Annotated in this window: 60 protein-coding genes (2 of these 60 only partly in view); 41 read left to right on the top strand and 19 right to left on the bottom strand. The window is 37.3% G+C overall.

Annotation, left to right across the window (positions count from 1 at the left end):
• The 4 genes in view from MKZ14_RS04095 to phnX are tightly spaced (at most 13 nt apart) and all read left to right on the top strand, a layout consistent with a single transcriptional unit that may run on beyond the window.
• Positions 1-1,604, top strand: partial view of an ABC transporter permease subunit gene (locus MKZ14_RS04095; protein WP_333006612.1) — the 3' portion only. It extends 28 nt beyond the left edge of the window; the window shows 1,604 of its 1,632 coding nt (coding positions 29-1,632); its start codon lies beyond the left edge, outside the window; the stop codon is at positions 1,602-1,604.
• The gene (locus MKZ14_RS04100) at positions 1,601-2,587 is read left to right on the top strand and encodes an extracellular solute-binding protein (protein ID WP_328023710.1); all 987 of its coding nucleotides are present in this window, start codon (positions 1,601-1,603) and stop codon (positions 2,585-2,587) included. The genes MKZ14_RS04095 and MKZ14_RS04100 overlap by 4 nt, the downstream gene beginning before the upstream one ends.
• Before the next feature lie 13 nt (positions 2,588-2,600).
• Positions 2,601-3,701 carry a 2-aminoethylphosphonate--pyruvate transaminase gene (locus tag MKZ14_RS04105; RefSeq protein ID WP_333006611.1) on the top strand — a complete coding sequence of 367 codons (1,101 nt, stop codon included), beginning with the start codon at positions 2,601-2,603 and terminating at the stop codon, positions 3,699-3,701.
• On the top strand, positions 3,691-4,503 hold the full coding sequence (gene phnX, locus MKZ14_RS04110; RefSeq protein WP_036077045.1) for a phosphonoacetaldehyde hydrolase: 813 nt from the start codon (positions 3,691-3,693) through the stop codon (positions 4,501-4,503). The genes MKZ14_RS04105 and phnX overlap by 11 nt, the downstream gene beginning before the upstream one ends.
• Positions 4,504-4,544: 41 nt before the next feature.
• Here phnX and def read toward each other — a convergent pair whose 3' ends face one another.
• On the bottom strand, positions 4,545-5,102 hold the full coding sequence (gene def, locus MKZ14_RS04115) for a peptide deformylase (RefSeq protein WP_016995004.1): 558 nt from the start codon (positions 5,100-5,102) through the stop codon (positions 4,545-4,547).
• A 393-nt stretch (positions 5,103-5,495) separates the two neighbouring features.
• On the opposite strand from def, the gene pdhA reads away from it, so the two are divergent.
• From pdhA to MKZ14_RS04145, 6 genes are all read left to right on the top strand, one after another.
• Entirely contained in the window at positions 5,496-6,611 is a 1,116-nt protein-coding gene (gene pdhA, locus MKZ14_RS04120) for a pyruvate dehydrogenase (acetyl-transferring) E1 component subunit alpha (protein ID WP_258859607.1), read from the top strand.
• A 3-nt stretch (positions 6,612-6,614) separates the two neighbouring features.
• Entirely contained in the window at positions 6,615-7,592 is a 978-nt protein-coding gene (locus tag MKZ14_RS04125) for an alpha-ketoacid dehydrogenase subunit beta (protein WP_004224734.1), read from the top strand.
• A gap of 47 nt (positions 7,593-7,639) precedes the next feature.
• The gene (locus tag MKZ14_RS04130; protein WP_016995005.1) at positions 7,640-8,989 is read left to right on the top strand and encodes a dihydrolipoamide acetyltransferase family protein; all 1,350 of its coding nucleotides are present in this window, start codon (positions 7,640-7,642) and stop codon (positions 8,987-8,989) included.
• Between the two features lie 5 nt (positions 8,990-8,994).
• A complete protein-coding gene (gene lpdA, locus MKZ14_RS04135) occupies positions 8,995-10,410 on the top strand; it encodes a dihydrolipoyl dehydrogenase (protein WP_333006610.1) in 1,416 nt (471 codons plus the stop codon).
• 213 nt (positions 10,411-10,623) lie between these two features.
• Positions 10,624-11,838, top strand: coding sequence for an ISL3 family transposase (locus MKZ14_RS04140; protein ID WP_333007013.1), 1,215 nt, complete (start codon positions 10,624-10,626; stop codon positions 11,836-11,838).
• Between the two features lie 428 nt (positions 11,839-12,266).
• Complete coding sequence (locus tag MKZ14_RS04145) at positions 12,267-13,049, top strand: SDR family oxidoreductase (RefSeq protein ID WP_016995007.1); 783 nt, start codon at positions 12,267-12,269, stop codon at positions 13,047-13,049.
• A 53-nt stretch (positions 13,050-13,102) separates the two neighbouring features.
• On the opposite strand, the gene MKZ14_RS04150 is transcribed toward MKZ14_RS04145, so the two are convergent.
• The 6 genes from MKZ14_RS04150 to MKZ14_RS04175 all read right to left on the bottom strand — a co-directional run bounded on the left by MKZ14_RS04150 (position 13,103) and on the right by MKZ14_RS04175 (position 18,689).
• Positions 13,103-14,629, bottom strand: a complete 1,527-nt coding sequence (locus MKZ14_RS04150) for a tripartite tricarboxylate transporter permease (protein ID WP_036077051.1) — start codon at positions 14,627-14,629, stop codon at positions 13,103-13,105.
• 17 nt (positions 14,630-14,646) lie between these two features.
• A complete protein-coding gene (locus MKZ14_RS04155) occupies positions 14,647-15,123 on the bottom strand; it encodes a tripartite tricarboxylate transporter TctB family protein (RefSeq protein WP_333006609.1) in 477 nt (158 codons plus the stop codon).
• An 89-nt stretch (positions 15,124-15,212) separates the two neighbouring features.
• Complete coding sequence (locus MKZ14_RS04160; protein ID WP_026023527.1) at positions 15,213-16,238, bottom strand: tripartite tricarboxylate transporter substrate-binding protein; 1,026 nt, start codon at positions 16,236-16,238, stop codon at positions 15,213-15,215.
• Between the two features lie 125 nt (positions 16,239-16,363).
• Entirely contained in the window at positions 16,364-17,050 is a 687-nt protein-coding gene (locus MKZ14_RS04165) for a response regulator (protein WP_016995009.1), read from the bottom strand.
• A complete protein-coding gene (locus MKZ14_RS04170) occupies positions 17,043-17,510 on the bottom strand; it encodes an ATP-binding protein (protein WP_333006608.1) in 468 nt (155 codons plus the stop codon). The genes MKZ14_RS04165 and MKZ14_RS04170 overlap by 8 nt, the downstream gene beginning before the upstream one ends.
• A gap of 42 nt (positions 17,511-17,552) precedes the next feature.
• Positions 17,553-18,689 (bottom strand): sensor histidine kinase, encoded by a 1,137-nt coding sequence (locus tag MKZ14_RS04175; protein ID WP_333006607.1) that lies wholly within the window; start codon positions 18,687-18,689, stop codon positions 17,553-17,555.
• 334 nt (positions 18,690-19,023) lie between these two features.
• On the opposite strand from MKZ14_RS04175, the gene MKZ14_RS04180 reads away from it, so the two are divergent.
• Complete coding sequence (locus MKZ14_RS04180) at positions 19,024-19,470, top strand: CidA/LrgA family protein (RefSeq protein WP_036077057.1); 447 nt, start codon at positions 19,024-19,026, stop codon at positions 19,468-19,470.
• A complete protein-coding gene (locus MKZ14_RS04185) occupies positions 19,463-20,140 on the top strand; it encodes an LrgB family protein (protein ID WP_333006606.1) in 678 nt (225 codons plus the stop codon). The genes MKZ14_RS04180 and MKZ14_RS04185 overlap by 8 nt, the downstream gene beginning before the upstream one ends.
• Positions 20,141-20,357: 217 nt before the next feature.
• On the opposite strand, the gene MKZ14_RS04190 is transcribed toward MKZ14_RS04185, so the two are convergent.
• Together MKZ14_RS04190 and MKZ14_RS04195 are read right to left on the bottom strand one after the other, a co-directional pair.
• A protein-coding gene (locus MKZ14_RS04190; RefSeq protein ID WP_339280636.1) for an IS3 family transposase occupies positions 20,358-21,682 on the bottom strand; the annotation gives its coding sequence in 2 pieces (ribosomal slippage) (positions 20,358-21,304 and positions 21,304-21,682; 1,326 coding nt in all).
• A gap of 137 nt (positions 21,683-21,819) precedes the next feature.
• Positions 21,820-23,289: an aminotransferase class I/II-fold pyridoxal phosphate-dependent enzyme gene (locus MKZ14_RS04195; RefSeq protein ID WP_016992872.1), complete on the bottom strand. Its 1,470-nt coding sequence runs from the start codon at positions 23,287-23,289 to the stop codon at positions 21,820-21,822.
• 145 nt (positions 23,290-23,434) lie between these two features.
• Here MKZ14_RS04195 and MKZ14_RS04200 point away from each other — a divergent pair, with 145 nt between their 5' ends.
• Both MKZ14_RS04200 and MKZ14_RS04205 read left to right on the top strand, forming a co-directional pair.
• Entirely contained in the window at positions 23,435-24,394 is a 960-nt protein-coding gene (locus MKZ14_RS04200) for a nitronate monooxygenase family protein (RefSeq protein WP_333006873.1), read from the top strand.
• A 20-nt stretch (positions 24,395-24,414) separates the two neighbouring features.
• Positions 24,415-24,702, top strand: coding sequence for a UPF0223 family protein (locus MKZ14_RS04205; protein ID WP_036077065.1), 288 nt, complete (start codon positions 24,415-24,417; stop codon positions 24,700-24,702).
• A 101-nt stretch (positions 24,703-24,803) separates the two neighbouring features.
• Here MKZ14_RS04205 and MKZ14_RS04210 read toward each other — a convergent pair whose 3' ends face one another.
• Positions 24,804-25,430 (bottom strand): DUF1054 domain-containing protein, encoded by a 627-nt coding sequence (locus MKZ14_RS04210; protein ID WP_258859602.1) that lies wholly within the window; start codon positions 25,428-25,430, stop codon positions 24,804-24,806.
• A 126-nt stretch (positions 25,431-25,556) separates the two neighbouring features.
• Between MKZ14_RS04210 and MKZ14_RS04215 the strand changes: the two genes are divergently transcribed.
• Both MKZ14_RS04215 and MKZ14_RS04220 read left to right on the top strand, forming a co-directional pair.
• Positions 25,557-25,754: a hypothetical protein gene (locus MKZ14_RS04215; protein WP_026023402.1), complete on the top strand. Its 198-nt coding sequence runs from the start codon at positions 25,557-25,559 to the stop codon at positions 25,752-25,754.
• Positions 25,755-25,966: 212 nt separating this feature from the next.
• The gene (locus tag MKZ14_RS04220; protein WP_004224769.1) at positions 25,967-26,761 is read left to right on the top strand and encodes an inositol monophosphatase family protein; all 795 of its coding nucleotides are present in this window, start codon (positions 25,967-25,969) and stop codon (positions 26,759-26,761) included.
• A 42-nt stretch (positions 26,762-26,803) separates the two neighbouring features.
• On the opposite strand, the gene MKZ14_RS04225 is transcribed toward MKZ14_RS04220, so the two are convergent.
• Positions 26,804-26,989 carry a DUF5325 family protein gene (locus tag MKZ14_RS04225; protein WP_016992866.1) on the bottom strand — a complete coding sequence of 62 codons (186 nt, stop codon included), beginning with the start codon at positions 26,987-26,989 and terminating at the stop codon, positions 26,804-26,806.
• Positions 26,990-27,132: 143 nt separating this feature from the next.
• On the opposite strand from MKZ14_RS04225, the gene typA reads away from it, so the two are divergent.
• The 5 genes from typA to MKZ14_RS04250 all read left to right on the top strand — a co-directional run bounded on the left by typA (position 27,133) and on the right by MKZ14_RS04250 (position 32,171).
• Positions 27,133-28,977: a translational GTPase TypA gene (gene typA, locus MKZ14_RS04230; RefSeq protein WP_004224771.1), complete on the top strand. Its 1,845-nt coding sequence runs from the start codon at positions 27,133-27,135 to the stop codon at positions 28,975-28,977.
• A gap of 30 nt (positions 28,978-29,007) precedes the next feature.
• On the top strand, positions 29,008-29,406 hold the full coding sequence (locus tag MKZ14_RS04235; RefSeq protein WP_036077070.1) for a YlaH-like family protein: 399 nt from the start codon (positions 29,008-29,010) through the stop codon (positions 29,404-29,406).
• 216 nt (positions 29,407-29,622) lie between these two features.
• Complete coding sequence (locus MKZ14_RS04240) at positions 29,623-30,615, top strand: ABC transporter substrate-binding protein (protein WP_036077072.1); 993 nt, start codon at positions 29,623-29,625, stop codon at positions 30,613-30,615.
• A gap of 1 nt (position 30,616) precedes the next feature.
• Complete coding sequence (locus MKZ14_RS04245) at positions 30,617-31,384, top strand: ABC transporter ATP-binding protein (RefSeq protein WP_333006878.1); 768 nt, start codon at positions 30,617-30,619, stop codon at positions 31,382-31,384.
• A complete protein-coding gene (locus MKZ14_RS04250; protein ID WP_016992766.1) occupies positions 31,377-32,171 on the top strand; it encodes an ABC transporter permease in 795 nt (264 codons plus the stop codon). Before MKZ14_RS04245 ends, MKZ14_RS04250 begins: the two co-directional genes overlap by 8 nt.
• 55 nt (positions 32,172-32,226) lie before the next feature.
• Here the strand turns inward: MKZ14_RS04250 and MKZ14_RS04255 are convergent, their stop codons facing one another.
• On the bottom strand, positions 32,227-32,430 hold the full coding sequence (locus MKZ14_RS04255) for a YlaI family protein (protein WP_048394712.1): 204 nt from the start codon (positions 32,428-32,430) through the stop codon (positions 32,227-32,229).
• An 11-nt stretch (positions 32,431-32,441) separates the two neighbouring features.
• Entirely contained in the window at positions 32,442-32,942 is a 501-nt protein-coding gene (locus MKZ14_RS04260) for a peptidyl-prolyl cis-trans isomerase (RefSeq protein ID WP_333006880.1), read from the bottom strand.
• A gap of 182 nt (positions 32,943-33,124) precedes the next feature.
• Here MKZ14_RS04260 and MKZ14_RS04265 point away from each other — a divergent pair, with 182 nt between their 5' ends.
• The 7 genes from MKZ14_RS04265 to MKZ14_RS04295 all read left to right on the top strand — a co-directional run bounded on the left by MKZ14_RS04265 (position 33,125) and on the right by MKZ14_RS04295 (position 40,493).
• Positions 33,125-33,406 (top strand): YlaN family protein, encoded by a 282-nt coding sequence (locus MKZ14_RS04265; protein ID WP_004224778.1) that lies wholly within the window; start codon positions 33,125-33,127, stop codon positions 33,404-33,406.
• Positions 33,407-33,466: 60 nt separating this feature from the next.
• Entirely contained in the window at positions 33,467-34,648 is a 1,182-nt protein-coding gene (locus MKZ14_RS04270; RefSeq protein ID WP_333006882.1) for an FtsW/RodA/SpoVE family cell cycle protein, read from the top strand.
• 12 nt (positions 34,649-34,660) lie between these two features.
• Positions 34,661-38,095, top strand: a complete 3,435-nt coding sequence (pyc, locus tag MKZ14_RS04275; protein ID WP_333006883.1) for a pyruvate carboxylase — start codon at positions 34,661-34,663, stop codon at positions 38,093-38,095.
• 133 nt (positions 38,096-38,228) lie between these two features.
• The gene (locus MKZ14_RS04280) at positions 38,229-38,654 is read left to right on the top strand and encodes an HTH domain-containing protein (RefSeq protein ID WP_058844812.1); all 426 of its coding nucleotides are present in this window, start codon (positions 38,229-38,231) and stop codon (positions 38,652-38,654) included.
• Positions 38,597-39,559 (top strand): IS3 family transposase, encoded by a 963-nt coding sequence (locus tag MKZ14_RS04285; RefSeq protein WP_231745103.1) that lies wholly within the window; start codon positions 38,597-38,599, stop codon positions 39,557-39,559. Before MKZ14_RS04280 ends, MKZ14_RS04285 begins: the two co-directional genes overlap by 58 nt.
• A gap of 132 nt (positions 39,560-39,691) precedes the next feature.
• Positions 39,692-40,312: a TetR/AcrR family transcriptional regulator gene (locus MKZ14_RS04290; protein ID WP_312126972.1), complete on the top strand. Its 621-nt coding sequence runs from the start codon at positions 39,692-39,694 to the stop codon at positions 40,310-40,312.
• A complete protein-coding gene (locus MKZ14_RS04295) occupies positions 40,305-40,493 on the top strand; it encodes a hypothetical protein (RefSeq protein WP_312126974.1) in 189 nt (62 codons plus the stop codon). Before MKZ14_RS04290 ends, MKZ14_RS04295 begins: the two co-directional genes overlap by 8 nt.
• Positions 40,494-40,544: 51 nt before the next feature.
• Here the strand turns inward: MKZ14_RS04295 and MKZ14_RS04300 are convergent, their stop codons facing one another.
• Complete coding sequence (locus MKZ14_RS04300; protein ID WP_016992770.1) at positions 40,545-41,468, bottom strand: heme A synthase; 924 nt, start codon at positions 41,466-41,468, stop codon at positions 40,545-40,547.
• A 336-nt stretch (positions 41,469-41,804) separates the two neighbouring features.
• Here MKZ14_RS04300 and cyoE point away from each other — a divergent pair, with 336 nt between their 5' ends.
• The 7 genes from cyoE to MKZ14_RS04335 all read left to right on the top strand — a co-directional run bounded on the left by cyoE (position 41,805) and on the right by MKZ14_RS04335 (position 48,410).
• Positions 41,805-42,722, top strand: coding sequence for a heme o synthase (gene cyoE / locus MKZ14_RS04305; protein ID WP_016992771.1), 918 nt, complete (start codon positions 41,805-41,807; stop codon positions 42,720-42,722).
• Positions 42,723-42,821: 99 nt separating this feature from the next.
• Positions 42,822-43,910, top strand: coding sequence for a cytochrome c oxidase subunit II (gene coxB / locus MKZ14_RS04310; RefSeq protein ID WP_036077087.1), 1,089 nt, complete (start codon positions 42,822-42,824; stop codon positions 43,908-43,910).
• 40 nt (positions 43,911-43,950) lie between these two features.
• Positions 43,951-45,834, top strand: a complete 1,884-nt coding sequence (gene ctaD, locus MKZ14_RS04315; RefSeq protein ID WP_004224787.1) for a cytochrome c oxidase subunit I — start codon at positions 43,951-43,953, stop codon at positions 45,832-45,834.
• Positions 45,834-46,460, top strand: a complete 627-nt coding sequence (locus tag MKZ14_RS04320) for a cytochrome c oxidase subunit 3 (RefSeq protein ID WP_004224788.1) — start codon at positions 45,834-45,836, stop codon at positions 46,458-46,460. Before ctaD ends, MKZ14_RS04320 begins: the two co-directional genes overlap by 1 nt.
• The gene (locus tag MKZ14_RS04325; protein ID WP_004224789.1) at positions 46,460-46,804 is read left to right on the top strand and encodes a cytochrome C oxidase subunit IV family protein; all 345 of its coding nucleotides are present in this window, start codon (positions 46,460-46,462) and stop codon (positions 46,802-46,804) included. The genes MKZ14_RS04320 and MKZ14_RS04325 overlap by 1 nt, the downstream gene beginning before the upstream one ends.
• 180 nt (positions 46,805-46,984) lie before the next feature.
• Positions 46,985-47,908 (top strand): cytochrome c oxidase assembly factor CtaG, encoded by a 924-nt coding sequence (ctaG, locus tag MKZ14_RS04330; protein WP_016992773.1) that lies wholly within the window; start codon positions 46,985-46,987, stop codon positions 47,906-47,908.
• A 40-nt stretch (positions 47,909-47,948) separates the two neighbouring features.
• Complete coding sequence (locus MKZ14_RS04335; protein ID WP_016992774.1) at positions 47,949-48,410, top strand: DUF420 domain-containing protein; 462 nt, start codon at positions 47,949-47,951, stop codon at positions 48,408-48,410.
• A 14-nt stretch (positions 48,411-48,424) separates the two neighbouring features.
• On the opposite strand, the gene ytvI is transcribed toward MKZ14_RS04335, so the two are convergent.
• Both ytvI and MKZ14_RS04345 read right to left on the bottom strand, forming a co-directional pair.
• Positions 48,425-49,486, bottom strand: coding sequence for a sporulation integral membrane protein YtvI (gene ytvI, locus MKZ14_RS04340; RefSeq protein WP_339280637.1), 1,062 nt, complete (start codon positions 49,484-49,486; stop codon positions 48,425-48,427).
• 145 nt (positions 49,487-49,631) lie between these two features.
• Positions 49,632-50,033: a YugN family protein gene (locus MKZ14_RS04345; RefSeq protein WP_004224795.1), complete on the bottom strand. Its 402-nt coding sequence runs from the start codon at positions 50,031-50,033 to the stop codon at positions 49,632-49,634.
• 147 nt (positions 50,034-50,180) lie between these two features.
• Here MKZ14_RS04345 and MKZ14_RS04350 point away from each other — a divergent pair, with 147 nt between their 5' ends.
• Together MKZ14_RS04350 and MKZ14_RS04355 are read left to right on the top strand one after the other, a co-directional pair.
• Entirely contained in the window at positions 50,181-51,338 is a 1,158-nt protein-coding gene (locus MKZ14_RS04350) for a CAP domain-containing protein (protein ID WP_339280638.1), read from the top strand.
• Between the two features lie 150 nt (positions 51,339-51,488).
• Positions 51,489-52,961 carry a UDP-N-acetylmuramoyl-L-alanyl-D-glutamate--2,6-diaminopimelate ligase gene (locus tag MKZ14_RS04355; RefSeq protein WP_016992778.1) on the top strand — a complete coding sequence of 491 codons (1,473 nt, stop codon included), beginning with the start codon at positions 51,489-51,491 and terminating at the stop codon, positions 52,959-52,961.
• Here MKZ14_RS04355 and MKZ14_RS04360 read toward each other — a convergent pair.
• The gene (locus tag MKZ14_RS04360) at positions 52,942-53,442 is read right to left on the bottom strand and encodes a PaaI family thioesterase (RefSeq protein WP_258859596.1); all 501 of its coding nucleotides are present in this window, start codon (positions 53,440-53,442) and stop codon (positions 52,942-52,944) included. The two genes, MKZ14_RS04355 and MKZ14_RS04360, sit on opposite strands and share 20 nt — an antisense overlap.
• An 87-nt stretch (positions 53,443-53,529) precedes the next feature.
• On the opposite strand from MKZ14_RS04360, the gene MKZ14_RS04365 reads away from it, so the two are divergent.
• The gene (locus MKZ14_RS04365; protein WP_016992780.1) at positions 53,530-53,976 is read left to right on the top strand and encodes a YlbF family regulator; all 447 of its coding nucleotides are present in this window, start codon (positions 53,530-53,532) and stop codon (positions 53,974-53,976) included.
• 107 nt (positions 53,977-54,083) lie between these two features.
• Complete coding sequence (locus MKZ14_RS04370) at positions 54,084-55,136, top strand: tartrate dehydrogenase (RefSeq protein WP_333006141.1); 1,053 nt, start codon at positions 54,084-54,086, stop codon at positions 55,134-55,136.
• 90 nt (positions 55,137-55,226) lie between these two features.
• Here the strand turns inward: MKZ14_RS04370 and MKZ14_RS04375 are convergent, their stop codons facing one another.
• Positions 55,227-56,138: a glycerophosphodiester phosphodiesterase gene (locus MKZ14_RS04375; protein ID WP_036077092.1), complete on the bottom strand. Its 912-nt coding sequence runs from the start codon at positions 56,136-56,138 to the stop codon at positions 55,227-55,229.
• Positions 56,139-56,544: 406 nt separating this feature from the next.
• On the opposite strand from MKZ14_RS04375, the gene MKZ14_RS04380 reads away from it, so the two are divergent.
• Positions 56,545-56,817: a YlbG family protein gene (locus MKZ14_RS04380; RefSeq protein WP_004224806.1), complete on the top strand. Its 273-nt coding sequence runs from the start codon at positions 56,545-56,547 to the stop codon at positions 56,815-56,817.
• Positions 56,818-56,819: 2 nt separating this feature from the next.
• On the opposite strand, the gene MKZ14_RS04385 is transcribed toward MKZ14_RS04380, so the two are convergent.
• Positions 56,820-57,209 carry a hypothetical protein gene (locus tag MKZ14_RS04385; RefSeq protein WP_036077099.1) on the bottom strand — a complete coding sequence of 130 codons (390 nt, stop codon included), beginning with the start codon at positions 57,207-57,209 and terminating at the stop codon, positions 56,820-56,822.
• 56 nt (positions 57,210-57,265) lie between these two features.
• Here MKZ14_RS04385 and MKZ14_RS04390 point away from each other — a divergent pair, with 56 nt between their 5' ends.
• Positions 57,266-57,671 carry the beginning of a hypothetical protein gene (locus MKZ14_RS04390; RefSeq protein WP_036077102.1) on the top strand. The gene runs 1,016 nt beyond the window's last position, so only the first 406 of its 1,422 coding nucleotides appear in the window; it begins with the start codon at positions 57,266-57,268; its stop codon lies beyond the right edge, outside the window.

The raw sequence follows: 57,671 nt of genomic DNA on the forward strand, positions 1-57,671 counted from the left end.
TAATTTTTCTACCGATTCTACTATTTTTTCTATTCTTTTTAATTGTGCCATTGCTTTATATGTTTTGGCAGTCATTCAAAATAGGCAATGTCGTTACCACTCAAAATTATATAGAAGCTTTACGGAATATCGAAATTCGTGAAGCTTTTACGAATAGTTTTAAAGTTTCTTTTGTAGCATCAGTGATTACAACCATTTTAGCCTTTTGGTTGGCCTATGCTGTTCATTTTACTACGATGCATCTCCATACAAAAAAGCTAGTTCAAATTGGAATTACCTTGCCGATGCTACTGCCAACCATCACCTATGGCTTTGTATTGATTTATACATTTGGGAATCAAGGAATTCTAACAAAACTAGTGGGGCAGCCTCTTTTTACAATCTATGGGTATAACGGCTTGGTGATCGGTTACGTCTTATACACATTACCAGTTGCTTTTATATTAATGCAAAACTCCATGCAATATATCGATAAACGTTTTTTACTTGTTTCAATATTAATGCATGATCAGCCAATGCGTCGTTTTTATCATACCGTATACCGTCCTATGGTTGGGACAATTGGCGGGGCATTTATTTTAACATTTGTTTTAAGCTTCACAGACTTTGGAATCCCTGCATCGGTTGGTGGCAATTACAGGGTAATAGCTACTGAACTTTACCAAGCTATGTTAGGTTCCATTGTGCATTTTGAACGTGGAGCAGTCATTTCAGTGTTAATGCTAGTACCTGCTATATTAGGTGTTGTCATGCTAACGATTTTAGAGCGCTTCAATTTTCAATATAAACAGGTTGGGCAAAGTGAACTTGTAAAGCATCGTTTACGAGACGCGCTATTTACAATTTATTCAATTCTCTGTGTAACAGCTGTATGTATTATTTTTTCAACCATGTTTATTGTGCCTTTTACCAAAGGCTATCCGTACGATTTCAGCTTTACATTAGAGCATGTTCAAAATGTACTCGCAGAGAAAGATTTAACAAAGGTTTACATCAATTCTCTCATCGTAGCGGTTCTAACAGCAATATTAGGTGTGGGCATAACATTTATGTCGGCGCTTCTTAATACAAGGACACCATTAAAGGGAAGAAAAAGCTTAGATGTAACTTCTATGATGACAAATACAGTTCCAGGTATGGTACTTGGATTATCCTACTTATTTTTCTTTAATGGAAGTTCTTTAAAGGGTACTTTTCTTATCATTATCGCATGTAATATCGTGCATTTTTTTACGACACCTTATTTAATGGCGAAAAATTCATTGCAAAAAATGGATCCTACGTGGGAAGTGACAGCTGAGCTGTTAAAGGATTCGTGGTTAAAAACCGTGATACGAATTATTTTACCGAATATTAGGCCAACGATTTATCAAATGTTTAGCTACTATTTTTTAAATGCGATGGTTACAGTCAGCGGTGTTATTTTTCTTGTCAGCACAAAGACAATGCTTGTATCGACAAGGATAAAAGAGCTACAGCATTTCGCAAAGTACACCGATATTTTTGTTTTATCGATATTCATTTTATGTACAAACCTCATTGTGAAATTAGGTTGTGATTATATAGCAGCACATAAAGAAAAAACGGAGGAGATTACAAAATGAAGAAGTCAACAGGCAGGATGTTAGGGACAGTAAGTGCAGCAGCAGTCGTTTTAGCTGCATGTGGAGGAGTAGCAGCAGATTCCAAAGAGCAAGTCATCATTTATTCAAATGCTGATGATGAAGCTATTGAAGTGATGGAAACTACATTAGATGATAAAGGCTATAAAGGTAAGTATTTAATCCAGTCGTTTGGTACTTCTGAGTTAGGTGGCAAAATGATGGCGGAAGGGACAGATATTGAAGCAGATGTTGTAACAATGGCTTCTTATTTTATAGAAAGTGCACAAACCTCAAAATCCATGTTTGTGGATATTTCTTCAGACTTAAAGCCTCTTGATGGGAGTGTTACGTATGCATTACCGATTTTAGGCAATGTAGGCTCTATCTTTATTAATACAGAGGTATTACAACAAAAGGGGCTATCTATTCCGAAATCCATTAAAGATTTGACAGACCCTGCTTATAAGGATTTAGTGTCATTCCCAAACATTATGGACTCCTCAACAGGGTGGCTTCTAGTACAAGCTATTATAAAGGAATATGGTGAAGAGGAAGGGAAAAAAGTTCTAGCAGAGTTAATTAAAAATGCAGGACCACATATTGAAAGTTCAGGCTCTGGCCCTATTAAAAAGGTGAAAACAGGAGAAGTTGCTGCAGGCTTTGGTTTACGTATCCAAGCTATTGATGCCAAAAACGAAGGGTTACCGATTGATTATATTGACCCGACAGAAGGAAATTTCACTTTAACGGAATCTGTAGCTGTTGTAGACAAAGAAGGTGAGGAAGCATTAGCAAAAGAAATTGCAAAGGTAATTGCAACAGAGGCTCGTGATGGTCTTCTAGAGCAATATCCTGTAGCTCTATATGAAGGAGAACAAGTAAAGGACGAGCACGTTCCTACCTATTTGAAAAAATGGGATACTACCTTAACCGTAGATTTATTAGAAAAACACCAAGCCTTCTTTAAAGAAGCACAGCGATAAGGAGTTATAGCAGATGAGTAACCATAAATTATTGACGCCAGGTCCACTGACAACAACTGAAGCAGTGAAACGAGAAATGTTAAAAGATCGTTGTACATGGGATGACGATTATAAAAATGTGACACAAGTGATTCGTAAGCAACTCTTAAAATTAGCAAAAGTTGATGAAGCTGATTACACTACGGTACTAATGCAAGGAAGTGGAAGCTTTGTAGTAGAGTCTGTACTAACAACAGCAATTGGTGAAAATGATAAGGTGCTGATACTAACAAATGGTGCTTATGGTGAAAGAATTGTTGAAATGGCCAAAGCCTTAAAGTTACAGCATGTTGTTTATAGTGCTCCTTATGATGAACAGCCCTCCTTGTTAGAAGTTCAATCCTTCCTTGAAAGAGATAGGAGTATTACTCATGTAGCTCTCGTACATTGTGAGACGACTACTGGTATTTTAAATCCTATTAAAGAAATTGGGGAAGTTGTTCATTCGTTCAACAAAACGTTTATTGTGGATGCCATGAGTAGCTTTGGAGGCGTACCAATGGATTTATCAAGCTTGCATATTGATTTTTGCATTAGTAGTGCCAATAAATGTATTCAAGGTGTTCCAGGGTTTGGATTTGTTATTGCGAATACAAGAGCTCTAGAAAAATGTAAGGGACAAGCTCGAAGTGTTGCATTAGATTTGTATAATCAATGGGAGGTGATGAAGCAAGACGGGAAATGGCGTTTCACTTCACCTACACATGTAGTGGCTGCTTTTGCGAAGGCACTTGAAGAATTAATTGAAGAAGGTGGCATTCATGCTCGCTATAAGCGCTATGCGTATAATAATCATCTACTTCGCTCTCGCTTATCAGAGCTAGGATTGAAAGCGTATATTTCGGAGGAGCTTCAATCACCAATTATCACAACATTTTTATTCCCGCATAAAGAGTTTTCTTTTGAGCATTTTTATCAAGAAATGAAAAAGGCAGGTTTCGTTATCTATCCAGGTAAGCTTACGGATGTCGATACATTCCGAGTTGGCAATATTGGTGATATTCATGAGGATGATATGCTTGCATTATGTGAGGTTATTGAAAATTATATGGTGGTGAAAAACAATGAAAATTGAGACGGTAATTTTGGACTGGGCAGGCACAGCAGTTGACTTTGGTTGCTTTGCTCCTGTAAAAGTTTTTTTAACAATTTTTGAGGACGCTGGTGTTACAGTTACACTAGAAGAGGCTCGTAAACCAATGGGTATGCTGAAAATTGATCATATCCGCACTATGCTAGAAATGCCAAGAATTAAAGAAGAATGGCACCGTGTACATGGACAACCCTTTACGGAAGAAGACGTGCATGTATTGTATAGTCATTTCGAAACAAAATTAATGGAGTCTTTAGCGACTTATACAGATCCTATCCAGCATGTGAAAACAACAGTACAGCAATTAAGAAAAGCAGGTATTCATATAGGCTCTACAACTGGCTACACAACTGCAATGATGGAAGTAGTGACAAAGCATGCGGCTGACAAGGGCTATCAACCTGATTTTCTTGTAACACCTACACAGGTAGGCGATAAAGGGCGACCATATCCATATATGATTTTTAAAAATATGGAGGCGTTAGGATCGCAAGCGACGAAGCAAGTTGTGAAGGTTGGCGATACAACATCTGATATAAAAGAAGCCTTGAATGCAGGTGTTTGGGCTGTTGGCGTAATTATTGGAAGCTCTGAAATGGGCCTTTCCGAAGAAGAATTCCGTTCTCTATCTTCAGAAGAGCAGCAACAAATCATAACGAAAACAAAATGTATTTTTGAAGAAACTGGCGCTCATTATACAATTGAAACAATGGAGGAGTTGCCAGCGTTAATTGAGACGATCAATGCTCGTTTAAATGTGGATAGACAATTAGAATATAAATAAAAAATAACCTCGGCAGATAGTACTAACTGCCGAGGTTGTTTTTAGTCGCGCTCATATGGGATTGAATCTGGTATTTCCGCAAACGGATTCTTTTCATTGATGCGGTCATAAAACATAACGCCGTTTAGATGATCTAATTCATGCTGAAAGGCAATAGCTGGCAAGCCCTTAAGGCGCATTTTTTTCTCTTCACCATCAATTGTTTTAAATTTTACTGTGATGCGTGCATGGCGAGGTACATACCCAGGAATATTACGATCAACAGAAAGACATCCTTCTCCTGCTGATAGGTATGTGTTTTCAACAGAGTGGCTAACGATCTTTGGATTAATGGCTACAAAGCTTAATTGTTCACCAGCCTCATCTTTTAAATGAAGGGCAAACATACGCTGTAAGCTATTTACCTGATTAGCAGCCAAACCAATTCCACTACGTAAATTGTATTTTTCTGCCACTTCAGGGTCTTGGCTGTTGATTAAATATTGAAGCATATCCTCAGCAAGCTTTCTTGTTTCATCAGTTAAAGGGAATTTAACTTCCTCTGCTTTTGTGCGTAAAGTCGGATGACCTTCGCGGATAATATCATCCATTAAAATCATATAGTAATCTTCCTTTCAACTTTGTAGTGCTTATTAATAAGTATACATCACGTTTTCGTACAATCCCATGAAAAAAGACCTTATTTGAATATACTCAAAAAATTTTTCTAATGCTATTAGATTTTCGAGAATGGGGTATTCTACTAGGGGAAAACCTATTGGAAAACGTAACAGTTGTATGGTGTGAGCAAGGTGTTGTAATACAGAATTTGAATATTAGTAATACAGTATAGGACAGCGGCGTTTGATTGTTATTCTAGAAAAAATCTTTGTATATAGCAGTAATAGATGATTGACCGACAGTATTTTATTCAGTATACTGAGTGTCAAGAATAAGTTGTACTAGTTAAAAAGGTGATTTATTTTAATACAGCTGAAAGGGAGATGTGACAAATGAGCAAGAAAAACAATAATATTTTTGATGCTAAACAAACGCTAACTGAAATCGAAGATAAGTTTGAAATGTTTCAAATTTTGAATGAAGAAGGCGAAATTATAAATAAAGAGGCAGATCCGAAATTATCAGATGAGGAACTTGTTGAGTTAATGACGCGTATGGTTTACACACGTATTTTAGATCAACGTTCAATCTCATTAAATCGTCAAGGCCGTTTAGGCTTCTATGCACCGACTGCTGGTCAAGAAGCTTCACAACTTGCTTCTCACTTTGCATTAGAACAAGAAGATTGGATTTTACCAGGTTATCGTGATGTACCGCAAATTGTATGGCATGGCTTACCTCTTGAAAAAGCATTTTTATTCTCACGTGGTCACTTCATTGGGAACCAGGTTCCTGAAGGTGTAAACGTTTTAGCTCCACAAATTATTATCGGTGCACAGTATATTCAAGCTGCTGGGGTGGCACTTGGTATTAAAAAACGTGGGAAAAAAGCTGTTGCAGTAACTTATACAGGTGACGGTGGATCTTCTCAAGGGGACTTCTATGAAGGCATTAACTTTGCAGGTGCATTTAAATCTCCAGCAATCTTCATCGTACAAAATAACCAATATGCAATCTCAACACCTCGTGAATTGCAAACAGCTGCTAAAACAATTGCACAAAAAGGTGTAGCAGCAGGCTTACCAAGTATTTTAGTAGATGGAATGGATGCGCTTGCAGTTTATGTAGCAACTCGTGATGCTCGTGAGCGTGCGGTTAATGGTGAAGGCCCAACATTAATTGAAACAATGTGTTACCGTTATGGTCCTCATACAATGGCTGGGGATGACCCAACTCGTTACCGTACTTCTGATACAGATAATGAATGGGCTCAAAAAGATCCTCTCGTTCGCTTCCGTAAATACCTAGAAGCAAAAGGTATATGGGATGAGAAAAAAGAAGAAGCAGTTATTGAGCGAGCAAAAGAAGAAATTAAAGAAGCAATCAAAAAAGCAGATGCTGCTCCAAAACAAAAAGTAACAGAATTAATGGAAAATATGTATAAAGGCGAAATGCCATCTAATCTAAAAGAACAGTATGAAATCTATAAAGAGAAGGAGTCGAAATAACCTATGGCACAAATGACGATGATTCAAGCAATTACAGATGCACTTCGCACAGAATTAAAGAATGATGAAAACGTTCTTGTATTCGGGGAAGATGTAGGTGTCAACGGTGGGGTATTCCGCGCGACAGAAGGCCTACAAAAAGAATTTGGGGTTGACCGCGTATTTGATACACCATTAGCAGAATCAGGTATTGGTGGCTTAGCAGTTGGCCTTTCTCTTCAAGGATTCCGTCCAGTTCCTGAAATTCAATTCTTTGGTTTCGTTTATGAAGTAATGGATTCAATTAGTGGCCAGCTAGCACGTATGAGCTACCGTAGTGGTGGCGTCTACAATGCTCCAGTAACAATCCGTTCACCATTTGGTGGTGGTGTACACACACCTGAAATGCACTCAGATAGCTTAGAAAGCTTAATGACAGCACAACCAGGACTAACAGTTGTTGTTCCATCAACACCATATGATGCAAAAGGTTTACTTATTTCTTCTATTCGTAATGACAACCCAGTTATTTTCTTAGAGCATTTAAAACTATACCGTTCATTCCGTGAAGAAGTGCCTGAGGAAGCATACGAAATTCCACTAGGAAAAGCGGATGTAAAACGTGAAGGTACTGATTTAACAATTGTTGCTTACGGTTTAATGGTTCATGAAAGCTTAAAGGCTGCAGAAGAACTTGAAAAAGAAGGACATTCTGTAGAAGTAATTGACTTACGTACAATTCAACCAATCGATGTGGAAACAATTATCGCATCTGTTGAAAAAACAGGTCGTGCAATCGTTGTCCAAGAAGCTCAAAAACAAGCAGGGATCGCTGCAAACGTAGTAGCAGAAATTACAGAGCGTGCAATTTTAAGCTTAGAGGCTCCTGTTCTTCGTGTGGCTGCACCAGATACTGTGTACCCATTCCCACAAGCTGAAGGTGTTTGGTTACCAAACTACAAAGATGTAATGGAAACAGCGAAAAAAGTTTTAACATTCTAATAAAGCTTCTAAACTTGAACAACAGTAAATAGAAAGGATGGGTACACATGGCATTTGAATTCAGATTACCGGATATTGGCGAGGGTATTCACGAAGGCGAGATTGTGAAATGGTTCGTTAAAGCTGGAGATACAGTAAAAGAAGACGATATTCTTTGTGAAGTACAAAATGATAAAGCGGTAGTAGAAATCCCTTCACCAGTTGAAGGAACAGTAGAGGAAGTTTTAGTAGGAGAAGGAACAGTTGCCGTTGTTGGTGATGTTTTAATCCGATTTGACGCACCTGGCTATGAAGACTTAAAGCTAAAAGGTGACGATCATGCTGAAGCAAAAACAGAGGCACAAGTTCAAGCAACTGCTGAATCTGGTCAGAACGTAGAGAAAGCTCCTGCTAAAGAGGAAAAGGCACCAGAAAACGCTCCTGAAAAAGCTACAGAAAAAGTGGAGACAGTAGTTGATGAAACTAAACGTGTGATTGCGATGCCTTCTGTACGTAAATTTGCCCGTGATAACGATGTAAATATCCGTGAAGTGAAGGGTACAGGCAAAAACGGTCGAATCCTTAAAGAAGATATTGAAAACTTCTTAAAAGGTGGCGGCACTGTAGAGGCCGAAACTGCAACTATCGAAGCATCAGAAGAAACAGTTCAACAAGAAACGTCTGCACCAGCAGCACCAGTAGTTCTTGAAGGGGATTTCCCAGAGACTCGTGAGAAAATGTCAGGTATTCGAAAAGCGATTGCAAAAGCAATGGTACACTCGAAACAAACGGCTCCTCATGTTACACTAATGGATGAAGTCGATGTAACAGCTCTTGTAGCACATCGTAAAAAATTCAAAGATATCGCTGCTGAAAAAGGTGTTAAATTAACATACTTACCATATGTAGTGAAAGCACTTATTTCAACTTTACGCGAGTTCCCAGAATTTAATCGCTCTTTAGATGATGCAACACAAGAAATTATCCAAAAGCATTACTATAACATTGGTATTGCTGCAGATACTGAAAGAGGCTTACTAGTACCGGTTATTAAGCATGCAGATCGTAAATCTGTATTTGCAGTGTCTAATGAAATCAATGAATTAGCGACGAAAGCCCGTGAAGGGAAGCTAGCACCACATGAAATGAAAGGTGCTTCCATGTCCATTACGAATATCGGCTCTGCAGGAGGACAATGGTTCACACCAGTAATTAACCATCCTGAAGTAGCAATTCTAGGTATTGGTCGAATTTCAGAAAAACCTGTAATAAAAAATGGTGAAATTGTAGCCGCACCTGTGTTAGCATTATCATTGAGCTTTGATCATCGTATGATCGATGGAGCCACTGCGCAAAATGCTTTAAATCACTTAAAGCGTTTGTTAAGTGAGCCAGAATTATTATTAATGGAGGCGTAACAAAAATGGTAGTAGGAGATTTCCCAATCGAAACAGATACTCTTGTCATTGGTTCAGGTCCTGGAGGATATGTAGCAGCAATTCGTGCAGCTCAAACTGGCCAAAAAGTAACAATCGTTGAAAAAAATGTACTTGGTGGTGTGTGCTTAAATGTAGGTTGTATCCCATCAAAAGCATTAATTTCAGTAGGTCACCGTTTTGAGCAAGCTAAACATTCAGATGACATGGGAATCATCGCTTCTGATGTGAAATTAGACTTCTCAAAAGCACAAGCATTTAAAGACAGCGTTGTTAAAAAATTAACTGGCGGTGTTGAAGGCTTACTTAAAGGGAACAAAGTTGAAATTGTACAAGGTGAAGCTTATTTCGTTGACGCTCATTCAGTGCGTATCATCAATGGTGAATCTGCTCAAACTTACACATTTAACAATGTCATTATTGCAACAGGTTCTCGTCCAGTTGAAATTCCAACATTCAAATTCACTGATCACGTATTAAATTCTACTGGTGCACTTTCTTTACAGGAAGTTCCTGGTAAATTAGTTGTTATCGGTGGCGGTTATATTGGTACAGAGTTAGGATCTGCTTACGCAAACCTTGGCTCTCAAGTAACAATTATTGAAGGCGGAAAAGATATTTTAGCTGGCTTCGAAAAACAAATGACACAAATCGTGAAAAAAGGCCTTAAAAAGAAAGGCGTTGAAATTGAAGTTAACGCATCTGCAAAAGGCGTAGAAGAAACTGAAAACGGCGTTGTAGTAACTTATGAAGTTGGCGGAGAAGAGAAAAAAGTTGAAGCTGATTATGTATTAGTAACTGTAGGTCGTCGTCCAAATACAGATGAAATGGGCCTTGCTGAAATCGGAGTTGAATTCGGTGAACGTGGTCTAATCAATGTTGACAAACAATGTCGTACAAATATTCCAAACATCTATGCAATTGGTGATATCGTTGCAGGTCCTCAACTTGCACATAAAGCATCTTACGAAGGTAAAGTTGCTGCTGAAGCAATTGCTGGTGAAAAATCAGTAGTTGATTATCTTGCTGTACCTGCTGTATGTTTCACAGATCCAGAAATGGCGACAGTTGGTTACAACGAAGAACAAGCAAAAGCAGAAGGCATCGAATACACTGCAGCGAAATTCCCATTCGCAGCAAATGGTCGTGCTCTTGCATTAAACCAATCAGAAGGTTTCGTGAAGCTTGTTGCTCGTAAAGAAGATGGCTTATTAATTGGTGCTCAAATCGTAGGTGCTGGTGCATCTGATATGATCGCTGAAATGGGCTTAGCGATTGAAGGCGGCATGACTGCTGAGGATATTGCATTAACAATTCACGCTCACCCAACATTAGGTGAAATTACAATGGAAACTGCTGAAGTATTACTTGGCAACCCAATCCACATTGTAGCAAAAAAATAATTTGAATAAAGGAGTGTAGTTAAAGCGGATGGATCATTCACTTAACTACACTCCTTTTTATTAGCTCTGGTTCAATTATTTACACGTATTGTCCTAATCAGGTTCTATAATATTTTTTGGGGTATTTACACAATTACACGCATAAAAAAAGCACAGATTCACTGATTTATATATACTTGAATTGTCGAGAAACAAGTAATAGAAAGGTGAACTGTGCAAATGAATTTTAACATGAATATCCCAGGATTAAAAGATGTAGAGATTACGAAAGTAGAAGAAGTAGGCGATCGAATCGCATTGTATGTGCAATTGCCTAAGTGCACGCATCCATGTCCAGTTTGTGAAAAAAAAACATCGAAGGTTCACGATTACCGTATACAAAAGATCAATCATTTAAAATGGTTTGAACGTTTAACTATTCTTTTCTATAAACGTCGTCGTTATGTTTGTGATTGTGGAAAGCGTTTCTCTGAAAAATCCCCCTTCGTAGATAAATATCAACGTTACTCAAAGGAATGGAATCAAGTAGTGAGTATACGTGCTATTAAAGCTAAAACATTTAAAGAAGCTGCAGAAGTGCTAGGTACATCAACCACGACGGTTATTCGCCGTTTTAAAAAGGTAGCGAAAAAACAATTAGTAGAGGGTGTACGTTTACCAAAAGCAATTGCGATTGATGAGTATAAAGGCGATACAGATGCAGGTACGTATCAGTTAATCATTGCGAATGCGGAGACGCGCGAACCGATTGATATTTTACCGAATCGTAAAAAAGAAACCATAAAAAATTACCTAAGTCAGTATGGAGCAGATGTTGAGATAGTGGTCATGGATATGAATCCAAGTTTTAAAGCAGCTGTTCGTCAAGCGCTAGGTCGACCTGTTATTGTGGCAGACCGGTTTCATTTTAGCCGTTATATCTATTGGGCAATGGATGAAGTGCGCCGACAAGTACAAAAAGAATGGGACAAATACAATCGTACAAAGTGTAAACGTATGCGTCATGTATTGTATAAACGTGCATCTAAATTATCACCGAAACAACAGTGGTACTTACAGCGTTATACAGAAATGTCTGAAACATTAAAAGTAGCTCATGAATTAAAGGAAGCCTATTGTGAATGGTTTGATTGGGCAAAGACAAAAAATGATGTTGTAGAAGTGAAGAAGCGATTACTAGCTTTTTACCGTAAGGTAGAAGAGACAAAATTACCAGCTTTCTTAAAAGCCATTCAAACATTGAAGAACTGGCAAGTAGAAATCTTAAATAGCTTTAGTTTTGGTTATTCCAATGGCTTCTTGGAAGGCATTAATAATAAAACAAAAGTGATGAAACGGAATGCATATGGCTTTCAGCGTTTCGATCACTTTCGAGCAAAAATCTTATTAAATTTAAAGTATAAAGAAATCGGAGTTCATCTGGGTTAATGTGTTAAAAGATTACACCACCCCAACATTTGACTTAGAACCCCTAATCATACCTTTTTATAGCTGGTCGGGTTTTGATGACGGCAAAGGATAAGGATGTTGTATAGGGTACTGTACATGAAATAATGTCAGAGGAGAGAATACAGTCGTTTTTTGGTATAGAGCTAAAAAATACTATATGAGGATGAAAACGATTAGTAGAAACGATGGTGCCTCGTGCATTAGGTGCAGAAAAATAAGAACGAAATAATAGTTAGCATGTAGTTAGAAAACACAATGATAAGTAAAAAGTAGCTCCTTATGGAAAAAATTCCGTAACACTATTGCCATCAAATATTTATTCTATCATTTACAAGTTCCTTTGATTATTCTGAATAATCGATAAATGCTATAATGATAGCATTGTAGAAAGTAAGGAGGATTTAATAATGGAGCTTAATTTAACAGGGAAAGTAGCAATTATAACAGGATCGAGTAAAGGGATTGGCTATTATACAGCCATGCAGCTTGTTAAAGAGGGTGCAAAGGTTGTACTTTGCGCTCGTGGTGAAAAACAACTACAAGTGGCTGCTGGATGCATAAAAAATGAAACAGGCGTAGATGTTTTAATTGTTCCAACTGACATTACAAAAGAAAAAGATTGTAAATATCTAATCGAGCGTACTGTAGAACATTATGGACGTGTTGATATTCTTATTAATAATGCAGGTACAGCTTCAGCGAATCCCTTTGAAACGGTGAGTAGTGAGCTGTGGCAGGCAGATTTAGATCTAAAGGTATTTGGAGCTATTCATTGTTCAAAATATGCAGCTCCATATATGCGTAAGGCTGGGGGCGGTGCAATCGTTAATGTGACAGCGGTGATGGCGAAAACGCCACCTGCAAGCTCACTTCCTACTACTGTAAGTCGTGCTGCTGGTCTTGCCTTGACAAAAGCGATGAGCAAGGATTTAGGGAAGAATAATATTCGAGTAAACTCTGTATGTATAGGACTGATTCGTAGTGATCAAATTGAAAAGAAATGGAAAAAGGAAGAACCCAATTTATCGTGGGAAGAATATTCTCGTAAAGTGGGGCAAGCAATTCCGCTTGGTCGTGTAGGTGATACGCAAGAAGCAGCAAACGTTATCACTTTTTTAGTATCTGATGCGGCAAGCTATGTTACAGGAACAGCTATTAATATTGATGGCGGCTCTGGTCACGCATTATAGGAAAAAATAAAAATCCACTATATGGGAATTATGTATAGTGGATTTTATATATTTTAACCTTCTTCGTTAATAAGAACATTTTTTCCACGCATTTTCATGAACAGTGGTATAAGTAACCAAGAAATCGCTACTACTAAAAATGTGAGAGATAAAGGCTTTGATACAAAAATAGAAAAATCTCCATTAGAGATAGTTAATGCACGGCGCATATTATTTTCAATCATCGGCCCTAGTACAAGTGCAAGGACTAATGGTGCTACTGGATAATCATTTTTAGCAAATAAATAACCAAGTACACCACAAGCTAGTAATAGATACAAATCAAAAGTAGCGAATTGTACAGCATAAACACCAAAAATTGAAATGGCGATAATAATTGGCAATAAATATTTTTTAGGTGTTTCTATGATTTTTGCAAAAATACGGACCAATGGCATGTTTAATGCTAATAACATTAAATTCCCAATAAACATACTAGCAATCAATCCCCAAGCAACTTGAGGATGCTCTTCGAATAATAGGGGACCTGGCTGGATATTGTACATAATAAGTGCACCCATTAAAATAGCTGTAGTACCTGAACCAGGAATTCCTAATGTTAGCAATGGAATCATTGCACCGCCTGATGCCGCATTGTTAGCTGATTCAGGTCCAGCTACACCAGCAATATGGCCTTTTCCGAATTGCTCAGGTGTTTTACTGAATTTTTTTTCGGTAATATAAGAAAAGAATGAGGCAAGGGTTGCGCCCGCGCCAGGCAATACACCAATGAAAAAACCTAATAATGAGCCACGGGCAATCGGAACAGCACTATCTTTTAAATCTTGCTTTGTTGGTAATACACGATTAATTTTTGCTATTTGACCATCTTCTTCGTCTTTTTCAAGAATCGTTTTAAACACTTCACCTAACGCAAATAAACCAACAGCAATCGTTAAAAATTCAATACCAGAGAATAGCATCGGCTGACCAAATGTAAAACGTTCGATACCGGATACTGCATCGATACCTACTGTGCCGAGCATAAGTCCTAAGGCAGTCATAATTAAAGCTTTTGTTATAGAGCGTCCTGCAAGTCCACTTACTGCCGCCAGCCCTAGTAACATTAACGAAAAGTATTCTGCTGGTCCGAATTTTAATGCTAATTTTGAAAGGGGGTTCGCTAATAATATCAGACCTAGTAACGCTACTACCCCAGCACAAAATGAACCGATGGCTGCGATAGAAAGAGCACTTCCAGCACGGCCTTGCTTCGCCATTTGATAGCCATCCAATGTTGTGACAACGGATGAGGATTCACCAGGCGTATTTAACAAAATAGAAGTAGTTGAGCCACCATACATGGCTCCATAATATACTCCTGCAAGTAAAATAATTGAGCTTGTAGCTGCCGCTTCCGTTGGTAAGCCAGCTGTAATGGTTGCTGTAACAGGGATTAATAAAGCAACACCACTCATGGGACCGATCCCCGGAAGTACACCAACTGCTGTTCCAATTATAACACCAACAAGAGCGAATAGAAGATTTTGCCATTGGAAGGCAATGGCAAATCCATCAACTAAAAATTGCAATGTTGACATATGTTCACTCCTTTATACTAAAAAGTTGGAAAACTAGGCAGAGACCCTCCTAGTAAACCTGTAAATACATAATAGACACCCAGTGAAAAACCAGCTGCAATAATGATTGAATAGATCAGTTTTGATCGTTCCATCATTTGGAAACTGATGCACAAAAATAAAAATGTAGTAATCATATATCCTATTTTTTCAAGGAAAAATACATAGGCAATAGCACTTCCAAAAATGATTAAGAACTTTTTAAGCTCTGTAGAGGAGGTTTTAGAAGATGGTGTTGGTCCTCTTGTGATTCGTTCTCTCACAGCATTTTTCCACGATTCATAAAATAATTGAAGACTTAATAAACCTAAAATAATGCCTAAACATAGTGGAAATATTTTAGGACCGACAGTAGATCCATAAGCACTATCAGAAATTTGTGTTGCTTGAAAGACAAATAAAATACTTAGTGTGAGTAAGATAATGCTAAATACTTTATCAAATGTGTGGTTCAATCGTTTTCACCTCCATAGAGAATAATAGAAGGTTACACAAGTAGTTCTATATTTCTTTGAAATACTTGTGTCCCTTTTCTTGACAAATATTATTCCTTTTTTTGCATACCAAGAGCTGTTAACAGTTCAACAATTATTTTATTTTGATTATCTAGGTAGGTTGTAAATTCTTCAGCGTTGCGGTATTCGGCTTGCCAGCCATTACGTGTTACTTCAGCTTGCCATTCTTCTGATTCAGACATTGCTTGTAATTTTTCAGACCAATAAGCAACTGCATTTTCACTCATATTTTTCGGACCAAAAATACCACGCCAGATTGTAAATTCTTCATCAATACCAGCCTCTTTAAATGTTGGAACTTCAGCTAGCTCACCCTCTAAGCGTTCAGATGAACTTACAGCTAATACACGGACATCTCCAGATTTAACATACGTAGCAATTGTAGAAGCATCTGTTGCAATCACATCTGCATTCCCTCCGAGTAAAGCTGTTACGGCCTCACCGCCCCCATCATAGGAAACATATTTGATTGTTTTTAAATCAATGCCTGATTTATAAGCTGGAATAATTCCCACTAGATGATCCATAGAGCCTGGTGCAGAGCCGCCTGCTAATGTGACATCTTTGGGCGAAGTTTTCAGTGCATTTAATACATCTTCAAGCGTTTGGAATGGAGAATCCTGTTTAACAACGATTGCACCATAGTCGCGCGTTAATTGCGCTAAAGGTGTAGTGTCTTTGTAGCCAAATTTACTATTTCCTTCAGCCTTTTCATGATTAATAAGAATAGGAGGCGATTTAACCATCAACATATAATCATTATTTACTTCCTTTGTAGCGAATGTTGCCATAAAGGCAGCCCCACCACCGCCTGGTTTGTTCTCAACTTGGATTGCCTTATCAATTAAACCTGTATCATTCATTGTTTTTGCTATTGCACGAGCTGTTAAATCCCATCCACCGCCAGCCCCAGATGGAGCAACAATAGTAATATTACTTTTCGGATAATCACTTGTTTTCTTTCCTTCTGTTGTTTCTCCATTTGATGCTGAACAGCCAACCAAACTAGTAAATAGTAAGCCAGCTACCATTATTTTTGATATTTTCCTCCACATAAAAATCCCCCTTAAAAATAAAATGGTAGCGCTATCAATCTAGCGCTACCAATACTATAACGTATATCAGAATTGTTTAAATATTGTGTTAATAATGTGGATTAATATCATTTTGTTCATAAAGTTTATTTGGAAATAAAGTATCGTCGCTCAGGACGACCAACTGTACCATAGGTGAGTTCAGTGTATGCCTGCTTTTGTGTAACTAAAAATTCTAAATAGCGGCGAGCGGTGGAACGACTAACACCGATATTTCTTCCTAATAGTTCAGCTGTACTACCATCTTCCATCGTACTTAAATAATTGATAACATGATTCATTGTTGTTGAATCAATGCCTTTCGGTAGTAGTGGTGTATCTTGAGGAATAGTTAAAGTTGCTTTTGGCCATAAATATTGAATTTTTTCTTGTGTAAATTTCTCGTTCTTTTGCAGCAATAAATGCTTGTAACGGAATTTTTCTATACTTTCTTTTAGTTGATCGAATGTAAATGGCTTTAAAATATAGTCCGTAACATTTTTCAGATAAGCTTTTTGAACAATATGTGCCTCTGTAGCTGCGGTAATTAAAATGATGCTACTTGTTGGACTTAATTCATTGATTTTATCTATTAAATCAACTCCAAGAATATCTGGTAAAAATACATCCAGTAATATAAGATGTGGTGAAAATGATTGAAGCCAGTCTATAGCTTCTTCCCCAGTGTTGGCACGCGCAATTACTGTGAAACCTTCAATTTTCTCTAAAAAACGACAATGTACGTCTGCTACCCGTACATCGTCTTCAATGACTAGCACTTCAATATCATTCATTAATGATAATCCCCCTTTTGCTAATAGATACAATGAATAGGGCACCGCCTAAATCGCCTTCTCCAAGAGCGAGTGAGCCGTTTAAATCATGGATGCTGGAAATTACTTTCCTTAATCCGTAGCCTCGGAGCTTAGTATCTTTTGTAGAAATATTTTCTGAAAATAGTACATCTAGTTTTTCTTGTGCTAAACCATTACCAGAGTCCTCGACTTCAAAGATGATTTCCTCGCCATTATCCAAGATAAAGAGTCTGACGATTCGTTGTTGCTCTTTATTTTTTTCAACCTCTTCAAAAGCATTGGTTAATAAATTACCCATAATTGAAATGATCAGACTTTTTTCGATATTTTCAGGAAAATTTTCTAAATAACTATCCTCATCAAAAATCAATTGAATCTTTAATTCACGAGCACGGTTAAAAAATCCAATAATTAAACCATTTAAAAATGGGTCTTTCACACGATTTGTAATAAATTGTGTTAGAGAGGAATGTCCTTGTACTTATTTATGAATAATAGATAGGGCTTCTTCGGATGCATTTAATTGAATAAGGCCTGAAATTGTATAAAGGACATTTTTAAATTCATGTGTTTGGGCACGTAAGGATTCCGTGTATTGTTTTACTTGTGATAATTCGATAGCCATTTGCTCAATTTCTGATTGTAAACGGAAGCTTGCAACAGCACCGACAATTTTACCATTCACCTTCATAGGAACACGATTTACAATAATTTCATGACCGTTGATATTCATTAATTTATCTAACTGTTTTTCACCGTTCATTAACACATTAAGAAGATGTGTATTTGGTATATGTTGCTCGATATTATCACCAATGATAGTCGTATTGTTTGCAAGATTTAAGATATTGGCTGCAGCATTATTCAATGTTGTAATTTCACCTTTATCATTTACGGTAATAATAGCTTCACGAACTGATTCAATTAAAACATTTTTTTCTGTTAACAGATTTGCAATTTCATTTGGCTCCAAATTAAAAATTTGCTTTTTAATATTTCGGGACAAAAATATAGAACCGATAATACCAATACTTAGTGCAATTACCATCGTATAAAAAATATTATCCAGGTATAAAAGGTATAAGTGATCTAATTCACTTGTTAAGTAGCCAATTGACACAACACCTATAATCGAGCCATTTGTATCAAAAATAGGTGCTTTGCCTCGAATTGATTGTCCCATTGAACCATTTGCAATTGAAATATAAGATTCACCTTTTTTCAATGCCCTGTCATTATCATCACCCACCATGGATTTGCCAATACGATCAGCAAGCGGATGGGTGTAGCGTATCCCTTCTTTATCTCCTATGACCACGTAAGTCGCTTTTGCAGCATGCATGATGTCATTGCTAATTTTTTGCAGAACCTCGGATGGGTTGTCTGTGTGAAAAGCTGCTATAACATCGCCTCTACTAGCTGTTGTTTCCGCCAAATATAGCGCTCTGTTACCAATTTGTGTTTGTAATGCATCCGAAATGGTTACATAAAAAAGTAGACCAGCTAAAGTGACGATAATAAAAATTAAAAAACTACTGTAATAGGCAAAGCGAGTTTGGAGTTTTAATGTTTTAAAGAAAATCGAAAATCCCACCTTAGAAATTTTAATAGTATACAAACTAGTATCTTGTGTAATTTTCGATTATATAGAAAATTTTAAAAATTTGCTAGATAGTGATTAAAATATATAATGAAATGCTTCTAATGAGCCAAGGATGCTGAAAATAACAAGAGAAGGAAGTTATTTTAACGGTCAGTGTATAAGAGGATCACAAAACAACAATACATTTTACATATGTAAAATCGTGATTTATAAAGGGAAAAGAATTTTAATAGTGTACCATAGAAAGGGTTGGTTTTTCTGTAACTGCTAATTATTTTTCTAAAATTATAATAGACAGAAAATTCCTGCAGATGTAGAATGAACGATATAGGGGGTGAAAAGTGGCGAAATGTTGAACGAAAATTTTGCTGCGTTGTTGTTACGTGTTGTTCGGATTATTGTGCAAATTGGGATACTTACTATTTTCTATTACATGGGGGTTGGCATTGTTTCTTACTTGCATATCCCTCTTCCAGGAAGCGTCATTGGATTACTTTTATTAGCACTTTCACTCAATTTTAAAATAATTAAGGTTGAATATATACAAGACGGAGCAGGTTTTTTAATTGGCATCTTAACGTTGTTTTTCATTCCAGCAACTGTTGGTGTTATTGATTATCCAGAACTCATGTCAATCACTGGTCTGCTCATTATTTTAGCAGTTATTGCTAGTACATTAATCTCTATTTATGTAACAGGATTGCTGACACAACTTATTGAGAAAAGAGAATTGGCCAAAAAAGAAAGCTCGAAGACTACTGTGGAAGAAGGAAAGGGGGAATTAACTGTTGATTGAAGTAACTGTTGTCCTTAGTACCATTATCATGTTTATTTTATTTACAAAGCTCTATCAACGCTTTCCCCATCCTATCATGATTCCCTTGGTCACTACTACGATTGTCAGTGCAGTGATTTTACTTGTGTTTGATATTCCGTATTCAACTTATATGGAAGGTGGGGAATGGCTTCAGAAAATGCTAGGGCCAGCTGTGGTGGCACTTGCATATCCTCTCTATAATCAACGAGCAATTATTATGAAATATAAGTACTCTATTTTATCAGGACTCCTAATCGGCATGATAACAGGCTTAGTGACAATTTTTGTGTTACTAAAATGGATTGGTGTAGAACCTGGCTGGATGCTCACAGCATTACCTAAATCGTTAACAACGCCTGTTGGAATGCAGGTGAGCGAAACGATTGGTGGCATTCCTCCTTTAACCGCTGTTTTCGTCATGATTGCAGGGTTTGTAGGGGCCATTATCGGACCATTAGTCATTAAGTATGGCAAAATCGACTCTGCTGTGAGTAGAGGAGTGGCAGTAGGAAGTGCTTCACACGGGGTAGGTCTTGTGAAATTAAGAGAATATGGGGAACAGGAATTATCAGTTGGTTCCTTATCAATGGGTTTAACGGCTGTTATCGGAGCATTCTTCTGCCCTTTATTTGTTTATTTATTTTTATAGATGGTGATATGCATAAGCAATTTATCGTTATGAAAATGAAATTAAAAATACTTCTGATAATATTCTATTATATCTATTTTGTAATGAAGAGAATGTTTTTCTGCTTGTGTTCAACACGAAGGATATCTTCATTTCTGTGTTGTATAAATATAAAAGCTAGCCCTTCTTTGAACTGCGCCCTAAATTTCGGACAGTTTAATAAAAGTAACCCTGCTATTTAAGCAGCGATTAGATGACTTCGGTATTCTGCCGGAGTCATCTTTTTTAAATTCCATTGTCTTCTTGATGCATTATAGAAAATCATATATTGATTAACTAATTGTTTTAGTTCTTCAAATGTATGAACTTCTTTATAGTCCATTTCATCTTTCATATGTCCAAAGAAGGATTCCATTGGTGCATTATCGATACAGTTCCCTCTACGTGACATAGATTGTTTCAAATTCATCTGTTTCACCCTTTTTTGAAATTCTGGATGCGTGTAATGGAAACCTTGATCAGAGTGTATCATGGCTTCTGGATGTATATTATTCCCTAATTTCTCTTCTAATTTTGCTAGAGTATTGTAAACAATCGACATTTTCAATGTTTGTGATAATTCATATGCCACTATTTCACGTGTAGCGACATCATTAACACAGGATAGATAGGCTGTTTTTCCTCGATACTTTAAATAGGTAATGTCAGTTAAAAATACTTTTTCCGGCTCGTCTTGTGTAAATTCACGGTTTAATCTATTTGGTAATGTCTTATGTTCTTGAGTAGCTTTTGCAATATTTTTATATGGGTTTGCACGTCGCACTTTCGCAAAGAAATTATACTTGCGCATTAGACGGCGTATTTTCTTTGGGTTCATTGGGTTTTCAAGTAATTCACATACTTTCATATAAAGTCCACGATAGCCAACTTTCCCTTTGAATGCATCATAGATGCACTTTAAAAAGAGATAATCCTCATAATCATTGTTCTCTCGAATGGCATGTTTTTCAGTATTCCGCAGCCATGCATAATAACCACTGCGACTAACATGTGCGACAGTACATAGCTCAGAGACACTATTGATTAGTTGATATTTACGAATTACTTCATTGATGACTGCGTATTTTTCATGTGGAGCTACTTGTGTTTCTTCGCCTTCCTTTCGAGTTCCTCTAGCTTTTTTAGTAATTCAATTTCAGCTTCGAGATAACGAATACGAGCCTCTGCTTTTTCTAGCTTCTTATCAGCGGATAACTCACTAGTTGTTGGTCTTCCCGTACTTCCTTTTCCTCGACGTTCTTCCAAAAAACCATTTTCTCCATATTGATTAAAAGTATTTCTCCAACGCTTCAAAGCTGATTTAGCTTTTTTAGGGCCAATCATTTCAAGATCAAACCCATTTTCTATAAAGATTTGAGTAGGTCCTTTCCCAGCTAAGTTCTCATTTACTGCTTTAATTTTAAATTCAGGTGTATATTGAATCGCTCGGTCAGATACTGAAGCAACATTGGGATTGGCTTCTAATAGTTGACGTTGATGTTCATTAAAATAGATTTTACTCATAAGATAACTCCCGTTCAAATTAATTATGTTAAGTATAACGGGCTTTTCCCATAGAAAAAACCCCGAATAGGGCACTTTTTTTTAAGTGTCTACTATTCGGGGTTCAGTTCACTTTTTGAAGAGCTAGCTTTTATTTTTTAGAAAATTGGCTTACGTTCTTTGATAACACGAATTGTTTTTAATGTTGTATCTTCTGGTCCTTGAACTGGTAAACCTGCTTCAATATTCATTTGAATATAATGAATATTTTCTTGTGTAATTATTTCCCCGGGAATAAAAATAGGAATCCCAGGAGGATACACCATAATAAACTCTGCACAAATACAGTTATCTGCTTCGGCAAGAGGAACGACTTCTGTATCTGCATAAAAAGCATCACGTGGGGACATGGCAAGTGCTGGAATTTCTGGCACATTCACCAAGGCCTCTGTTATAGCTGCTTCAGAATCAAATGCTTTTGACATACGAGTTAAGGCATTTACTAAAAGGTTAATTTCCTTTTTTGTATCTCCTAAAGTCACTAAACATAAGATATTATAAAGGTCAGACAGTTCTACTTCAATATTGGCATTATACCTCAACCATTCCTCAGCTCGATGACCAGAAATACCTAAATCTTTCACACTAATCAGAAGTTTTAATGGGTCCATATCATAAGTTGCAGATGAATGTAACTTTTCCTTACCTGCACACTTTAAATGTGGTATTTGATTAATGCGTTTACGAGCATCCTTTGCTAAACGTAATGCATCGTCAATTAAATCGTATCCATGAATGGCTAGCTGACGTCGCGCTGTGTCAAGTGAAGCAAGTAATGGATAGGATGTCGAAGTTGTTGTTAACATAGAAAATACAGCTTGTACACGTTTTGCAGAAACAAGACCTTCACGTACATTTAAAATAGACGTTTGTGTCATGGAGCCACCAAGCTTATGCACGCTTGTAGCTGCCATGTCAGCACCTGCTTCCATAGCTGAATATGGAAGGTCATCATGGAATTTTATGTGTACGCCATGCGCTTCATCTACTACTACCGGAATATTACGGTCATGAGCAATCTCAACAATGCGCTTTAAATCAGCTGTAAAGCCAAAATATGTTGGATTAATAACAAGTACTGCCTTTGTATCTGGATAAGCATTTAATGCTTTTTCCACAGCTTCAGGGGATATGCCATGAGAAATCCCATATTCGCTGTCGACTTCAGGATGAATAAAAATTGGAATGGCACCAGCGAATACAATCGCTGACATAATAGATTTATGGACATTCCGTGGTACTAGAATTTTATCACCTGGACCGACGACGGTTAGAATCATCGTCATGATGGCGCCACTAGTACCTTGAACGGAAAAGAATGTATGATCAGCACCAAAGGCTTCAGCTGCTAAGTTTTGCGCTTCTTTTATAGCACCCTTTGGTGAATGTAAATCGTCTAGTGGAGCAATATTAATTAAATCAATTGATAAAACGTTGTCGCCGACGAATTCTCGGAAAGCAGGATCCATCCCTTGCCCTTTCTTATGGCCTGGAATATGGAACTGAATGGGATGTCTGTTCCGATGTTTTAATAATACGTCGAACAATGGAGTCTCTAATTGTGACAACGCAGGTACCACCTCACTTTATAATATCTAAGAAAACAAATGAATTATAGCACCTAACGACACGAAAAAATAGGCTTTTCCTAAAAAATAAAAGGATTTTTTTCAGGATATCGAGAAAATAGTATTGAACGAAAGGGGAGGTACTATGAATTGGAATACACGTGTGACGGACCTATTACAGGTTAAATATCCAATTATTCAAGGGGGATTAGCCTATTTAGCATATGCTGATTTAGCTGCAGCTGTGTCGAATGCTGGTGGTTTAGGGCAAATAACAGCTATGAGTTTACGAGATCCTGAATTGTTACGAGCAGAGATCCATAAAGTCCGAACATTAACAAATAAACCATTTGGCGTAAATTTTGCGATTGGCATGCATGGTACAGGCTATGAGGATATGGTGCGTGTGGCAATCGAAGAAGCAGTGCCGGTTGTTACAATGACGGGGGGAAATCCAGCGCCTATATTTAATTTACTGGCAGGCACGGATATAAAAAAATTAGTCCTTGTAGCTGCTCGTAGACAAGCTCAAAAGGCTGAACAGCTTGGAGCAGATGCTGTGATGGTCGTGGGTCAAGAGGGCGGTGGTCATCTTGGTCGTGATGATGTCGGCACAATGGTTCTTGTTCCACAAGTGGTTGATAGCGTAAGTATTCCTGTCATTGCTTCTGGCGGAATTGGCGATGGACGTGGCTGGATGGCTGCTCAAGCCTTGGGAGCTGAAGGCATTGAAATGGGCACTCGTTTTATAGCAACAAAAGAGTGTGTTGATGCTTCAGAGGCTTACAAAGAGGCGCTAATTGCGAGTACTGAGGCAGATACAACCATTATTAAGCGCTCAATTGGTGCACCAGCTCGTGCCTTACGCAATGATTTTACTGCAAAGATTTTGGAGATCGAGGAAAAAACGCCAACATATGAGGCATTAAAAGAATATATTAGTGGCTCAGTGAATAAACGTTTTATTTACGATGGTGACAAGGATCAGGGCTTTGGCTGGGCTGGACAAGTGACTGGAATGATTCACGATATCCCAACGGTTGAAGACCTTATTAAGCGAATGGTTGCAGAAGCTGAAAGTATACGGTTAAAATGGGGGCAATAACGTAAAGGTGGTTTTGTCGAATGGAATACTCTTATCCGTTTTCAACTGATTGGTCCACAGAGGAGATCGTGGATGTTATTCAATTCTTCGAGGGAATTGAGAAAGCTTATGAAAAGGGCATCAAGCGTGAAGTTATGCTAGCTAAATATCGACGCTTTAAAGAGATTGTTCCTTCCCAAGCAGAGGAAAAATCAATTTTTCGCGAATTTGAAGAGGCGAGTGGCTACATTAGCTATCCTGTTGTAAAACAAACAAAGGAAGCAGAAGATGGGATGATCATAAAAGTTACCCCTAAAAATGGTCGTTAAAAGAGTGGATGTGAGTTAATCTCACATCCACTCTTTATTTTTTGTGTTAGAAAACGACATTTTGCATAAACTACATCAATAAAAAGCTTTAATAGCTAATCCTATTTTCCCACAATAACGTTGTAAAGAGGAAGTAAGCTGTTAAATGTGTCCTCTATTAATTGATGTAATTCGCTTGCTGTTAGCTTTGTTGCTTGCTCTTTTGGAATATGACGGCCAATTAAGAATTCACCTTTTTTGACATCACGTAGGCGAATAAGTAGTTCTTCAAGCTTGTCTTCTTTTGCTACTTCCAGAGAAACGGCCTCAGGGGACATATGATCTCCTGACACAATAAAATCATCTGGAAGCTGCTCAATTAATGATTTATGAGCTAGTAAACGCTCAGCCATAACATTTTTTTGAGGCGCTTCATAAATAATAGCTAAGACGATGAATAAATGTGTGTGCCATAGACCAATCTGAAAGTGAGGCAATGATTTATAGCCTCTTTTATAAGGGGCGAAGGCAACCCAGCTATCTTTTGGGGGGTTAACAGTTCTTCGAGCATGTTTAGCCACATGAGGGAAGAATTCTTCACCTAATTGGCTAGAGAAGTATGAAGAGAAATCTTCCCCTAGCTGATTAAATTTTGGACGTACATGTAAATTTAAAGCATCCATTCTCTGTTCTAAACCGTCTATTGTAAAAACCTTAAAGTCTTTGTTTGTCCACTTTATTTTTGGCAATTTTATTTTACTCCTTTCGTTTTATAAGGTTTATTTTACGCTGAATTTGGGAAAAAATCTTATAACAAGAACTTTATCAAATGAGCGAAGTTTTTGTAAAAAAAATAAAAAAAGGAAGTGTTTTTTATGAAACCGTTCGTAAAAATTATACGTAAAGTTGACATTGAAAAGCAATATGAGCACATATTACAATTAGAATTAGATTATGAATTAGCTTCACTTTTTGCAGCAATGAATGAAAAAAATGACATTGAAATTGAAAAAAGTAAAAAACGTCTGGCAGAAATTCAGATGGAACTTGAAAGTTTGCACGCCTATGCGTAGTCAAAATCTAATACCCATTTAAAAAATCACTTGCTGAATATTCCGACAGCAGGTGATTTTTATTGTGACAAAGGGTAAAATAGAAATTATATCATAAGGTAATATTAGCTTTTATATAGCAAAAGTTATGAAGTAGTGGGAAAAGGTATCATAAACATACGAGAGCGACCAACATAGATGGCCTTTTCTTATATTCGAAGGGTGGGTTATGAGTGGATTTACAACAAATTGATAAATTTGCAAAAGATATTATTTTTGAAGCTGGGCGACGTATTCGGGAGGCTTTTTCGTATAATCTAGTAATAGAGACAAAATCAGGTGCAAATGACCTCGTTACCAATATTGATCGAGAGACTGAGTTATTCTTTATTGAGCAAATTAAAGCTTTTGATCCAACCCACAAAATCCTAGGGGAAGAAGGAATGGGCGAACAGGTTAAATCGCTAGATGGTGTAGTTTGGATTATTGATCCAATTGATGGCACGATGAATTTTGTCAAACAGCATCGTCATTTTATGATTTCTATAGGTATTTTTGTCAATGGCGTAGGAAAATTAGGTTACATATTTGATGTCATGCGAGAGGATTTATTTAGTGCCATTGAGGGTCAAGGGGCATGGTATAATGATTCACCATTGCGAAAACTACAGTCTGTTACAATGGAAGAGTCTGTCATTGGCATCAATGCACATTGGGTCGCACCTAATCGACATATTCACCATGAAAAGGTGATAGATATGGTTCGTAAAGTTCGCGGTACACGGTCTTATGGCTCTGCGGCAATGGAAATTGCATTTGTTGTTAGCGGCAAATTAGATGCCTATGTCTCTATGCGTTTAGCACCATGGGATATTGCAGGAGGGACCATCATTGCTCAGGAAGTTGGAGCAGTTGCTACAAATCTACATGGTGAAGGCTTTGATTTCCTTCATCAGGATACATTTATTATTGCCAATCCCGCTATTCATAAAGAGTTATTAGAAAAATATATTGTGCCATATGAATAAAAAGGAGCAGTCTATTTACTAGACAGCTCCTTTTTATGTTCTTTAAAGTAATCCTTGCGCACGTAGTTTACGCTTCATTTTAAAGGCTGTCATGAAAATGACACAAGTAGCCACAATACCAGCTATTACACCAAATATACTACTAGCTGCAACAGAGTAGCCGATAGAGCACATTGCTAATACAGCTGCCAATGCATAGATGGCCATTACGATTTTTGCACGATTCATAGCCTAGCCTAGCCTCCTATATAAAAAATTTGTCGATCAAATATATTTTTTAGAATGATGGAAATTCTAATAAGGACATTTCTATCCTTCTTGTGCTATAATATCACAGTTAAACATTCGAAAAAAGAATATGGAGTGGAATAATGACAAACTTACGTCAAGATCTTCGCAATATCGCAATTATCGCCCACGTTGACCATGGTAAAACTACTTTAGTCGACCAACTATTAAAACAATCAGGTACATTCCGTTCAAACGAACATGTTGAAGAACGTGCAATGGACTCTAATGATATTGAACGCGAACGTGGTATTACAATTTTAGCAAAAAATACTGCAGTAAACTATAACGGAACTCGTATTAACATCCTTGATACGCCTGGACACGCCGACTTCGGTGGTGAGGTAGAACGTATTTTAAAAATGGTAGATGGCGTTTTACTAGTTGTCGATGCGTATGAGGGTTGTATGCCGCAAACACGCTTTGTACTGAAAAAAGCGTTAGAACAAAAGTTAACACCGATTGTAGTTGTAAACAAAGTTGATAAAGACTCAGCTCGTCCATTAGAAGTGGTTGATGAAGTATTAGAATTATTCATCGAGCTAGGTGCTGATGATGATCAATTAGATTTCCCTGTTGTGTATGCATCAGGTGTAAACGGTACAGCTTCTCTTGATGCTGATCCAACAAAACAAGAAGAAAATATGCAATGTCTATTTGAAAAGGTAATTGAAGCAATTCCTGCACCAGTAGACAACTCAGCAGATCCATTACAATTCCAAGTGGCATTACTTGACTACAATGATTATGTTGGTCGTATTGGGATTGGACGCGTATTCCGCGGAACAATTGAAGTAGGACAACAAGTTGCTTTAATGAAGTTAGATGGGACTGTGAAACAATTCCGTGTAACGAAACTATTTGGTTTCTTTGGTTTAAAACGTGAAGAAATCCAATCAGCAAAAGCTGGTGACTTAATTGCTGTTTCAGGTATGGAAGACATCAACGTTGGAGAAACAGTTTGTCCAGTTGAACATCAAGAAGCTTTAACACCATTACGTATAGACGAGCCAACATTACAAATGACTTTCTTAGTGAATAATTCACCGTTTGCAGGTCGTGAAGGGAAATGGGTAACTGCTCGTAAAGTAGAAGAGCGTTTACGTTCACAACTTCAAACGGACGTATCTCTACGTGTAGAAGATACAGATTCACCAGATGCATGGACGGTTTCTGGACGTGGTGAGCTACATTTATCAATTCTTATTGAAAATATGCGCCGTGAAGGCTTTGAGCTACAAGTATCAAAACCTCAAGTTATCATTCGTGAAATTGATGGTGTAAAATGTGAACCGTTTGAACGTGTACAAATTGATGTGCCAGAAGAAAATGTAGGTTCGGTTATTGAATCGATTGGTACGCGTAAAGGTGAAATGTTAGATATGGTGAACAATGGCAATGGCCAAGTTCGTTTAACTTTCCTTGTTCCAGCTCGTGGTTTAATTGGATATACAACAGAATTCATGTCTATGACTAAAGGTTTTGGTATCATTAACCATACATTCGATTGCTACCAACCATATATTCCAGGACGTATTGGTGGACGTCATCAAGGTGTTCTTGTATCAATGGAAACTGGTAAATCCACAACTTATGGTATGATGCAAGTAGAGGACCGTGGTACACTCTTTGTAGAACCAGGTACTGAAATTTATGAAGGTATGATCGTTGGTGAAAATACACGTGATAATGATATCACTGTAAACATAACAAAAATGAAGCAAAAAACGAATGTTCGTTCTGCGACAAAAGATGCAACAAACGTTATTAAAAAGCCACGTTTATTAACACTAGAAGAAGCGTTAGAATTCTTAAATGATGATGAGTATTTAGAAATCACACCAGAATCTATTCGCCTTCGTAAACAAATTCTAGATAAAAATGAACGTGAAAGAATAGCGAAAAAATTAAAAAACGCTGAACAATAATTTTTTGCTTCCACGAAAGGAAGAGGAGTCTTGGATCTGAAGTCCGCTTTATTGGGTGAACTAAATGTTATTCAAGTTGCTGCACAGACAGGTACAGATGAAACAACACGAGTTTATGGAAGAATGGCTGGTATAACTAGATTTTTATATGAAAATTTACCAAGCTATGAAATAGCAGGTTATGTTGTATTTCTTCTTGTATTTGCACTTTCTGCCATTGTCTATAAGCTAGGCTTTGCCAAGAAATTAAAGTTATCTCAAAATATTATTATTTATGCGTTCCTATTTTTAGGGTGTATTATGCTTACGTTCTTTGCCCTATTCTTACCAATGATTGAAGGTCTGATTGTAGCGGCCTTAATTCTAATTGTCTATAAAACAAGATTATGGCGTGAAAAAAGAGAAGAGCAACAAGCTACCAATCAGTAACAATTACGAACTTTATAATAAGAACTTTTTATCTGTTATAAACAGTCTTAGCGGTTTTAATGCTAAGGCTGTTTTTTTGTATGTTTCCCCCTGTAGTCAAGCTGAGGAAAACACCCGCACTCTACACAAATTAAAAAATGATAGGCACCGAAATCTTCTTATGTGAATAAGTTAATGTCGATAGGCTTATTTTCAACACATCAAGGAGGAAAGGGAATGCGTTGGCTTACAAAAGGTTTATTGTTAGGTGTCATTGCTTTGTTACTCCTTTCTTTGACGGCATGTAATAAAGCAGAGCTAGAAAAAGTCAAAGTAGGAGAAGTAACTCGTTCAATATTCTATGCGCCTCAATATGTAGCACTTGAGAAAGGATTCTTCGAGGAGGAGGGTCTTTCTGTGGAGCTACAAACGATTGCAGGTGGCGATAAAACGATGACGGCGTTACTGTCAGATGGAATTGATATAGCTTTAGTTGGATCGGAGACGTCTATTTATGTCACTTTACAAGGTGCAAATGATCCTATTCAAAATTTTGCACAGTTAACCCAAACGGATGGAACCTTTTTAGTGGCAAGAGATAAGATGGATAATTTTTCGTGGGATCAATTGAAGGGCTCAACGTTTTTGGGGCAACGTAAAGGTGGTATGCCACAAATGGCAGGTGAATTCGTGCTGAAAAAACATGGCATCGACCCTGTAAATGATTTAACGCTCATTCAAAATATTGATTTTGCCAACATTGCAACTGCTTTTGCATCAGGCACTGGTGACTATGTACAATTATTTGAACCTACTGCGAGTGTCTTCGAGAAAGAAGGGAAAGGTTATATTGTAGCTTCATTTGGAACGGAGTCTGGTAATCTTCCTTACACGTCCTTTATGGCAAAAAGTAGTTATTTAAAGGATGAAGCTTCAACTGTTCAAGCTTTTACAAATGCATTACAACGAGCACAGGATTATGTGCAAAATGAGAGTGCTGCTGAAGTAGCAAAAATTATTCAACCATATTTTGAAAATGTAGATATAGAGATAATTGAAACTGTAATTGAGCGATATAAAGCACAAGGCTCTTATGCTACTGACCCAATCCTTGATGAAGGAGAGTGGGATAACTTGCAAACAATTATGGAGGAAGCAGGTGAACTTCCTCAACGAGTGGAGTATGAAAAACTTGTGAATACTACCTTTGCTAAAAAGGCTGCTGAGTAATATGGAATTTTTACAGCTAGAGAATATTCACCATAGTTATTTTTCAAGTACACAGGCAAAGGAAGTATTACGTGATATCAGTTTAGCCATTCATGAAGGAGAGTTTGTTTCGTTTATTGGTCCGAGTGGCTGCGGAAAAACCACATTATTATCAATTATTGCAGGATTATTCCCTGCCACTGAAGGCAATGTTTATATAGATGGTGAAAAGCTATCAGCAAATAATCAATCTAGCATTGGCTATATGCTTCAGCAGGACTATTTATTTCCTTGGAAGACCATTGAGGAAAATGTCACAATTGGCTTGAAGATAATGGAGAAAAGTCATAAAACACATAAAGTAACGGCCAACGCATTATTACAGGAAGTAGGATTACCGCATGTGGGGAAAAATTATCCTCGAGAATTATCAGGAGGTATGCGGCAACGTGTCGCCCTTGCTCGTACCTTAGCTGTAAATCCTAAAATTTTATTATTAGATGAACCATTTTCTGCATTAGATTATCAGTCGAAATTAAAGCTTGAGGATTTAGTGGTGGAAACATTAAAAACTTATAAAAAGACTGCTATTCTTGTGACACATGATATTGGCGAGGCAATCGCGATGAGTGAGCGTGTAGTTCTATTTTCTGCAAACCCAGGGACAGTTCACAAGGTGTTTGAAATACCTAAAGCTCTTAGTGAGCTATCACCTTTTGATGTAAGACAGCATCCAGCCTATGCAGATATTTTCCAAACGATTTGGAAGGAGCTGGAGAGCCTTGGATAATACATTATTTAAGCAATATCAGCAATTGTTAAAAAGAGAAAAACGCTATGTTCGAGTATATCAGCTTATTATTTTACTACTATTCTTTGGAGGATGGGAGCTGCTTTCACGATTAGAATGGATTGATCGTTTAATTTTTAGCTCGCCAACGCATGTATGGCATACATTTATTGAAAAAGTAAGTGATGGTTCTTTAACATTGCATGTAAGTGTTACATTAATGGAGACCGTAATTGGCTTTTTAGCGGGGACCTTATTAGGAACATTGATAGCTATTGTCTTGTGGTGGTCCCCGTTACTATCAAAAGTACTTGATCCATATTTAGTAATTTTAAACGCGATGCCAAAAGTTGCACTAGGTCCGATTTTGATTGTTGCACTTGGCCCAGGCTACTTTTCCATCATAGCGATGGGTGCATTAATATCCATCATCATTACAACAATTGTAGTATATACGGCATTTAAAGGAGTCGATCCAAATTATAGTAAGGTTTTACAAACATTTGGAGCGACCAGATGGCAAATCTTTCGTGAGGTCATTTTGCCAGCATCATTTCCTACGATCATTTCAACCCTGAAAGTGAATGTTGGCTTATCATGGGTAGGGGTTATTGTAGGGGAATTTTTAGTAGCTTCAAAAGGACTTGGCTATTTAATTATCTATGGCTTCCAAGTATTTAATTTTAACCTTGTCCTTATGTCACTTCTGATCATTGCCTTTTTTGCTACTATTATGTATCAAGTTGTAGAATTAGTTGAAAAAACGATTATTAAAAATAATGGATAGTAGAAAAAAAGAGGTGTCTCAAAATAGAGGCACCTCTTTTAAAGCTGTTCTTTAGTTAAAATTCTTTATCCATCTGTGGTGACGTACGATAAAAACGGAAATTGCCTGTTTCCATTCGTGCGACAGTATTTTCCGAAATGCGATCATGACAAATATCGCACATATAAGTATGAATTGGTCGATTACGCAATTTTTTTGCTAAAGGTAAATTATCATCTAAATTATGAATCGTATCGCAAATAACGCATTTAACGCGCATTGCATTCCCTCCTATTCAGCGCGGATGGCTGATACGTTTTTAATAGGATTGTCAATATTTGAACCGTCTCTTAGTAATACATGGATTGGACCGTCTTCTAAAAGAGGCTTCCCGTCTTGGCTATATTTTAAAATAAGTGTAAAAGCTTCTTCAATTGTGAAAGGATATTCTTGACCATCTTTGCAAGTTAAGACGATTTTTGTCGCTTCAGGTTTAATTTCAGCATTCTTCAAGAAATGACTTAATTCGATACCAAATGTACCTGTCTCCATGCCTTTACGGTCAAATTTCCTCTCTGATTTTAATGTAGGTGGGAATGTTGCTCCTTCCATAATTTCACGTGACCAGTGTGCCCCTACTTCACGCATATATTTGACGTCAGCATCTTCCTCAACATTTTGAGTAGTGAAGTAAGTGTTTAAATCTAATTTACGATCATCAAAAATCCACACAGTAGGATCTAATGTTAGTTGGTATGTGACTGCACCTGTGATAGGAATTATTGTTTCCATAATAGAAATCCTCCTCAAATCTTGTATATCCATGACATAGTATAACGCTAATGCCTAGAGATAATAAAGAAATATAATTCGAATTCTCTATTTTCCAATGAAGACACTTGCATTTTTATCGACTAAAAGATAAACTTTATTAAGATAGAATCGAAGAAATATCAGATAATGGGGGCGTCCTCATGGATACGAAATCACAAACTTCTTTTCAAGAGAAGGCTTTGGAGCTATTAGTTGCTGATGCAGATAAGATTGCTCGCCTTATTCGAGTACAAATGGATCATTTAACAATGCCACAATGCCCTTTATATGAGGAAGTATTAGATACACAAATGTTCGGCCTGTCACGTGAAATTGACTTTGCTGTGAAGCTTGGATTAATTGAACGTGAAAAAGGCAAAGAAATTCTCGATTCACTCGAGAAGGAACTTTCTGTACTACACGACGCGTATACAGACAAATAAAAAGAAAAACTCAAACGCTTTTTTGCGCTTTGAGTTTTTTTACTAGAACGAGGTTTTCCAATGAGACAATACTTAAAACGTTATGCACAAAATTTTGATTACCCCTTATTTTTTACGGTCCTATTATTAAGTTTATTTGGATTAATTATGATTTACAGTTCAAGTATGATGGTTGCTATTGTTCAAAAAGGTCAAGCACCTGATTATTTTTATCAAAAGCAAGTGACCAATTTAATGGTGGCATTTCTTGGCTTTATCCTTACAGCATTTTTCCCATATAAGCATTATGCGAATAAGAATATTATGTTATTGCTAACTGTTGTGTTAGTTGTGTTATTTACATGGGTAAAAGTAGCAGGTAATGGGGCAGAGGAAGTAGGTTCTCAAAGTTGGATTGCTATTCCAGGTTTAGGGAATTTTCAACCTTCAGAGTATGCGAAACTATTTATAATTTTATATTTTGCAGCTGCTTTTTATCGAAAAGCGCAAAAATATACGTTTGAAAAGCTACAACCTACTGAAATTTTTTACCCAATTTTTCTATGGATTTTAGTGGTTGCTGGGGTAGCCTTTGAAACAGACTTAGGAGCAGTGATTATTCTATGTGGTATTGCTGTTTCAGTTGTTGCTTCAAGTGGTATTCCATTTAAAACATTTTGGAAGTTTTTTGGTGTATTGGGTGCATTTGGTACAGCCATTCTTGGTATTCTATGGATATTTAAGGGAGAGCTACTAACAGGAAATCGAAAAGGACGGATATTGTCTTACTTAAATCCGTTTGAGTATGAGGATGGTAGTGGTCACCAAGTGGTGAATAGTTATTATGCCATTGGCGGAGGCGGCTTAGAAGGGCGTGGCCTTGGTCAATCCATTCAAAAATTAGGATACTTGCCTGAACCACAAACAGATTTTATTATGGCAATCATAATGGAAGAGCTAGGGATTTGGGGTGTTTTAATTGTCCTATGTGGTTTAGGATTTATTGTATATAAAGGTTTTTCTATTGCATTGCGAACAAAAGATCCATTGGCACGCATGATTGCGGCTGGCATTGCGAGCTGGATAGGCTGGCAATCGTTTATTAATCTTGGGGGTGTAACCGGGTTAATCCCGTTAACCGGTGTAACGTTACCTTTTATAAGCTATGGCGGTACATCTATAATCATTCTATCTTTAGCGATGGGAATATTGATCAATGTTTCTATGTTTGAAAAGGTAGAGAGGAAAAAAACACAATCATAAAGGGGGATACCTATGGAATCAATCAACAAAATTCTCGTAGCCAATCGAGGAGAAATTGCAATTCGTATTTTCCGTGCCTGTACGGAGCTGAATATCCAGACTGTTGCCATCTATTCAAGAGAAGATAGTGGTGCTTTTCATCGCTTTAAAGCAGATGAAGCTTATTTAGTGGGAGCTGGCAAGAAACCAATCGATGCTTATTTAGATATTGAAGGTATTATTGCCATCGCAAAAGATGCAGATGTTGATGCGATTCATCCAGGGTATGGTTTTTTATCAGAAAACGTGGAATTTGCACGTCGCTGTGAGGAAGAGGGCATTGTCTTTATCGGACCAACTTCTCAGCATTTAGATATGTTTGGAGATAAGGTCAAAGCACGCTCTCAAGCCATTGCGGCTGAGATTCCGGTTATTCCTGGTACAGATGGCCCAGTAGCCGATCTAGCAGAGGTAGAGACATTTGCTAGCAATTATGGCTATCCAGTTATGATTAAGGCAGCACTTGGCGGTGGTGGTCGAGGGATGCGTCTAGTCCATGCGCCAGAGGATCTTGCTTCTTCCTATGAAAGAGCAAAATCAGAGGCAAAGGCTGCTTTTGGTTCCGATGAAGTGTATGTAGAAAAAGCAATCATAAAGCCAAAACACATTGAAGTACAAATTATTGGCGATAAACATGGCAATATTGTGCATTTATATGAGCGTGATTGCTCAATTCAGCGTCGTCATCAAAAAGTGGTGGAGATTGCGCCATCTCATTCGATTTCACAAGAGTTAAGAAATCGTATTTGCGATGCTGCTGTGAAATTAATGAAGAATGTCTCGTACATAAATGCAGGGACAGTGGAATTTTTAGTCGCAGGAGACGATTTTTATTTCATCGAGGTAAACCCTCGCATCCAAGTAGAACATACAATTACAGAAATGATTACAGGTGTCGATATCGTCCATGCCCAAATTAAGGTAGCGGCAGGCTATGGGCTACACAGTGAAGAAATTCATATGCCAAAGCAAGACGATATGCCAATGATTGGCTATGCCATTCAGGCCCGTGTGACAACAGAAGACCCTGCAAATGATTTTATGCCAGATACTGGAAAGTTAATGGTTTACCGTTCAAGTGGTGGTTTTGGCGTGCGGTTAGATGCTGGAAATGGATTCCAAGGCGCTGTTGTAACACCATACTATGACTCTTTGTTAGTAAAGATTTCAACATCGGGCATGAACTTTAAAGAAGCTGCAGCGAAAATGGATCGTAATTTGAAAGAATTCCGTATTCGTGGCGTTAAAACGAATATCCCTTTTTTAAACAATGTTGTTACACATGAGAAATTTTTATCAGGTGCCTTTGATACTAGCTTTATTGATACAACGCCAGAGCTTTTCGAGTTCCCTGTGCGTAAAGACCGTGGAACAAAGCTGTTAAGCTATATAGGGAATGTGACCTTAAATGGCTTCCCAGGTGTAGAGAAGAAGTCAAAACCTATCTTTGCTCAGCCGAACCAACCTAAAATTGATCCTTTAATTGTACCACCAGCAGGTACGAAGCAGATTTTAGATACACAGGGAGCAGATGGCTTAGTGCAGTGGATTTTAGCACAGGAAGACGTACTACTAACAGATACTACATTCCGCGATGCCCACCAATCTCTCCTTGCAACACGTGTTCGTTCACAGGATATGTATCAGATTGCAGATGCAACAGCTCGCATGATGCATCAGTTATTCTCGCTGGAAATGTGGGGCGGTGCAACATTTGACGTAGCCTATCGTTTCTTAAAAGAGGACCCATGGGAGCGCCTAGAAAAACTGCGCGAGCAAGTACCAAATGTCTTGTTCCAAATGTTACTGCGTGGAGCTAATGCCGTTGGTTACACGAATTACCCTGATAATCTAATCCGAGAATTTATCGCTGAATCGGCTTCATCAGGAATTGATGTATTCCGTATTTTCGATAGTTTAAACTGGATTAAAGGTATGGAAGTGGCGATTGATGCAGTGCGTCAATCTGGAAAAATTGCTGAAGCGGCCATCTGTTATACAGGTGACATTTTGGATGATAGTCGAGCGAAATATTCGGTGCAATATTATAAGGATATGGCGAAGGAGCTAGAGCTAGCTGGTGCACATATTTTAGCGATTAAAGATATGGCTGGTTTACTGAAGCCAGAAGCGGCCTATCGTTTAATTTCCGAGTTAAAAGAGACGACAAGTCTGCCAATCCATTTGCATACGCATGATACAAGCGGCAATGGGATTTACTTATATGCTAAAGCCATTGAAGCAGGTGTAGATATTATCGATACAGCGCTTGGATCTATGGCGGGCTTAACATCTCAGCCAAGTGCAAATTCCTTGTACTATGCGATGAAGGGGAGTAAACGAGAAGTACGTGCGGATATTGATTCTTTGGAAAAATTATCGTACTACTGGGAAGATGTTCGTAAATACTATAAAGATTTCGAAAGTGGCATGATTAGCCCACATTCTGAGATTTACGTGCATGAGATGCCTGGTGGCCAATATAGTAACTTACAGCAGCAAGCAAAAGCGGTAGGGCTTGGTGATCGTTGGGAAGAAGTAAAACGCATGTATTCCCGTGTAAATCTACTGTTTGGTGATATTGTCAAAGTGACACCATCCTCCAAGGTGGTAGGAGATATGGCTTTATTTATGGTGCAAAATGACTTAGACGAAAATACGGTCTTAACAAGAGGGAAAACAATTGACTTCCCAGATTCTGTAATTGAATTCTTCCAAGGGTATCTTGGACAGCCACATGGCGGGTTCCCAGAGGCATTACAACAAGTAGTGTTAAAAGATCGCGAAGCAATTACAGTTCGTCCAGGAGAATTATTAGAGCCTATTCAGTTTGATCAATTAGAGGCTGTGCTAGAGGAAAAGTTAAATCGTCCTGTTACGAAAAAGGATGTTCTGGCTTATGCTCTTTATCCAAAAGTCTTTGAGGAGTATGCGAAAACAGCAGAATCCTTCGGTAATATTTCAGTTCTTGACACACCAACATTCTTATATGGCTTAAAGCTTGGGGAAATTATTGAAGTCGAAATAGAAAAAGGGAAAACATTGATTATTAAACTCGTTTCAATCGGGGAACCGCAACACAATGGAACACGTGTCCTTTACTTTGAGCTCAATGGACAATCGCGTGAATTGGTGATTCAAGATATGACTGTTGAGGTTGATGGCAATTTAGCATTAAAAGCCGATCCAAGCAATCCAAACCAAATCGGTGCTACAATGCCAGGTACTGTGTTGAAAGTTGTTGTTTCTAAAGGTAGTCCTGTTAAACGTGGGGATCACCTGTTAATTACAGAAGCGATGAAAATGGAAACAACTGTCCAAGCACCTAAAGACGGCATTGTAAAAGAGGTATATGCAAGTGCAGGAGATGCCATTTCAACAGGGGATCTATTAATTGAAATTGAATAGATAGTCGTAAAAAAAGGTTATTAGATACTTTTATTAGTATAAAATGTACCCTATAAGATAGACACTTTCAAAAAGGTCATCTTATAGGGTATTTTTATTTATAATGAAGAAAAAACGAGCGGTGGTAGATTGTATGACTAAAAAATTTTTTTCGGAACAACAACAGGCACAATTAAAATTAAATCCATACGTCAAAACAGTAAGCGCGAAAGCCATTACTTATACAGATGAATTTAAAGAATTTTTTATTGATGAATACGATAAAGGAAAATATCCAAGTGAAATCTTTTTTGAGGCGGGTTTTGACATTGAAGCCCTTGGTCCAGCTCGTATTCGGAGAGCTTCGAATCGTTGGCGTACAGCTTATAAAGAGCATGGGCTTACAGGCTTAGAAGATGCCAGAAAACATGCTTCAGGTCGCCCTTTAGAACGCGAATTAAGTATAGAAGAAAAATACGCCCGCTTAGAGGCGAAGATGAAATTGTTAGAAGCAGAAAACGAATTTTTAAAAAAGCTAGATCAACTCGAAAGGCAGCTGATAAGGAAGCAATCAAAATAAGTACTACACAAAAATTTGAGTTAATCCATCAAATTATTGAAAAATATCAATTAAAACGGATGGTACGATATCTTTGTGAAATGGCAAAGGTTTCACGCTCAGGCTACTATCGCTATTTTAGAGAAGAAGCTGTCTTAACTCGTCAAAAACAGAATGAAGAAGATGAAGTGGTGAAAGAAGTCATTTTAAAGGCCTTTCATTTCCGAGGACGAAAGAAAGGCGCACGTCAAATAAAAATGACACTAGAAAACCAATATGAAATTACGTACAACCTTAAGCGTATCCGTCGCATTATGAAAAAGTTTAATATTATCTGTCCCATTCGAAAAGCCAATCCAGCGCGTCGTATGGCAAAAGCAACGAAGGAACACCGTATATGCCCTAACAATTTACAGCGCAACTTCAAGCAAGGTGTGGCAGGAAAAGTATTACTAACCGACATCACATATTTAACATATGGAGGCGGTAAACGTGCTTATTTATCAACGATAAAAGACGCCGAAACAAATGAAATTTTAGCGTATGAAGTATCCTCTACATTGGGTATAGAAATTGCGCTCAATACGTTACATAAATTAAAGAAACATCGGCATTTAAGGGAGGATGCCTTTATCCATTCGGATCAAGGTTTCCACTATACGAATCCAAAATTCCGAGCCTTAGTGAAGAAAATTGGCTTAGGACAGTCCATGTCACGTCGAGGAAACTGTTGGGATAATGCGCCACAAGAATCGTTCTTTGGGCATTTTAAAGATGAAACAACTATTAGAGCATGTGAAACGTTAGAAGAAGTAAAGAAAGAAATTAAGAGTTATATGATTTACTACAATCATTATCGAGGGCAATGGAATTTAAAAAAGCTGCCGCCTGCAAAATACAGACAGCAGCTTCAAGAAGTTGCCTAACCTTTTTCAAAATGTCCTTTACAAAGGGTACATTTTAATATCTACATAACCTTTTTTATTGCGTTTAAGCGATAAATCATATAAAATTTGATTACTTAATCAAAAAAATGTTCGACCAATCAGGAGGGGTCTATGGATAGCAGTAAAAATACCTTTATTCAGGAAGCAAGAAAGCAGCAAATTATTGAAGCTACGATAACGACACTTGATGATATTGGCTATGTAAAGGCGAGTCTAGCACAAATTGCTAAACGTGCTTCTATTAGCACAGCATTAATTTCTTATCATTTTGTAGATCGACAAGATTTAATCAACCAAAGTCTGCTAGCACTAATTGAGCAATCCACAACTTTTATTTTGACAAAAACATATACTGCCAGTGACCCTGTCACACAATTAGCAAACTTCATAGAGGCAAGCATTGCTTATCAAGCGACACACCCAAAAGAAAATGCAGCATTATTAGAAATTGTCTTCAACGCTCGAACTGAACAAGACATCCCTTACTATAAACTGCCAGATGAAGAGGAAGATCCACTATTGAAGGCATTATGTAATATTTTAGAAGATGGAAAAAAACAGGGGACATTTAGTGTTCGCTCTGTCGATGTAATGGCAAAAGTAATTCAAGGAGCGATTGGTGAATACATGCTTATAGGGGGACCGCTTGCTATTGCGGCAGAGGATTACAGTCTCGAGGTAACAAATATTATATGGACAGCAATGAAAGTAGAGGGGCCAAAAAATGCTTAAAGCACTATTTAACTGGATGTTAGTCATAGGTTTAATTTTATTAGGAGGCCGTCTCGTAACGCTAATTTGTCGATATTTCGACATTCCTTTTACAACATTTTTTAAAGATTATGCTTTTGTATCCATGATTATTTTAATTGTTGGAGTTATAGGGACTGAGGCTATGAAGAAACAAAAATAGTCATAGAAAAAAGATTCGACACATCGTTGGTGGCGAATCTTTTTTAATGGGCTATTTCTTTTTCTCATTATAATTACTTCGAGCGACTAGCATGATCATATAGCATAATAAACCGAATAAAAGGGAAATAAATAATGAATGCAGTAAAGCTACCGTTAAATTCAGTTTAGTAAGGACTACTAACATACCTGCAATAACTTGTAAAACTACTATTGTAAAGGCAATTATCCATCCATAGTATATAACACGTTGATGTTTATATTCCTTTACAGCATGCCAAGTTATGTATGCAATCCAAATGAAAATAATAAGAACTGCTAATCGATGTCCCATTTGCACCCATTCATACATATTATTCGGCGGTGCGAAAGGTGTTTCATTATAGCAAAATGGCCAATCAGGACAAATTAAGCTCGAATCTGTATGACGAACTAGCGCCCCAGTATAAACGACTAAATAAGAATAAATTGTGACAGCAATTGTATGCCAACGTAACTTTTTACCGATAAATACGTTATCAGCATCAAATTTCCGATCGACTTCAAATACAATCATAGAGAGAAGAAGAACCGCGGCAAAGGAAATAAGAGATATCCCAAAATGTAGTGCTAAGATGAAATCACCTTGCCCCCATAATACTTGAGCTGCTCCAATAAGAGCTTGCGCGATTAAGAAAAACATTGCTAAGAAACCTAATAGCTTTACTTCACGAATATGTCCGAGCTTACGCCATGTCCAAACGGTTAACACAAGAATTGAAATAGATACAACTCCTGTTACGAGACGATGTGAGAATTCAATAAGGACTTCTGGTGTAATCTCCTTTGGAATAAGAGATCCATTGCAATCAGGCCAGTTTCGACCACAGCCTAGGCCACTATCTGTTTTGGTAACGAGAGCCCCACCTAGTAATATAAGGAGCATCCCTACTGTAGCGGCAACAGCAAACCACTTCAAATACCTGTTGTGTTGCATAAAATGAGTCACCTACTTTATCTATCAACATTACAAGAACGTAATGTTTCTGCTACTAGATAATATCGAAAATACGTATAAAAAACAACTTGTAAAGAGAAGGGACTACTAGATGTCGATTCCATTTCACAAATTGTTCATAATTTCGTGCTTTAACCTTCACAATTCATTTTAGAAAATGTTTTACTATAGATATGTTGTTTTTAATTATATTTCTAGACAAAGCTAATTTTTACAACTTCATCTAAATTTCACTTAATGTCTAGAAATCAATCGCAAATTTCGCTATAGTTATTGTTAGCGGAATATGCTTACAAAAATGAAAGGAGAGGTATTATGTCAAACGGTCGTACACTGGCGGCTACTAGAAATCCTGGTCCAGAAACAACATCTGTTGTAAAAGATTTCTTAGCACTAATAAAAATTGGAATCGTTAACTCGAATCTTGTCACAACGTTTACAGGGATGTGGCTGGCTTTTCAGTTTACTAGTAGACATTTCTTGCAAGAGCTTGATGTCATATTTTACACCATGCTGGGTGCGGCATTAATCATTGGTGGCTCAGGTGCAATGAATAATTTCATAGATCAGGATATAGATCCTATCATGAAAAGAACAAAGGCAAGACCGACAGTGACAGGCAGATTTAAGCCAAACTTTGTGTTGACCATTGCCCTCTCATTTTTAATTGTAGGTGAAATTTTGTTATTTGCGGCATCGTTTGCAGCCGGCATGTGGGGACTAGTAGGAATATTTGCTTATGTCGTTCTGTATTCAATGTGGTCAAAGAGGAAGCATGTTAGTAACACGGTTGTAGGTAGTATTTCGGGGGCTATTCCTCCTGTTATTGGATTCGCAGCGATTGAGCCCGCCTTAGGTCCAGGAGCACTAGCCTTATTCCTTATTATGTTTGCATGGCAACCACCACATTTCTATGCGCTTGCCATGAAACGGACTGAGGAATATCGTGCAGCTAAAATACCAATGCTACCTGTTATAAAGGGATTTAAACGTACAAAGTACTCAATGTTATTCTGGATTCTTTTATTATTACCGTTACCTTTCCTTTTAACAGAGCTTGGAATTGGCTTTTTAACTCTTGCTACTGCATTGAACTTGGGTTGGTTAATACTAGCTCTGAAAGGCTTTACAACAAAAGATGATATGAAATGGGCAAATAAAATGTTTATTTATTCGTTGAATCATATGACCATACTATTTGTAGCCATCATAATATTTGCGGTGTTTAGCTAAAGTTAGGGATTCTTTCTTTTTATAAGAATTCATATAGACAGAACTGATGTCCTAGGTACACATGAAAATACAACAAAGAAAGAGGGGTTTAATTAAGCTATGATGAAAGGGCTTAAAAAATGGCGTCTTTTTTCACTTCTAGCAGTGATGATGGTTTTCCTTTCAGGTTGTGGTGAAGATTATCTTTCTACACTAAAACCATCTGGAGAAGTAGGTAAACAACAATTGAATTTATTACTGTTAACTACTGTAATTATGACGCTAGTAGTAGTAATAGTATCCGTTATCTATTTACTTGCATTCCTAAAATACCGTCGTGCACGCGTGGGTGAAAATGTTATCCCTAAGCAAGTAGAGGGTAGTCATACTTTAGAAGTGATTTGGACAGTTATTCCGATTATTTTATTATTAATTATCGCTGTACCAGTTGTTACAACTACTTATAAATTTGCAGATGTTGCTGCAATGGATGAGGTAGATGAAGAAGGGAACAAAACAGCCCTAACAATCAATGTAACGGCAAAATTATACTGGTGGGAATTCGAATATCCTAACCAAGGTATCGTAACGGCTCAAGAGCTAGTGGTACCAACAGGTGAAAAAGTTTACTTTAATTTAAAAGCTGCCGATGTTAAGCACTCATTCTGGATTCCTGCTGTAGGCGGTAAAATGGATACAAACGTGGAAAACTTAAACAAATTCTACTTAGTATTCGATAAAGAATCAAAAGATCTTAAAGATGGCGTATTTTATGGAAAATGTGCTGAATTATGTGGACCTTCACATGCTTTAATGGACTTTAAAGTAAAAACATTAAGCCCAGATGCATTTGATGCATGGGTTGATGCAATGAAAGCAACTGAAGGACAAACTGCTGACAAAGCTTCAACTGATCTTGGTGAAGCAACTTTTGCTAATAGCTGCTTAGGCTGTCATGCTATCTCTGGTTCAGGAGCAGGCGGTACACCAGGTCCAAACTTAACTACGTTTGGTGACCGTAACCGTGTTGCTGGTTTCTTAGAGCATAATGAAGAAAGCTTAAAAGCTTGGATTAAAAACCCTGAGGAATTTAAACCAGGTAACTTAATGATGAATTCTGATGGCACTGCGCCTATTTACGGTAATTTATCTGATGAAGAAATTGAAGCTCTTGCAACTTACATCATGGGCTTATCAGTAGAAAAATAATTTTCGTTCTATGTAACAAATTTTGAGGGAGGTAAAAGTTGTGAGCTCATACACACAGAAAAAGGGCTTTGGAGCAGCTGTCTGGGATTACATCACTACTGTCGACCATAAAAAGTTAGCAGTGATGTATTTATTAGCCGGTACATTGTTCTTCGCTATCGCTGGTTTTGAAGCATTATTAATGCGTATTCAATTAATGAAACCAAATAATGATTTCGTATCAGCTGGTTTTTTCAATGAATTATTAACAATGCACGGAACAACAATGTTATTCCTAGCTGCTACGCCACTACTATTCGCATTTATGAACATGCTTGTACCATTACAAATTGGTGCGCGTGACGTTGCATTCCCGTTCCTTAACTCATTAGGGTTCTGGTTATTCTTCCTAGGTGCAGTATTCCTTCACCTGTCATTCTTTATGGGTGGCGCTCCTGATGCGGGCTGGACTTCTTATGCATCATTATCTTTATACTCTCCAGGACATGGTATTGATTTCTATGTACTTGGTTTACAAATTTCAGGGGCAGGTACTTTAATTTCAGGTCTTAACTTTATCGTTACGATTATTACAATGCGTGCTCCAGGTATGACATTTATGCGTATGCCATTATTCACTTGGACTGCTCTTGTATCAAGTGCCTTAATTTTATTCGCATTCCCTCCATTAACAATTGGTTTATTAATGATGTTATTTGACCGTATGTTCGGTGGTAACTTCTTTGACCATACAATGGGTGGTAACACAGTAATTTGGGAACACTTATTCTGGATCTTCGGACACCCAGAGGTTTATATCTTAGTATTACCAGCATTTGGTTTATTCTCTGAGATCATTCCAGCGTTCTCTCGTAAACGTCTATTTGGATACTCTTCAATGGTATTCGCTACAATTTTAATTGGTTTCTTAGGGTTCATGGTTTGGGCTCACCATATGTTTACAGTTGGTCTTGGGCCAACAGCAAACGCAATTTTCGCTGTTGCAACAATGGCAATTGCGGTTCCAACAGGTATGAAAGTATTCAACTGGATCCTAACTATTTGGGGTGGGTCAATTAAAGTTACAACTCCAATGCTTTATGCACTTGGATTCATCCCGTCATTCGTTGCGGGTGGTGTTACAGGGGTAATGCAAGCATCTGCACCTCTTGACTATCAATTACACGATTCTTACTTTATCGTTGCTCACTTCCACTACGTAATCGTTGGTGGTATTGTTACAGCACTATTCGGTTCAGCGCACTTCTACTGGCCAATTTTCTTCAACCGTATGTTAAACGAAACGCTTGGTAAGATTACTTTCTGGGTATTCTTTATCGGATTCCATTTAACATTCTTCCTTCAACATTTCTTAGGTTTGATGGGTATGCCACGTCGTGTATTCACTTACATGGAAGGTCAAGGTTGGGATCAATTCAACTATATCTCTACAATCGGTGCATTAATGATGGGTGTAGGGGTTATCTTAATGGTAATCAACTGCTTAATGTCTATTAAGGGCAAACCAGCAGGACGCGACCCATGGGGCGATGGACGTACTTTAGAATGGTCAATTCCACAACCAATTCCATTCTATAACTTCCGTCAAACACCACTTGTTCGTGGTTTAGATCCATGGTGGATTGAAAAGCAAGAAGGTAATAAAGAAGTTACATTTGCTGAGCCACTAGGTGATATCCATATGCCAAATAACTCAGCGATTCCATTCGTTATTTCATTAGGTATGTTTATTGCAGCATTTGGTGCACTTTACAATCCAGACGCAGATAAACCATGGTCTATCTATGTATTAATCATTGGTTTAGCTATTACATTTGGTGCGATGATTGCCCGTTCTGTTAAAGACGATCATGGCTTCCATTTACACAAAGAAGAAATTCTTGAAATTGAAGAACATCTTTACGGCAAAGGAGGAAATAAATAATGGATTTCAATACTAAATTTACTCCTCATACTTGGCCAGATCATCCTGAACAAGCTACGATGGAAGGTAAAAATAAAGTCGTTGGTTTCTGGATTTTCCTTGCCTGTGAAGTTGTACTTTTCGCAAGTTTATTCGCTACTTATTTAGCGCTTAAGAACAAAGGGCCAGCTGGCATGGAGTTCACAACTCAAGGTTTATTTGAATTACCATTAGCATTTGCTATGACGATGTTATTATTAACATCATCATTAACATCTGTTTATGCAATTTACCATATGCGTAACTTTAACTTTAAAGGTATGCAAACTTGGTTAGCGATTACATTAGCTTTAGGTCTTGGATTCTTAGCACTTGAAATCTATGAGTTCAACCACTATGTGCACCTTGGTTTTACATTTAACCAATCTGCATTCGCAACAGCTTTCTATTCTTTAGTTGGTACACACGGTTTCCACGTAACTTTAGGTCTTGTATGGATTGGTACTTTAATGATCCGTAATGCTAAACGTGGATTAAACCTGTACAATGCACCTAAATTCTTCGTAGCTGCTTTATATTGGCACTTTATCGACGTAGTTTGGGTATTTATCTTCACAGTAGTTTACTTGATGGGAGTGATCGGATAATGTCTTCACACGATACACCTATAGTTGCTAAGTCTCAAGCACAGTATGAGTATGATCGTCATCATAATGCCGTTCATATGCGTAAACAAGTAATCAACTTTGCGATTATGATTTTCTTCACTTTTATCGCATTCGCAGTAGTTGCAGCTGATTTTTCTAAATACTTAATTATGCCATTCGTATTATTATTGGCTGGCGTTCAAGTTGTACTTCAACTTTATTCTTTCATGCACTTAGAAGACAAAAAAACGCACTTTGGTGGCGTTATTGGATTCTTCATGTGGATGGGAATCTTAATCGCATTTACATTCTTCTTAGCATTTTTAACAATCATTTGGTGGTAATCACCAAAAAAGCACGTTCGTTATTTTGTACGAACGTGCTTTTCTTATGTTTTGAAGTTATTAAGGTATCAAAAGAGGCAAACGCTGTTAAACTTAACATTTGTTCACCTTTCGTTCATTGCAGTATAGCTGTAAGCGTTTTATAATAGGAGTACTGAAGTTTAAAGGAGTGCGTTCTATATGCCACTTAGTATATTTGGTTTCCAAGCATTGTGGAGCCCGTATTTAATAGGGGTTCTTGTTTTTATAACAATCATTTATTTTTTAGTCACAACAAAGTGGCGTAAAGATTTTAAAGTAAGTGAACCTTTGAAAAAAAGTGAAGCTATTTACTTTGTTTTAGCTATGATTACCATTTATATTATCAAAGGATCACCTATCGATTTAATGGCTCATATTATGTTTACCATGCACATGGTGCAAATGGCTATTCTGTTATTGCTTGTTCCTATTTTCCTAATTAAAGGGATTCCTTGGTGGGTTTGGAAGGTGGCTATTGAGGCGCCGGTAGTTAGAACGTTGTTTAAAGTGCTAACATTACCAGTTGTTGCAGTCTTTGTATTTATCGGTCTATTTTCTATCTATCATTTACCGTCCGTATTGGATTACATTAAATTAAATGAAACATTACATGGTACCTATACATTTGTATTATTTCTTTCAGCAGTGTTTATGTACTGGCCTTTAATTCAAAATATGCCAAATAGTGATCAAATGAAGCCTTTGCATAAACTGGCGTATATTATTGCCAATGCCGTTTTAATTACACCTGCTTGTGGATTAATCATCTTTGCTCCAAATGCAATGTATGAGACATACACAAACGGTGATGCATGGTTAAAGGCAATGGAGCTTTGTGTACCAGCCTCTACATTGTCAGGATTATCTTTATCTGGACCAGAGCTATTTACAGACATGAAACCCGTTGCAGATCAGCAATTAGGTGGCGTGTTAATGAAAATCCTACAAGAACTTATTTTTGGTGTACTTATTGGTACAATCTTCACAAGATGGTATCGTTCTGAGCAAAAAGATCCAGATAAAATCACTGCTGACGCTTTAGCTGCCCACCAAAAGAAGTGGGAAAGTCAACAGCAACATTAAATGAAGAATAGAAATTTACTTTGTGTAAGGAGTTTTGACAATGGAATTGCAAATTTTGCCTACTATTAGTACATCGTTTATCGTTATTAGTGCTGTACTAGTAGCAATAGGGTGGGGCTTAATTATAAAAAGAAATGTAGAGGGACATAAGAAAGTGATGCTTGCTGCAGGTGTTGCAGCACTGATTTTCTTTATCATCTATGCGTCCCGTACAATCTTTATTGGAAATACGGCTTTTGGCGGTGGAGAAGATTTAAAACCATATTATACGTTCTTCTTGATTTTCCATATTATTTTAGCGACATCTGGAGCAGTGTTTGGTATCGTTAGTATTATTTCAGGTTTGAAAATGAACATTAAATTACACAGACGAATTGGGCCAATTACAAGTATTATTTGGTTCTTTGTTGCCATAACAGGTGTATTAGTTTATTTATTATTGTATATTTTATTTGAACCTGGTGAAACAACATCAGTAATTAAAGCCATTTTAGGATTTTAAAAAAATCTCCCTCCTTATTTCTGTGCAGGAGGGAGATTTTTTATAGTTGGTTGGAATAATGAAAGCACTACGACAACAAGTAATGGACCAATTAATATCCCAAGAAATCCAAAGATTTTAAAACCAATAAACATAGCAATAAAGGTATTCAAGGAAGAAAGTCCAATTTTATCGCCAATAATTTTGGGCTCGATCATTCGGCGGATTAGAAATTGCCCAAAGGTTAATAAAATTAAGATAGCTGCATATAAATAATCGCCAGCAAATACCTGATAGATTGCCCATGGGACTAATAAAATAAATGAATCAAGAAAAGGGATAAAGTCTAAAACAACAAGTAAAAGTGCTAATAGTATAGGAAATGGTGTTTTTAAAAAATAAAATGCAGCGAATGATATGGCAAAGATCCCTATCCCTACAAGTAATTGAGCTTTCAGAAATCCAAATAAGGCTAGCTTAACACGTTGTCCAATAAAGATAATTTTTTGATGGTAATGAAAAGGAACAGGCGTTAATAATTTGCGATTAATTGTTGGTAATTCTAAAAGCAACATATACAACACAATCCAATAAACAAAAATATCAAATAGACGTGTGGGAATATAAGTTAGTAATGTGGACCAAACATTGACGTTAGTTAAGGATAAGGAAAATTTTTCGATGGATGCTAAGGCTTTTGCAATCATGAATTGAATTTGTGAAACTAGCTCTACAGGTAAATGATAGGTGTAGTTGCTGAGCTTAGATTGCATTTGTATCCATAGGGCAGACAATTGATTAAGATAATCTGGTATATCAATAATAAAGGAAGAAAATTGTTTCCAGCTTATATAGAGGATAAGTGTACAAAATAATAAAGATATACTTAGAAAAAATAAAAAAAAGAAGAAAACAACGATTTTCCGTTTTTTTCTAAACCGTTTGCACATTCGAACAATGATTGGTTCTAAAAGTAACGCGGTTAAGTAGGCAAGTAAAATTGGTAACGATATAGAGATTGACCAAAGGATAAGTATACCCATTGCGATAACAATAATGGGATGACGAAAAAAAGGACGATTAAAAAATGATAACATTTTTCCCACCTACATCTTGTAATAGATATAGGTAGTATGAGAAGAAAAAATTTTTTTACTCAAAATAAAAAAGACTGGACCACCAGTCTTTTTACAACCATGAAGCTATTTACACTTACTTGCAGTCACTTTAATGTACGAAAGATTAGCGTGCGTTAACAGGTTCAAAGTTATTTTTATTTGTAGGTTCGATTGAGAATTGATCTAATTCTAATTTAACCTTTTTTAAGATTTCTTCACATTTTTTTACAAGGTGTGCTGGATAAACTTCGTCATCGCCATATTCAACACCATGTGGATAATAGTATTTACCAAGGACTGGTTTCATTAATGTAAGGATGGCATCGTGTGCACCTACGTCACCAGAAATAGCATATGCGAATACGCGTAGGTAATAACGACCTTCACGAGTATCGAATCGTTTATCGAATGTCATACGCTCGTAATCCCAGCCGCCATCACATTCTAAACCATGTTTTTTCATAATGCTGACAAGTAGTTCTTGATCAGCTGTTAAATTTTCAAGGTTAGTATTTTCAAAATACATGTATAGTCCTCCTTTAGGTTCTCGTACAAAGTATACGCTCATTTTTATAATAGAGCATATTCGACATTGTTGCAATGACAACATTGTGTCAACCCAATTACAATTGATATAATAACTTACAATAATGGTGATGAAAAGGAGTCCTGTATGAAAGCTTTATTCCGCATTTTAATGGTTTGTGGTGCAGTTGCATTAATTGGCTTTATGTTCTTTAATACCCCTAAGGAAAATGAGCCACTAGAAGGCCCAAATACCAACTCGAATATCATACCTCAAACACAACTAAAGCAGGAACCTGCAATAGGAGCAATGACACGTCCACAAACGGGTATCTCCACATTGATAGGAAAAGGCACGCAAACTGTTTTAGAACAATATGGGGAGCCAGCAAGAAAAGAGCCATCTTCATTTGGTTATCAATGGTGGGTCTACAATAAAGATGTGTCAACTTTTTTTATGATTGGTATTGATAATAATATTGTGACACAAATTTACATAGCAGGACAAGAAATTGATGCATTTCCTTTTAAAGTGGGCCAAAAACGTGATGAAATATACAGAATGACAATCATTGATTATGAGGTAGCGGCCACTGTAGGCGAAAATATTTTCATTTTCTCGATGAGTGAAGAAGATATGCAAACAAGGCTGCTGATCAAATTTGATGGTCTTTATGCACAGCTTTATATAGATAGAGAGACGAGTGAGTTACAAGGGATACGATATACAGACAGTGAAACACTTGTCCTTCATCAGCCATATGAAATGAGCTACCAAGGGGAGCTTGTAAGACGTACGCCTCCTTCCTCATTTTTACAGCAAGAAATTGATGTGGCTAGCGCTAAACAATTAGATGATTTGTTAAATGTAACAAGAGTCCATCATGATTTACTTCCTTTAGAAATGGATGAATCGTTAGAGGAAGCGGCAAGGATGCATAGTGAGGACATGAAGGTGCAAAATTTTTTAGCGCATGAATCTCCAACCTATGGCGATCTAAAAAAGCGATTACAGACGCAACATATCGAGTATAGTGAAGCGAATGAAAACCTGGCAACTGCCTATTTTGATGCGATTGAAGCCATGCATGGCTGGACAAATTCTCCTGAACACAGAAAAGTTCTTTTGAATGATCGATATACCCGCGTTGGTTCTGGCGTCTTTGTAGATTATTACACGCAAATATATATTGAACCTACTACGCAAGAACTGGAAAGAGAAAAGCAAGATGATGATGAAGAGACAAAAAATGAAAAACAAGATAGCGAAGATTCTACAGAGAAATCAGATCAAACCTCACCATAACAGAATAATATTCAAATGAAGACAAGCTTTCAGCAAAAGGGCTTGTCTTCATTTTTTATGTGCATTTCTCCTTCTTTGAGGCTTCTACATTTTTCGTCACACCGTTACAAACGCCGTCATATGATAGAGAACTGAGAGGGGGAATGAGGTTTGCAATTAGCAGAGTTATTAAAAGACTGGCCATGCAGCGTGACAGGGGGATCTATACGGACAGAAATTACTGGTGTAGAGGACTATGCACAGGCAGTACAGCCTGGTGACATATTTATTGTGAGAAAAGGTAAAAAAACATCGGGAAGTCGGTTTGTCAAAGAAGCATTGGCACGCGGAGCAGCTGCCATCGTTTCAGAAGAAAGTATTTCTTTGCCAATTATAGATAAAGAAATTCCTTTTGTATGGGTTCCAAATACAGCATTATTTTTATCGTATGCAAGTGCGAAGCTTGCTGCTTTTCCAGCAGAAGCTTTAACTGTTATCGCCATTACGGGTACAAATGGGAAGACTACAGTGAGTCATTTTGTCAGTCAGCTACTAAATGCACTACATAAACAAGCAGCAGTTATTGGAACAGTTGGCTTTTTCATCAATGGTGAGAAACAACAAACAGCTTATGAGCAATTAACAACATTGCAGGCTAAAGAATTACATCCCATTCTTAAACAGTGTGTGCGAAAAGGTGTGACTCATGTTGTATTAGAAGCTTCTTCAATGGGGTTGCAGCAGCATAGGCTCGATCATTGTGACATTGACTGTGGTGTATTTTTAAATTTATCAGAAGATCATTTAGAAGATCATGGAGGGTTAGAAGCTTATAAACGTGCTAAAAAGCGTTTAGCGGATTTATCAAAAAAGCTAGTATTAAATGGAGATGATAATTTTTGCCGCTCTGTTGGCATTTATGATAAGAAAAAATCTTGCTCATTTGGTTTTGATAATCACAATGATTTACATATCCAAATCGTCAGTGAATCAGTTGGGAAAACCGTTCTTTGTTTACAGACTACAGCGAGTGAACATATTGTAGAAATTCCTTTTGTCGGAAAATATCATGTGCAAAATGCTGTAGCTTCTTTAATGGCTGTATGGCGCTTAGGTGTACCTATGGAAGATATAGTTGGACATATGTGGTCATTAAGGCTACCAGAGGGCAGGCTAGAGAAGATTGAAAATCCATTAGGTATTGATGTATATGTAGATTATGCCCATACAGCAGAAGCTTTACAAGCGGTGTTACAAACCTTTGATCGCTCCAAAACAATTTACCTTGTTTTCAGTTGTGGGGGAAATCGAGATAAGGCGAAACGCTTTGCAATGGGAGCAGTTGCAAGTAAATACGCTGATGTTATTTATTTAACAACAGATAATCCACGTGATGAAGATCCTATTGTGATTAATGAAAGTATTATTGCTGGTTTTTCAGAGCAACAATATTATGAAATTTATTTAGATCGCAAACTCGCTATCCATCAAGCGTTAGCAAAGGCAGAAAAAGGTGACATTGTCCTTGTTGCCGGAAAAGGGCATGAACAAACACAGCAAATTAAAAATCAAAAATTCCCTTTTTCCGATCAACAATGTATTAAAGACTATTTTGCGAGTTTAATTACAGACGACGCTGAATAACAAAGAAAGATCCTGTAGCGATGGCAAGCCTACGACCAGTTTCATCTTCGATATCACATTCCATGACAAGCGTTTGGCGTCCCTTATGGACAAAACGACCACGTGCAATCAATTCTTTATTGGTTGTGGTAGCAATATACGATACATTCATATTCGTAGTAACTACATTATAGCCCTCAGGCACAGACCGCGAAGCAAGCCCTCCCATAGCAGCATCAGCAATCGTGGCAATAATACCTCCATGTGGCACCTTTATCGTATTGTGGATGACAGGTGTAATAGGGATACGAACCTCACTGGCCTCAGGCTCAAATTTACCTACCATATGTAAAGTAGCATTAAGATAACGACGGTGAATGCCTTGCTGTTTCTCCCGCAGTCCATTTAAAAGATGTAATAAAACTTCTTCATCTTCCTCGGTACTATCTTGTAAAATCTCGGCAACTAATTGTTCAATCTGACCTTTAGATGTTGTCATCATTTGGAAAACCTCTTTCATTAAAATTATCAATAATGTAAAATTACCATAAAATCTGTTATGATGGGAAAGAGATTGGGGGAATTAAAAATGATGATGACCTCTGACTGGGTAATCATTTTGGATGAGGCGGAAGCGCTTTGTGAGATGATTCTTTCCTCAGAACCTGCGATGGCGCTACAACAAGCTTATGAAGCAGTATATAGTGATGCACAAATTGTTGAAGCTATATATGCATTTAATCGCATGAAAGAGCAGTACGAAGATGTACAACGTTTCGGTAAATATCATCCGGACTACCATACAATTATGAAGTCGATTCGCCAACAGAAAAGGGCCCTTGACTTAAATGAGAAAGTTTCGGCCTTGAAAATTGCTGAAAACGATTTCCAGGATTTACTTGATGAGATTAGCTTATTAATAGGAAAAACAGTCTCTGAAGCGGTAAAAGTTCCTGTTAGTAATCCATTCTTTGCATCTAGTTCATCTTGCGGAGGTGGATGCGGCTCAGGCGGTTCATGCTCTTGCTCAGCGTAAATCGGATGTGTATATAACATATCTCTTCTAGACTGTAGACAACTCGAAGGCAACAACTGAGTTAGTTTACAGTCTTTTTTATCATTAAATTGAAGGAGGAAGCATGAATGAAAACATATCGTATCGCTGTGATACCTGGGGATGGAATAGGAAAAGAGGTTGTGCCAGCTGCAATAAAAGTTCTAGATCAGGCAGCGTTATTAGATGGTCGCTTTCAATTTGAATGGACAACTTTTCCCTGGGGCTGTGAATACTATTTAGAGACAGGGAAAATGATGCCTGATAATGGCATTGAGCTGTTAAAACAGTATGATCAAATTTTTTTAGGTGCAGTCGGAATGCCTAACTTGGTTCCAGATCATGTATCATTATGGGGTCTGCTCATTAAAATTCGACGTGAGCTACAGCAATCTATTAATGTGCGACCAGCAAAGCTTCTACAAGGGCTACCATCACCTTTACGACAACCAAATGGCTTTGATTTTATTGTTGTAAGGGAAAATTCCGAAGGGGAATATGCGGAAAGCGGAGGAAGAATACATAGTGGTCAAGATGAAGTAGCAATCCAAAATGCTGTTTTTACAAGAAAGGGAACAGAACGGGCGATGCGCTATGCATTTGAACTAGCCAAAACACGTAATGGACATGTGACTAGTGCTACAAAATCAAATGGGATTACATATAGCATGCCTTTTTGGGATGAAGTGTTTGCTCAAGTAGGAAAAGAATATGAAGAGATAGGTCAAGCATCTAATCATATTGACGCTCTAGCGGCATTTTTAGTGATGAAACCAGAAAACTTTGATGTTATCGTAGCATCGAATTTATTTGGGGATATTTTGACAGATCTAGGAGGTGCCATTATGGGAAGCATCGGTATTGCACCTGCAGCAAATCTAAACATTGAAGGGCAATATCCATCAATGTTTGAGCCTGTCCATGGTTCTGCACCAGATATAGCTGGTCAAGGAATCGCCAATCCTATTGGACAAATTTGGACAGGTAAGATGATGCTCGATTTCCTTGGTTATCAAGATATGGGAATAAGGATATTAGATGCTATTGAGCAAACATTAGCGCAGGATATAAAAACGCCTGATTTGGGTGGAACTGCCACACTACAAGAAGTAACTGATGCAATCATAAACTATTTAACATAACGTTTAATGATATGGAAAGTAATAATGGGTCTAACATTTAAATGAAAGGGAAGCACATTCGTTCAGTGTGCTTCCCTTTTATGTCTTGACTTATTTAGATTCTTGAGCTTGTAATAACTCAACAGCAATATCAGGACGATCGGTAATAATGCCCTTTGCCCCATTATGGAGTAATTTTTTCATCGTATCTATGTCATTGATTGTCCAATAGTGGACTGGAATATTGAGGTTATTTAAAAACTGAATAAATTTAGGAGAATCTAATGCAATAACCCCTGACTTTGGAGGAATTTGAAAAACATCCACTTTAGGGTGATATAAATGTCCAAACTGACTTGAGAAGGAAGCAAATGCTTTTCTTACATCTGATTCACCTGCACCAAGTGCTACTTGATTTTGCGCATATAAATTAAAGCGATCTATTTGCTCACCATAAAAGCTTGTCACAACGACACGATGTTCAGCTTGAAGCTCTTCAATTAAGCGCCAAAGTTTAGAAGGCATTAGACTCCCTTCGTAAGTATCAGGAGCATCTTTGATATCAATGTTGATTAGCATGTTGGGATAGGTTTCAAGCAACTCTCGTAAAGTGACGACATCTAATTTATCCTCTCGATATAGGAAATTTCCTTCTAAATCTTCAAATTGGTAGCCGTGGTTTAAGGCATTGATTTCTGCCAACGTCATATCTGCAATAAGCCCATAGCCGTCCGTTGTACGTTCAACTGTCTCGTCATGGAAAACAATAATTTCCTCATCTTTCGTTAGGCGAATGTCGATTTCAAAGCCATCAACACCTAGCTGTGCAGCTTTTTCAAATGCAACCATTGTATGTTCTGGTGCTAAAAGAGCTCCGCCACGATGTGCAAGAATTATGGGGCGTTCGAATTGTAATGCTTGTTTACCTTCGCGTTGCTGTGGTTTTGAAATAGCTTTACTGCCTGCCCAAGCTGCTGCACTTGCTGCTGCAATTGCAAGCGCAATTTTTGTTTTCTTACCCATATTCGTCCTCCTTAACAATTATCCTCATATAAAAAGTAGTAGTGAATTCATTGTTTAATCAATAGTAGTAAGTACAGGTGTCCTACTATTAAATGAGTTACTAGTATAAGTGAATGATGATTTTTTTTATGCCGATTTTTGCCATCCTATTTGAAAAACAATCATTATGGAGATGCAAATGTCTTGTAAAGGGTTCATTTGTGGCATGATCATCTTTCAGCATTCTTCTGTTCCTGTAATGATGCTACAATTGAATTTAATTAAAACCACTGATTCATCTTCACGATGTTCAACGTCGTATGCTTTTCCATTATAACGGAAAATTGAGCGTTCTGTCAGCTAAACTCTGTTGCTATCATTTTCTGGTCTATGGTATTCTTTTATGTAAGAAATGAGGGAATCCAATATGAACGAACGACAAGGGCTAATCGTTTACGTCCATCAATTAAAACATGCGAAGTCACTTCGGAAATATGGTCATGTTCTTTATATTTCTAGAAGGCAAAAATACGTAGTGCTTTACTGCGATCGTGAGGATATTGACATGATGACAACAAAACTACAACGCCTTCCATTTGTGAAAGACGTTGTGGCGTCTTATCGTCCATTTGTAAAAACTGAATATGAAAATGCAAAACCAGATAAAGCAAAGGAATATGACTATAAAGTAGGTCTATAAACTTATGTCAATGCAGGTATATAGTTATTTAGTCTTAATATACCTATTAAGTATTGATAAAATAGTTTTGATTCCGAAAATATAGATGAGTGCTTTATTTCTACAACTACTGCTTTTCGACCGAGTTGTTCTATTTGTGCTTCAAACATTTTTTGTCGCTGTGTTGGCTGTTCTTCATTGTATGGGATGCCCTCTCGACAAATATAAATAGGCATGAACTTACTTTCGCCGACTGGTTTAAGGGCGACAGCTAAAGAAATCACCTTCTTGTCTTCTTTTGTAGATGTTAGTAAAAAGGCTTGATGAAAACGTTCCTGGTTGGTTTTAATAATTTCGAGTAGCTCGTAAACATCACCATAGCCTTCACCTAATTCTATAAATTGTTGTGGCATAATAATTGCACATCCTTTCCAATATTCATAGTATCATGCTGCGGGAGGTCAAGCACATGAAATTTGCATTAAGCTTTTTTTCTATTTTAGCACTAATCATTACAGGAACGGTATTTTTCCAATACCATGCTTATTCATCTGATTTAGAAACAGGCATAGGAGATTTTCATTATTCTCAGGAAATAGAAATTGTCTATCGCGAAAATAGCTTAGATATTCGTCAACATTTTAAAAACCTACCAAATCAAAAGGTGAAAATTAAATGGCCTGAAAAAGCAACAAACGCTAGTTGCTTTATTGAAAATGAAAAAAGCTGTGATCGTTTATCAGATGAAGTCTCTTATTTTGCAAAAGGGGAGACAAAATCACAATCTGTGTCATACATAATTCCAATTGAAGGTGGCTTAAAAAATAAGATGCTCCTTCAAAATGTTTTTGCTACACTAATAAATGGTGAAGCGT

The sequence above is a fragment of the Lysinibacillus sp. FSL P2-0066 genome (assembly GCF_037969495.1).
Classification (GTDB): Bacteria; Bacillota; Bacilli; order Bacillales_A; family Planococcaceae; genus Lysinibacillus; species Lysinibacillus boronitolerans.

What these genes read in the sequence shown, in the direction of transcription:
- MKZ14_RS04260 (WP_333006880.1), bottom strand. Translation starts at nt 32,942, where the DNA reads ATGGAAACAATAATTCCTATCACAGGTGCAGTCACATACCAACTAACA.
- MKZ14_RS04350 (WP_339280638.1), top strand. Translation starts at nt 50,181, where the DNA reads ATGAAAGCTTTATTCCGCATTTTAATGGTTTGTGGTGCAGTTGCATTA.
- MKZ14_RS04145 (WP_016995007.1), top strand. Translation starts at nt 12,267, where the DNA reads ATGGAGCTTAATTTAACAGGGAAAGTAGCAATTATAACAGGATCGAGT.
- ctaG (WP_016992773.1), top strand. Translation starts at nt 46,985, where the DNA reads ATGCCACTTAGTATATTTGGTTTCCAAGCATTGTGGAGCCCGTATTTA.
- MKZ14_RS04215 (WP_026023402.1), top strand. Translation starts at nt 25,557, where the DNA reads ATGAAACCGTTCGTAAAAATTATACGTAAAGTTGACATTGAAAAGCAA.
- pyc (WP_333006883.1), top strand. Translation starts at nt 34,661, where the DNA reads ATGGAATCAATCAACAAAATTCTCGTAGCCAATCGAGGAGAAATTGCA.
- MKZ14_RS04130 (WP_016995005.1), top strand. Translation starts at nt 7,640, where the DNA reads ATGGCATTTGAATTCAGATTACCGGATATTGGCGAGGGTATTCACGAA.
- MKZ14_RS04385 (WP_036077099.1), bottom strand. Translation starts at nt 57,209, where the DNA reads ATGCCACAACAATTTATAGAATTAGGTGAAGGCTATGGTGATGTTTAC.
- cyoE (WP_016992771.1), top strand. Translation starts at nt 41,805, where the DNA reads ATGTCAAACGGTCGTACACTGGCGGCTACTAGAAATCCTGGTCCAGAA.
- MKZ14_RS04360 (WP_258859596.1), bottom strand. Translation starts at nt 53,442, where the DNA reads ATGATGACAACATCTAAAGGTCAGATTGAACAATTAGTTGCCGAGATT.
- MKZ14_RS04270 (WP_333006882.1), top strand. Translation starts at nt 33,467, where the DNA reads ATGAGACAATACTTAAAACGTTATGCACAAAATTTTGATTACCCCTTA.
- ytvI (WP_339280637.1), bottom strand. Translation starts at nt 49,486, where the DNA reads ATGTTATCATTTTTTAATCGTCCTTTTTTTCGTCATCCCATTATTGTT.
- MKZ14_RS04325 (WP_004224789.1), top strand. Translation starts at nt 46,460, where the DNA reads ATGTCTTCACACGATACACCTATAGTTGCTAAGTCTCAAGCACAGTAT.
- typA (WP_004224771.1), top strand. Translation starts at nt 27,133, where the DNA reads ATGACAAACTTACGTCAAGATCTTCGCAATATCGCAATTATCGCCCAC.
- MKZ14_RS04300 (WP_016992770.1), bottom strand. Translation starts at nt 41,468, where the DNA reads ATGCAACACAACAGGTATTTGAAGTGGTTTGCTGTTGCCGCTACAGTA.
- MKZ14_RS04335 (WP_016992774.1), top strand. Translation starts at nt 47,949, where the DNA reads ATGGAATTGCAAATTTTGCCTACTATTAGTACATCGTTTATCGTTATT.
- def (WP_016995004.1), bottom strand. Translation starts at nt 5,102, where the DNA reads ATGATTTTAATGGATGATATTATCCGCGAAGGTCATCCGACTTTACGC.
- MKZ14_RS04200 (WP_333006873.1), top strand. Translation starts at nt 23,435, where the DNA reads ATGAATTGGAATACACGTGTGACGGACCTATTACAGGTTAAATATCCA.
- MKZ14_RS04240 (WP_036077072.1), top strand. Translation starts at nt 29,623, where the DNA reads ATGCGTTGGCTTACAAAAGGTTTATTGTTAGGTGTCATTGCTTTGTTA.
- MKZ14_RS04165 (WP_016995009.1), bottom strand. Translation starts at nt 17,050, where the DNA reads ATGAATGATATTGAAGTGCTAGTCATTGAAGACGATGTACGGGTAGCA.
- MKZ14_RS04225 (WP_016992866.1), bottom strand. Translation starts at nt 26,989, where the DNA reads ATGAATCGTGCAAAAATCGTAATGGCCATCTATGCATTGGCAGCTGTA.
- MKZ14_RS04150 (WP_036077051.1), bottom strand. Translation starts at nt 14,629, where the DNA reads ATGTCAACATTGCAATTTTTAGTTGATGGATTTGCCATTGCCTTCCAA.
- MKZ14_RS04100 (WP_328023710.1), top strand. Translation starts at nt 1,601, where the DNA reads ATGAAGAAGTCAACAGGCAGGATGTTAGGGACAGTAAGTGCAGCAGCA.
- lpdA (WP_333006610.1), top strand. Translation starts at nt 8,995, where the DNA reads ATGGTAGTAGGAGATTTCCCAATCGAAACAGATACTCTTGTCATTGGT.
- MKZ14_RS04370 (WP_333006141.1), top strand. Translation starts at nt 54,084, where the DNA reads ATGAAAACATATCGTATCGCTGTGATACCTGGGGATGGAATAGGAAAA.
- phnX (WP_036077045.1), top strand. Translation starts at nt 3,691, where the DNA reads ATGAAAATTGAGACGGTAATTTTGGACTGGGCAGGCACAGCAGTTGAC.
- MKZ14_RS04375 (WP_036077092.1), bottom strand. Translation starts at nt 56,138, where the DNA reads ATGGGTAAGAAAACAAAAATTGCGCTTGCAATTGCAGCAGCAAGTGCA.
- MKZ14_RS04265 (WP_004224778.1), top strand. Translation starts at nt 33,125, where the DNA reads ATGGATACGAAATCACAAACTTCTTTTCAAGAGAAGGCTTTGGAGCTA.
- MKZ14_RS04290 (WP_312126972.1), top strand. Translation starts at nt 39,692, where the DNA reads ATGGATAGCAGTAAAAATACCTTTATTCAGGAAGCAAGAAAGCAGCAA.
- MKZ14_RS04180 (WP_036077057.1), top strand. Translation starts at nt 19,024, where the DNA reads ATGTTGAACGAAAATTTTGCTGCGTTGTTGTTACGTGTTGTTCGGATT.
- pdhA (WP_258859607.1), top strand. Translation starts at nt 5,496, where the DNA reads ATGAGCAAGAAAAACAATAATATTTTTGATGCTAAACAAACGCTAACT.
- MKZ14_RS04295 (WP_312126974.1), top strand. Translation starts at nt 40,305, where the DNA reads ATGCTTAAAGCACTATTTAACTGGATGTTAGTCATAGGTTTAATTTTA.
- MKZ14_RS04380 (WP_004224806.1), top strand. Translation starts at nt 56,545, where the DNA reads ATGAACGAACGACAAGGGCTAATCGTTTACGTCCATCAATTAAAACAT.
- MKZ14_RS04255 (WP_048394712.1), bottom strand. Translation starts at nt 32,430, where the DNA reads ATGCGCGTTAAATGCGTTATTTGCGATACGATTCATAATTTAGATGAT.
- MKZ14_RS04160 (WP_026023527.1), bottom strand. Translation starts at nt 16,238, where the DNA reads ATGTGGAGGAAAATATCAAAAATAATGGTAGCTGGCTTACTATTTACT.
- MKZ14_RS04365 (WP_016992780.1), top strand. Translation starts at nt 53,530, where the DNA reads ATGATGATGACCTCTGACTGGGTAATCATTTTGGATGAGGCGGAAGCG.
- coxB (WP_036077087.1), top strand. Translation starts at nt 42,822, where the DNA reads ATGATGAAAGGGCTTAAAAAATGGCGTCTTTTTTCACTTCTAGCAGTG.
- MKZ14_RS04205 (WP_036077065.1), top strand. Translation starts at nt 24,415, where the DNA reads ATGGAATACTCTTATCCGTTTTCAACTGATTGGTCCACAGAGGAGATC.
- MKZ14_RS04280 (WP_058844812.1), top strand. Translation starts at nt 38,229, where the DNA reads ATGACTAAAAAATTTTTTTCGGAACAACAACAGGCACAATTAAAATTA.
- MKZ14_RS04245 (WP_333006878.1), top strand. Translation starts at nt 30,617, where the DNA reads ATGGAATTTTTACAGCTAGAGAATATTCACCATAGTTATTTTTCAAGT.
- MKZ14_RS04320 (WP_004224788.1), top strand. Translation starts at nt 45,834, where the DNA reads ATGGATTTCAATACTAAATTTACTCCTCATACTTGGCCAGATCATCCT.
- MKZ14_RS04105 (WP_333006611.1), top strand. Translation starts at nt 2,601, where the DNA reads ATGAGTAACCATAAATTATTGACGCCAGGTCCACTGACAACAACTGAA.
- MKZ14_RS04345 (WP_004224795.1), bottom strand. Translation starts at nt 50,033, where the DNA reads ATGTATTTTGAAAATACTAACCTTGAAAATTTAACAGCTGATCAAGAA.
- MKZ14_RS04125 (WP_004224734.1), top strand. Translation starts at nt 6,615, where the DNA reads ATGGCACAAATGACGATGATTCAAGCAATTACAGATGCACTTCGCACA.